This window comes from Teichococcus aerophilus (genome assembly GCF_014490485.1).
GTDB classification, from domain to species: domain Bacteria; phylum Pseudomonadota; class Alphaproteobacteria; order Acetobacterales; family Acetobacteraceae; genus Pseudoroseomonas; species Pseudoroseomonas aerophila.
This window is the reverse complement of the sequence record NZ_JACTVA010000002.1, coordinates 227,594-278,299: the sequence shown is the minus strand read 5'-3', so window position 1 is coordinate 278,299 and position 50,706 is coordinate 227,594. Positions and strand designations below refer to the sequence as shown.

The window sequence follows — 50,706 nt, the reverse complement described above, 5'->3', positions numbered from 1 at the left end:
CAAATCCGCGTACTGCGACGCCGCTCGGTTCACCGTAAACGCAATGCCCCACCCATACTCCAATCCATCCGCATCCTGCGGATGATGGTGCAGTCGACGATCAGGTACTCGAAGTCAGGATCGTCCGGCACTGCTCGAAGATGCGCCGCCAGACCTCCTTCTGGCTCCAGCGGCTGAAGCGACGGGACACGCTGTTCCAGTCGCTGAAGACCGTCCGGCAGATCGCGCCAGGGGGAGCCCGTACGCCCTCGACGAACATCCGGTTGTCGCGGCTGGTCGAGCCCTTCTAGTCAGGCCGCCGATGAGGAGCGGGGCTATCCGATCCTAGGCCGCGTTGCTCAACACCAGTCGGTCCAACACACCAAGGTTACCTCCGAAAGGCAGCCTTGAATCGTAGGAAGCTCAGTTCAGAACTCCCTAGAGTCCACACCTCCTAAGCCGGTAGCAGGCTACCTCGAAGCGCTGTCTAATGATCTAAAGGCTCCGTGGGTTGGCGTCCGAAAGCCCAGTCCAGCGCTGCCGCTTGGAAGTGGTGAAGCTGTCTGAGGCCAAGTGCGGCTTCGTGCTGCTACCAGGGCGCTGGATGGTCTAGCGATCGTTTGCCCGGGCAACGCGCTTCTGACGCTTGGTGAAAGACTACGAACGCTACGCCAGCGCTCCAGCCGATCTGCCCCTCGTTGCCTTCGCCTGCCTCATGCTCAAGCAAGCCGCTTCACTGACCGCAGCCTGATAACAACAGCCTCCACGCGGGTAGCGGCCAGGGGCAGCCAGTCGCCGCCCCTGGTCCATTTTATGGCGCCGCAGGCGCCAGTGTTAACAGATGCCGCACCACTGGCTTGCCGCCTGTGTGGAAAGCCTGGACCTGTGCCTGCACGGCCTTGTCCGTCACCGAGACCCGTTCATGCTGCCGCAGGTGCTCCTCCCACGAACTCAGCAGAAACCACTCGACAACCTGCTCGGGGTCTGTTGCATCGTACATCAAACCCCAGGCGAAGGCACCGTCGCGACGCCGGCTGATGCCAAGTTCCGCTGCTGCCTGCGCAAAGCCAGGCTGCTGCGCCACCGGCACCCGGTACTCGACCGTGACCATCACTGGCCCACCGGTCGCGGCCAGGCCCTCCGCCAAGGCGGGGGCAGGCCAGTGGTGCGACGGCGTCAGGTCATCCTCGCCCGCCGGTAGTGGCATCAGCCGCGCCAGCACGGCCAGGACTGCGCAGGCGGTGCCGGCGACCAGCAGCGTCGTCGCGATCGAGGTTCCACCCGCCAAGCGGCCCCACAGCAGGCTGCCGCCGGTCATGCTGCCGTAGAATACTGTCAGGTAGATGGCCAGGCCGCGTCCGCGTACCCAGTTGGGCAGCACACCTTGGGCGATGGCATTGAGAGTGCTGAGCTGGGTAATCCAGGCGGCGCCGACCAGCGCCAGCAGCACGCAAGCTACGGGGACGGATCCGGCAACAGCCAGTGCCGCCGTCATCGCGCCCAGCAGCAGGCTGGCCAAAAGCGCCACGGCTTCCGGGGAGAGGCGCTGCCGCAGCATCGGCATCAGCAGCGCGCCGCCGATAGCCCCGACGCCGACCGCGGCCAGCATGATGCCGTAATCCGCCGCTCCGCCCTGCAACTGCGTCCGTGCCACCAAGGGCAGCAGCGCCCAGCAGCAACTGGCTGGAACGAAGAACAGCGCCGCACGCAGCAACACCCGCCGCAGCGGTTTGCTGCCGAGCGCGTGGCGTAGTCCCGCGCGCATGGCGCCGCCGAACTGCTCCGGGATCGCCGCGCGGTTATTGGCCGGCTTCCACCACAGCAAGGCACAGACAATGACGACGTAGCTGACGACGTCGAGCAGATACGCCGCGGGCACGCCGGCCATGATGATGATCAGCGCCGCCACGGCGGGTCCGATGGCGCGGCTGATGTTGATGCCCAGGCTGTTCAGTGCCACGGCCGGCTTCAGCTCGGTGCGCGGCACCAGTTCCGGCACGACGGATTGCCACACCGGCCCCGCCAGCGCGTTGCCGATACCGGCGCACAGCGTCAGCAGCAGCAGGGCGCCGGAACCAATAATCCCCAGCCCGCTTAGCACGGCGAGTGTCAGGCTGGTGCAGCATAGCCCCACCTGAATACCAATCATCAACCGCCGACGGTCCAGAATGTCGGACAACGCCCCGGCAGGTAGCGAAAGCAGAAAGATCGGCAAGGTGGCGGCCGCCTGCACTAGCGCCACCATGACGGGGGTGGGCGCCAGCTCGGTCATCAGCCAGGCGGAGGCGGTGTCCCGCACCCAGCCGCCGGTATTGCCGATGACGGTGGCCACCCAGAGCACGGTGAAGGCGCGGGATCGGAAGGGCGCGAAGGCGGATGCGGCCATCTTAGTGCCGTCCCATCCGCGTCGTGGCGTCCCGCCGGTCCCAGAGTGCCACCAGCAGGAAGGCGCCGGCGAGGCCCAGGTGTTCGTAGAAGGAATTGGCGGTCATGAAGCGTTCCTGGCCGTTGGGCAGGTCCCAGTACCGGTTGGCAATGATAGTGGCCGCCAGGGTGAAGGCGCAGAGCACAAGCGCCCCGAGCCAGCGCAGGCGGCCGGACAGGATCAGGCCGGATGCCGCCAGTTCGACCAGGATGGTCGCCGCCGCGGTCACGGGCGGGAAGGGCAGGCCGAAATGCGCGGCCTCCGCCACCGCGCCCGGGAAATCCACCAGCTTGTTCAACCCACCCTGCAGATAGGCCGCGCAAAGCCCGAGGAGGCCCAGGAACTGGAGCCAGCGCCACGTCGTGCTGTCCTGTTGCTGCCCCTCCACGTCAGAAGGCCCAGCAGGCGCAGCCGAGCGCACCCCAGAAGCCACGGTCATTCCCCGCTGGCGTGCTGGCGGCCCAGGCGCGGGCATGGTCGTGGCCATGCACGCCGCAGGCGCTCTCGCAGCACCGTGCCAGCTTTGCGAAGGTGCCCGGCTTGCCGTTGCTGGCGGCGCGCCTGTCCTGGTAGCCGCCGAAGGTGCGTACAGGCGACCAATCCGGCATGGCCGGCGGCAGGGGCGGCGCGAGGGAGCCAAACTCGCCGGCCCCATGCACCACCTTGCCGCCAACCACTGTCAGGACGGCGGTGATGTCCTGGATCTCGTCGCCCGGCACGTCGAAGTAGTCACGGTCCAGCACGGCCAGGTCGGCCAGCTGGCCGGTCTCGATGCGTCCTTTCTTGCCTTCCTCATTGGAGAACCAGGTCACCTTCTCGGTCAGCATCCGCAGCGCGGTATCGCGGTCCAGCGTGTTGTGCTCCGGCGTGATGCGCAGGCCGCCGAGCGTCTTGCCGGTGACCAGCCAGTAGAGAGCGACCCACGGGTTGTAGGAAGCCACCCGGGTGGCATCGGTGCCGGCCGAGACCTTGACCCCCATCTCCAGCATGCGGGCGACAGGCGGCGTGCGCTCTGCGGCTTTCAAGCCGTAGCGCTCGACGAAATATTCGCCCTGGAAGGCCATGCGGTGCTGCACGGCGACGCCGCCACCCAGGCGGGCGATCCGCTCCAGGTTATGGTCGCTGACCGTCTCGGCGTGGTCGAAGATCCAGTTCAGCCCCTCCAGCGGGATGTCCTGGTTGACCTTCTCAAAGACATCCAGCGAACGGCCGATGGTTTCGTTGTAGGTCGCGTGCAGCCGCCAGGGCCAGCGGTTCTGCGCCAGCAGGCGGACCACTGCTTCCAGCTCCGGCTCCATCTCCGGCGGCATCTCCGGCCGCTCGACGCGGAAATCCTCGAAATCGGCGGCGGAGTAGACCAGCATCTCGCCGGCGCCGTTCAGCCGGAAGTAGTCATCGCCCTGCTGGTATTTGTTCGACTGCGTCCAGCGGAGGAAGTCGTCCTTCTCCTCCTTCGGCTTCTGCGTGAACAGGTTGTAGGCGATGCGGATCGTCAGTTCCCCATCTGCCGCCAGCTTCTCCACCACCGCGTAGTCGTCCGGATAGTTCTGCGAGCCGCCGCCGGCATCGATGGCGCCGGTGACGCCGAGCCGGTTCAGGTCCCGCATGAAGTGGCGGGTGGAGTTGAGCTGGTAATCGAAGGGCAGCTTCGGCCCCTTGCCGAGCGTAGCGTAGAGAATGGTCGCGTTGGGCCGCGCCAACAGCAGGCCGGTGGGGTTACCCTGCGCGTCGCGCTGGATCTCGCCCCCCGGCGGGTTGGGCGTGTCCTTCGTGTAGCCGACGGCACGCAGCGCCGCACCGTTCAGCAACGCGCGGTCGTAGAGATGCAGCAGGAAGACGGGTGTATCCGGCGCCGCCGCATTGATTTCCTCCAGCGTCGGCAGCCGCTTCTCGACGAACTGATGCTCGGTGAAGCCGCCGACGACACGGACCCATTGCGGCGGCGGCGTGTTGGCGGCCTGGCGCTTCAGCATCGCCATGGCATCGGCCAGGCTACGGACGCCGTCCCAGCGCAATTCCATGTTGAAGTTCAGGCCACCGCGAATGATGTGCAGGTGGTTGTCGATCAGGCCGGGAATCAGCCGCTTGCCGCCGAGGTCGATCACCCGCGTGCGCGGCCCGGCGGTGGGCAGGATCTCGGCGGAATCGCCAACGGCCGAGAAGCGGCCTGCGGTGATGGCTACGGCCTGCGGTGCCGGGTTGCTCCGGTCCAGCGTGGTGATCCGGCCGTTATGCAGAATCATGTCGGGTGGGTTGGTCGCGCTCATGGCGGAGCCTCCTGCGGAAAGGGCAATGCTGAGGGCGCCGATCCCCCGTGTAGCGGCGCGGCGGGTGACGGGCATCAGGCCGACCTTTCGGGGGGCTTTGCCGGCGGAGGAGGAGTGGCCGCCCCATGGCCACGCCCCGGCAACATTCCGAAGACATGTGTGGCGCAGCCCTGCCGGACCTCGGACAGGGCAGGGGCGGGCCCCGCCAGCAGCCGCTTGGCTACGGGCACGATCTGCTCGCCCAGCAGAATGCCGAGCAGGCCGACCAGCGCGATCACCGGCGGGGCCGGTGATCGCACATTGAGAAGGCCATAGATGACGCCGACCAGCAGGCCGGCCGCCAGGGACAGCACGTAGACCTTCATCGGTTGCTCCCGCAAAGCGGCTGTTGGTGCGGCTTCAGCCTTCGTGGGCGCCGAACATGGTCTTGGCGTAGGTGACGCCAAGGCCGTAGCTGCCGCCATAGGTCTTGGCGATGCCGGTGGTCATCTCGTAGGTCTCGGTCCGCGCCCAGTCGCGCTGCAGTTCCAGCAGGTATTGCAGCGACGTCATGGGGCGCGCGCCGGCCTGGATCATCCGCTCCATCGCGCGCTCATGCGCCTCGTCCGAGACATCGCCGCAAGCATCGGCGATGACATAGACCTCGAAGCCCTGGTCGATGGCGGACAACGCCGGGCCGACGATGCAAACCGAGGTCCACAGCCCGGACAGCACGATACGCCCCTTGCCGATCCTGTTGACCTCATCGATCACGGCGGCATCCTCCCAGGTGTTCATGGAGGTGCGGTCGAGCAGCTTCTGGCCGGGAAAAGCGTCGGTGATCTCGCTGAACATCGGGCCCGAGAAGGACTTCTCCGCCACCGTGGTCAGGATGGCCGAGGCGCCGAAGCCAGCCGCGGCGCGGGCCACCAGCGCGGCGTTGTTGCGCAGCGTGATGGCGTCGATCGACTTGGTGGCGAAGGCCATCTGGGACTGGAAGTCGATCATGACCAGCACGTGGTCATGCGGGTTCAGCAGCAGCTTGCCGGGCGTCGGGGTGGCGGTGATGGCCATGAGGCGAAGTCCTTCTATGTCGGATTCAGGTGAAACTGGAGAGGTCGCCACGGGCGAAGGCCAGGAGATCGGCGTTCAGCTGGTCGCGGCTGGTGTCGGCCAGGCCATGGGCGCCGCCGGGATAGATCCGCAGCACGGCGCCGGGGATCAGTGCGGCGGTCCGGCGCGCCGTCAGGTCGACCGGCACGATCTGGTCGTCCGCGCCATGGATGACCAAGGTCGGAATGTCGAACCGCTTCAGGTCCGCGGTAAAGTCGGTTTCGGAGAAGGCGGCGATGCAATCAAGCACGCCTTTCAGCCCTGCCTGCATGCCCTGAAACCAGAAGGCATCCCGCGTGGCCTGGCTGATCTCAGCCCCAGGCCGGTTGGCGCCGAAGAACGGTGTCGTGATATCCTGGAACACCTGGGAGCGATTGGCGGCGACGCCGGCACGCATGCTGTCGAATACCTCGATCGGCAGCCCGTCCGGGTTGGTAGGGGTTCGCAGCATCTTCGGCGGTACGGCCCCGACCAGCACCGCGCTGGCGACGCGCCCGGTGCCATGGCGGCCGATATAGCGCGCGACCTCGCCACCCCCGGTGGAGTGGCCGACCAGCATAGCGCCTTCCAAAGCCAGCGCCTCGATCAGCGCCGCCAGGTCGTCCGCATAGGTATCCATGTCGTTGCCGGACCAGGGCTGGTCCGAGCGCCCGTGCCCGCGGCGGTCATGGGCGATGCAGCGATAGCCATGGGCGGCGAGGAAGACCATCTGGGCTTCCCACGCATCGGCATTCAGCGGCCAGCCGTGGCTGAAGACGATCGGCGCGCCCGTGCCCCAATCCTTGTAGTACAGGGCGGTGCCGTCCTTCACGGTGATCGAGGGCATAGGTCGTCCGTTCCTGCATCCAACCACCGGAACACGGCGCGATGCCGGCTATGACCGGGCAGTCGTGGCGCCGGGCCCCAAAGGTCTGGCGTTGGTACGACAGGCGGCAGAAGTGGGATATTATACCAAAGGCTAGGTCAGGATGGCGGCGGCGGCCGGGATGATGCTTCTCTATTTCCCCCGGAGACACTTTTCCCGGCATTATCAACCGTCTATTGCTCAGGCCCAGCTGGGCAGAAGGAAGTGACAGGATGAATGCCAGCGTGGCGCAGGGGACTGAGGGGGCTTTCGGCCGGCCATGGCGGCGCCATTCCGGCAACAAGCAGTTTCCCAGGATCGGCATCGTCCTGATCGCCGCGCTGATCTTCGCGGCTGATACCGAGCTTCCCCTGGGCAGTGCGGTCGCCGGGCTTTACGCCATCGTGCTGATCCTGGCGGCCGGAACCTATCTGCGGCGCGGCGTCATCGTCACCGGGCTGTGCTGCATCGGCCTGACGACGGTCAGCTACCTGGCGTCCCAGGGCCTGTCACCGCCGCGCGACCCCTTCCTGCGCTGGGCGGTCAGCTGCGCCGCCATCGGCGTCATCACCCTGCTGACCCTACGGAACCAGGCAGCGACGCAGACGCAGCGGGAACAGGCGGAACTGCTGAACCTGACCCATGATGCCATCTTCGTCCGCGATACCCAGGACATCGTGACATCCTGGACCCGCGGGGCCGAGGCGCTCTACGGCTGGTCGGCCGAGGAGGCCTTGGGCAGGCCGGTGCAGACCCTGCTGGCCCCCGAGCGGCCGGGGGGCTTCCAGCCCGTGCAGGCGCAAGTCCTGCGCGAGGGGCACTGGGAAGGCGAGGTGCTGCATCGGACCCGTGGCGGCCAGCCCGTCATCGTCTCCAGCCGCTGGGCCTTGCAGACCGGCCCGCACGGTGCCCCGAGCGCCATTCTGGAAACCAACACGGACATTACCTTGCAGCAGCAGGCCGTGGCCGAGCTGCGCCGGAGCGAGGCACGCTACCGTTCCATCTTCCAATCCGCCGGTGTGGCGATCTGGGACGAGGATTACTCCGACGTACAGCCACTGCTCGAGGAGCTGCGGCAGCAGGGCGTGACCGACTTCAACCGCTACTTCGCCGAGAACCCTGACTTCGTGAGGCAGGCCGTGACCCTCGTGCGCGTCCTGGACGTCAATGAGACGGCCGTCCAGATGTTCCAGGCCGAGAGCAAGCATGAACTGCTGGGCCCGTTGGAGCCGGTCTTCCTGCCGGGGACGTCGGGTTCCTTCGCCAACCTGCTGGCGGCGTTGGCCGAGGGAAAGCCAGGCTGCAAGTCCGAGACGGTGGTCTCCACCCGGCGTGGGGAGAAGCTGTCCATCCTGATGTCCGTCACCTTTCCGCCCGCGGGAGAAAGCCGGGTGCTGGTGACGATCATGGACATCACCGAGCGCCGCAGGGCAGAACATGATTTGCAACGAACCCGGGAGAACCTGGCGCACGCCACACGCGTGGCGACGCTGGGGGAACTGACCGCCTCCATCGCGCACGAGGTCAGCCAGCCTATCGCAGCCATCGTCGCGAATGGCGCGGCAGCATTGCGCTGGCTGCGGCGGGAGGCACCAGACCTGGGCGAGGCGACCCAGGCGATGGAACGCACGATCCGCGACGGCAAGCGAGCCGGCGATGTTGTGGCGCGGATCCGCGCCTTCGTCAGCAAGTCGGTACCACGGCGGGATATCGTCGCGCCGCGCGATCTGGTGGACGAGGCGGTGCTGTTGTTACAGCGGGAATTCCAGAATCACGACATCACGCTGACGATCGACATGAATCCGGATCTTCCGCTGATCGAAGCTGACCGGCTGCAGATCGAGCATGTCATCGTCAATCTGTTGATCAACGGCGTGCAGTCCCTCGCGGACATGGAGTCCGGCCGCCGTGATCTGACCCTGAAGGCGGATCTGGCGGAGAGTGGGGAGGTGATCCTCTTCAGCGTCCGGGATCACGGTATCGGATTTGCCGAGAAGGACACGAAGCGGCTATTCGATGCTTTCTTCACGACCAAGGCGAATGGTATGGGCATGGGACTGGCTGTCTGCCGCTCCACCGTCGAGGCCCATGGCGGCCGGATCTGGGCGTCGCGGCCTGCGGTGGGCGGGGCATTGATTCAGTTCACCCTGCCTGCCTGCAAGAGCCACTGACCGTGCCGCAGCAACGCCGCCCGGCCGACGACCTCATCAGCGCGGCGCTACCTTTGGTCATCGTACTGGATGACGATCTGTCAGTGCGGGAATCACTGATCAGCCTGTTCCGCTCGGTCGGGTTGCGCGCCGTGGCTTTTGCTTCCGTCGACGACGTGGCGCGTGAGAAGGTCATGGATCAGGCCAGTTGCCTGGTCCTGGATATCCGGATGCCAGGCATGGATGGGCTGGCGTTCCAGCAATATCTGTTGAGCATCGGCCAGAAGATCCCGCTGATCTTCATGACGGGCTTTGGCGACGTGCCCATGACCGTGCAGGCCATGAAGGGCGGCGCCATCGACTTCCTGCCGAAGCCGTTCGAAGAAGCCGCGATGCTGGAAGCCGTTGCAGCCGCCCTGGAGCGGGACCGCAAGCAGCGCCAGACGGAACGAGCCTCAGCGGCCATCTGGCTGCGCTTCGAGACGCTGACGCCACGGGAAAGGGAGGTGATGCGCTACGTCACGTCCGGGCACATGAACAAGCAGGTCGCGGCGGCATTGGATCTGAGCGAGATCACCATCAAAGTGCATCGCGGGCGCATCATGCAGAAGATGGCGGCACGATCGCTGCCGGACCTGGTCCGGATGGCAGAGGTGGTGGCGGGCCGGCTCGCGCCGGTGGCTGACAGTGAAGCCGAGCCTTCCTACGAACCCTGAGGACCGCAGGAAGCAGGGCGGCCTGGATTGGCCGCCCCGGCGTGGCAGCCTATTCGACCTTGATATCCGCCTCGCGCACCACCTGAGCCCAGCGTGTCCGCTCCTCCCGCATGAACGTCCCGAAGGAGGCGCCGCCCATGCGGGAAGGCTCGGCGCCTTCTTCCCGCAGGCGCTTTGCCACCTCCTCCGTCGTCAGGCTGTCGGCGATCGCGCTTTCCAGACGCGCCAGCACCGGCTGCGGCACACCCTTGGGCGCCAGCACGCCGTACCAGGCGGAGGAGCGGTAGCCAGGCAACGCGGCCTCGGCGACGGTCGGTACCGAGGACAGGGCGGCCAGGCGGTTCTCTCCGGTTACGGCCAGCGCGCGGACCAGCTCGCCCTGCAGCAAACCGACGACGGAAGGGAGCGTCGTGATCATGAAGGGGATGTGGCCGGCCACGACGTCGTTCAACGCCGGCCCGGCGCCGCGGAACGGCAAGTGCTGTGCCTCAACCCCCGCCATCTGGAACATCAGTGCTGCGGCCAGATGGCTGGCGGAACCGTTGGAGGCGGAGGCGTAGGAGAAGGCGCCGTTCGCCGCCTTGGCTTCCGCAAGCAGGCCGCGCAGGTCGCGGGCCTTGCTCGCCGGACCAGCGACGGCCACGAGCGGCGCGTCCGCCAGCAGTGCCACGGGCTCCAGCGTGGTGATCGGGTCAAAGCGCATGTTCGGGAACAGCGATTGATTGACCGTCATGGGCCCCTGGTTGCCGACCAGCAGGGTGTAGCCATCCGGCTTGGCGCTGGCGACCTGGTCGGTGGCCAGATTGCCCCCGGCGCCGGGCTTGTTCTCCACCACGACCGCCTGGCCTAGCACGGCCTGCAGCCGGGCAGCGACCACCCGTGCCACGTTGTCCGTGCCGCCGCCTGGGGCATAGGCCACCAGCAATCGGACCGGACGGCTGGGCCAGGTGTCCTGCGCACGCGCCACCACCGGTGCGGCGAAGGGCAGGGCCAGGGCAGCTTGAAGAATGTTGCGACGGTTCATGGTGGCGTTTCCTTGTTTCTTAATTATTCAGCAGCCAGTTGCGACGAAGCCGTCTGCAGGGTCCTTCCCGGCAGGAAAAGATGACCTTCGAAAATTCGCCGCGCCGTCCGCAGTACGCTTGCCCAGTGGACGACACTGTCCTCAATCTTCAGGCCGATCTGCAACGTTCCTGCGGGGTGCGCGATCACGGCGCCGCCCTCCCCGGTTGATGCCAGTTCGAAGGCCACAGTCCCTGGAGTGCGTGCCGCGATGGCCAAGGTGATGCCGCCGGTCACGGCCATGGAGCGGTGTACGGAATGCGGCGTCAGGTAGCGTGCCGTCAGCGTCTGGCCCTGGTGCCGGGCAGGGCCGAGCAACGCCGGCTTCGGAATGACGCTTTCCGACACATCGCCCAGGCCCATCCGGCGGCCAGCGACCTGGCGCAGGCGTTCGATCCGGGCGAGCAGGGCCGCGTCCGCCTCCAGCGCTCCGACCGGCAGGTCCGCATCGGTGCCGAGGGATGCAGCGGATACCAGCATCATCGGCATGGCGCCATCGATCAGCGTGACCGGTACGCCGTCAATCTGCTCCTGCCGAAGTCCGGTAGGGAACATCTGGCCTGTCTTGCTGCCACCGACATCGCGGAAGCGCAGGGCAATCGGTGCCGCCCCACCCTGGACACCCGGGATTTCCGCATCGCCATCATAAGTGACCGCGCCAAACGGCGTCTGCACGACAGCATCGACGAGCGCGCCGGTATTGACGTTGCGGATGCGAACGACGGTTTCCGGATGTGTCGGCGTGACAAGGCCGGCCTCAATGGCAAACGGGCCAACGCCAGCGAGCATGTTGCCGCAATTGGGTTTGGTATCGACTCTGCCCTGCTCAACCGAGACCTGGGCAAACAGGTATTCGACGTCCGCCTGGCTGTCCACGGCCGGGCCGACGATCGCCACCTTGCTGGTCACGCTGCTGCCGCCGCCAATGCCATCGATCTGCAAAGGGTGCGGCGAACCAAGTGCTGCCAGCAGCATGATATCCCGCTGCGCCGGGTCGGCCGGGAGGTGAGCGGCCAGGAAGAAGGGACCACGGCTTGTGCCGCCGCGCATCAGCACGCAGGGAAGGCGGATCGACATGGGCGTTTCCACACTGGATTTCGTTGCCCAAGCAATGCGTCTAAACCGCTTGTCAATGAAGTGCAAAGATCGACACAATACTTGCCTGACGCGCAAGAGTGGCAGCCCGCATGGCAATCGACCTCGACCAACTCCGAACCTTCGTGGCCGTGGCGGAAGCCGAAAGCCTGACGCGGGCCATGGATACCCTGCACCTTTCGCTACCAGCGATATCGCGACGCCTCAGCTCGCTGGAGGAGGAACTGGGTGTGGAGTTGCTGGCACGCTCCACGCGCCGCGTCTCCCTGACGCAGACGGGGCGTGAGTTCCTGCCGCGCGCCCGCCGCTTGTTGGATGAGTTGGAGGAGAGCCTGCTGGGCATCCGGGAAACGGCGGCGCACCGGCGTGGCCTGGTCACCATCGCCTGCATCCCGACCGCCGCTTACTACTTCCTGCCTGCTACCCTGGCGGATTTCGCGCGGCGCTTTCCCGCCGTGCGGGTTCGCGTCATGGATTTGGCGGCGGAGGGCGTGATTGATGCCGTCGCCAGCGGGGGAGTGGAATTCGGCGTGGGCATGGAGGGGGCGGGGCACCCCGATGTGGAGTTCCGGCCGCTGCGCCGCGATCCCTTCGTCCTCGCCTGCCGGCGCGACCATCCGCTGGCGAAGCAGAAGGAGATCAAATGGGATGACCTGATTCAGGAAAGGCTTGTTGGTGTCTCCCGCCGCTCGGGAAACCGCCTGATCCTGGACCGCGCCCTGCTACCGCTCGGCATACGCCCGAACTGGCATTACGAGGCGGAGCATCTCTCGACCAGCCTGGGGTTGGTGGAGGCCGGATTGGGCGTCGCCGTCGTCCCACGCCTCGCCCTGCCGCGAGAGCCACATCCCATCCTCGTCGCCAAGACCCTTGGTCATCCAAGGATCGAACGGGCCACAGGCGTCGTGCTGCGGAGAGGGTCATCGCCCGGCCCCGCGGCACGTACATTGCTGGAATTGCTCGAGGAGCAGATGGTCAGCGGCTAGAGGACGGGAACCGCCCTGGTCGCTGTGCCACCAGGCACCAGCACCGATTGACGGATCTGCTGCAGGACCGAACCTTCGAGGTCCACCACGCTTTCGCGGATGATGTCGCCCTTGCGAACATCCGCCAGCAGGCGCTTGTTGGCGGCCAGGTAGAATGGCGACAGCCCTTCGGCCTGCTCAGCCGGCAGCAGAAGCGCAGTGCAATCGGTCATCACATGGTGGTGCCCGCCCATTTCCAGCAACTCGCCGGCACGGAAGTCGCGATCGGCGCGCGCGACCATGACGGCGTGGACCTGTTGCCGGTCGCTGCCCGAAGCATGCCCATGGGCGACGGCGGAGAGCAGGGAGAGGGGGGTTTCCAGCCCCATCAGGTGATATGGCAGGAAGATGCAGGCATAACGTCCATTCCGGCTGACAACATGGCCCTTGCCGCGCAGCAATTCCCACACAACCTTGTCGCCGCAGCGCACGATGACGAAGACGCCGCCGCCGAAGCTGACCTCTTCCGGCCGCCGTAGGCAGTTGAAGACGTCGATGACGCCGCTCCGGTCGAGGACGCCGCCATCCTCTCGCGGGATGAAGATGTCGGCGAGTTCCGAGATGCGGCAGACCGGGTAGTTGAGCTCATCGCGCGACGGGATCAGGCCGGTGGAGTTGGCGACCACGTTCATCTCGCAATAATCGGGCGTCGCGCTTTGCGGTAGCGCGGCCAACGCCTTCGAGCGGTCGGCCAGGGCCTGTGAAACATTCTCGCCCATGACCCAAAGGCCAGCGAGACCGGGCGCATGGCATTGCTGGTCGGTATAGGTGACCTGGCCGGTTCCGTGGTCGAAGACGAAGTCGTACTCGCTGGACTTGCCGGCGGCGATAATCTCGAAACCAAGCAGGCGCGCCCAGCTGACCAGCCCAATCAGGTTTGCCGGCTGGTCACCATCCACCGTGGTATAGACGAGGCCGTTCTGCAACGCGACCTGGTTGAGATGCGGCCCGACAACCGAGTCCGCCTCCTTCGTCACCATCGCGACGTGCACGCCACGCTCCAGCGCGTTGAGCGCGATGCTGGCGGCGATCTCAGGTTGCCCGGTGGCTTCCACGACGATGGATAATGGCAGGCCGGCCAGCAGCGCGTGGTCCCGCACCACCGCGATCGATCCGGATGCGATGGCGCGCTGCGCGGTTTGCGCATCCTCGCACAGCACGGCCGCTTGCGCCGGGTAGCCAAGTTCCGCCAGGAGGGCCACCACGCCTTCCGCATCCAGGTCGCACAGCGCCGCGACCTGCAGGTTGGGCACGGCGCGAAGCTGGGACAGGAAGGTACGGCTGAAGCCGCCCTTGGCGCCGGCCAGGCCGACAAGGAAGCGGCGGTCGCCCAGGTCGCGGAACAGGATATCGTAGTTCATGTCAGAGCTCCGCTTGAAGAATGGAGACGCTTGCCGTTCATACCGCCTCGCCCTGCCGCGCCGCGGCCATGGCCGCCCGGCTGGCACGGCGGCGCCCCAGCAGCATGGCCACGACAGGCCAGAGCAGGAACAGCAGCGCGATGCTGGTCAGTGTCCCCACCAGCCAGTTGGACCAGAGAATGGTGACGGAGCCGTTTGAGAGCAGCATGGACTGGCGGAACGCGTCCTCCGCCTTGTCACCGATGACCATGGCCAGGACCATCGGTGCCAGCGGGTAGTCCAGCTTCTTCATCATGTAGCCCATGACGCCGAACAGAACCGCCAGCCAGAGATCGAACCCGGCATTGGCCACGGTATAGGCCCCCACTAGGCAGACGGTGACGATGATGGGACCGATGATGGCGAAGGAGACGGAGAGCATCGCCGCGAACAGCGGCACGGTCGCCAGCGCCAGAACGACACCAATGACGTTGCCCAGATACATCGAGGCGATCATGCCCCAGACGAAATCATGCTGCTCGACAAACAACATCGGGCCCGGGTTCAAGCCCCAGATCATCAGCCCGCCCAGCATGACGGCCGAGGTCGCCGAGCCAGGAATGCCAAGCGACAGCATCGGCAGCATTGCGGCCGTGCCGGCGGAATGGTCCGCCGTCTCTGGCGCGATCACGCCTTCCGGTTCGCCCTTGCCGAAATTGGCCCCATTGCGGGAGACGCGGCGGGCAATGCCGTAGGACATGAAGGAGGCTGCTGTGGGCCCGCCGGGCGTGATGCCCATCCAGACGCCCACCGCGCTGCCGCGCAGCATGGCTGCCCAGTAGCGTGGCATGCGGGCGGCAGTTCGCAGGATCTCCCGTGGGTCGATCCTGCCGTTCGCGCCCTTGAACTCCGGCCCTTCCTCGATGGTCAGCAGCAGCTCGCCCAGGCCAAACAGGCCGATGACGACGACCAGGAAGGAGATGCCACGGATCAGGTCCGGCACATCGAAAGTCAGCCGCATGGCGCCGGAGACCGTATCCGTCCCCATCATGCCGAAACCGAACCCCAAGGCGAGGGCAATGATCGTCTTCAGCGGCGTGCCGCCACCGAAGGCAATGAAGGATGAGAAGGCCAGCAGGTAGACCGCGAAATACTCTGGCGGCCCGAAGCGCAGGGCAAAGGAGGCGACGGCGGTGGACAGCAGCGTGATGACGATGATGCCGACCAGCGCGCCAAAGCCGGCGGAGAGGAAGGCGTAGGTCAGCGCTTCCGTGGCACGGCCCTGCCGCGCCAACGGATAGCCGTCGAAGGTCGTCGCGACGGAAGAGGGCTCACCGGGGATATTGAACAGGATCGAGGTGGTGGAGCCGCCGAACAACGCGCCCCAGTACAGGCTGGTCAGCAGGATGATCGCCGAGACCGGGTCCATGGTGAAGGTCAGCGGCAGCAGCAGCGTCACGCCGTTCGGCGCGCCCAGGCCGGGCAGGACACCGACCAGGATGCCCAGCAGGACCCCGCCGACGATGAGCATGATGTGGTAGGCGGTCAGGGCGACGCTGAAGCCGTGCATCAGCGAATCTAGGTTGGAGAGCATGAAGTACCCTTCAGGCCAGGCCGAGCATGATTTCGAGCGGACCCTTGAGGAGCGGCACCTGGAACCACCACTCGAACACCACGAAGGTCACCAATGTCACGCCCGCCGCCACACCCAGGCTGGTATGCCACGGCCGGCGGCCGCCCAGGCGGATGGTCGCCAGCAGGTACACCGCCATGGCGACATAGAGGCCAAGCCACTGCGCCAGGGCGACCATGCCGATGATCGGCAGGCCGAACCACAGGATGCGGCGCATCCCCGCACGGTCGGTGATGGCAATGGGCCGCAGCTTCGCGCGGGCGCGGACGGCCTGGATCGCTACCAGGACCGCACCGGCCATCAGGATCAACGCGACCCGGAACGGGAAGAAGCCCGCCTGCGGCCCGTCCGAGGCCCAGCCCGTGTCCAACTCCAGCGAGCCATACAGCCCGACCGCGCCGATGGCGAAGACACAGGCGGCGAAGATCAGCTCCAGATGAAAGCGGGTCAGCATGCCGCCCCTCCTCGCTCAGTGTGCGGTCAGTTTGAGGTCCAGCCTTCGGCGACGAAGATCTCGCGGGTCGCGCGCTCTTCCTCGCGGATCATGGCGCGCATCTCGTCGCCGGCCAGGAAGCGGGCGCTCTGGCTGGTGCGCTGTACGTAGTCCTTCCACTCCGGCGTCTCGCTGACGCGGCGGAACAGGTCGGTCCAGAAAGCCTGGGCGGCCGCGGGGGCGCCGGGGGGCAGGAAGATGGTGCGCGGCATCCGGTACTCGTCCACCGGCAAACCCTGGCTGGCACAGGTGGGGATGTCGGACCACGCCTGGGTCTCCGTCACCCGGTCCCCGGCCGGCAGCGGCTCCCGCCGGAACACGCAGACGGGCCGGACCTGGCTGCCGCGCCAGCCTCCGATGCTCTCGGACGGATTGTTGGTGTTGGCGTCGATATGCCCGCCGGCCAGCTGCACGCCGGCCTCGCCGCCGCCACGGTACGGGATATAGGTGAACCGCACCCCCGCGGCACGCTGGATCAGCGCCACCAGCGTCTGGTCGGTATCCCGCGTCTGGCTGCCGCCGATGCGCACCGAGCCCGGCTTCTCCCGCGCCGCGTTGATCAGGTCTGCGGCGCTGCGATAGGGCGAGTCCTGCTTCACCCACAGCATGAATTCATCGAAGGCCATGGTCGCGACCGGCGTCAGGTCCTGCACCTGCCAGTTGGTGCGGACGGCCATGGGCAAGGTCCAGGCATTGTTGGTGCCGAAGATGACCTTGTTCGGGTCGCCCTGTGCCCCACGCCCATAGACATAGCCCTCGACGCCGGAGCCACCGCCCTTGTTGGTGACGACCACGGAGACCGGCAGCAGGTCGTGCTTGGCGATCGCCGCCTGCACCGTCCGCGCGAAGACATCCGTGCCGCCGCCGGCGCCGGAGGTCACGACGAACTCTACCGGGCGGGTGGGTTGCCACGTCGCCTGCGCCATGGCGGGCAGCGAGGCGGACAGCGTCAGGCCGGCGGCGAGGGCCGCCCGGGACATAACCTTCATGGATTCTTCCTCCTACGGAACTCCGCGTGCCCTTATGGGTCTTCGCGGTTATCGGTGGTCTCAGGCGGGGGCATTCTCCCGCGCAACCATGCGGGCCGCCAGCAGGATCGCATTGCGCATGGCGCCGGGGTGGGCGATGCCCCGCCCGGCGATATCGTAGGCCGTGCCGTGCGCGGCGGTGCAGATGGGGAAGGGAAAGCCGCCCATCAGCGTCACGCCACTATCGAAGCCGATCAGCTTCATCGCGATCTGCCCCTGGTCGTGATACATGGTCAGCACGGCATCGAAGTCGCCGCGCTTGGCGCGGACGAACACTGTATCGGCCGGGAACGGGCCGTCGCAGCCAATCTGCTCCGCCTTGCCGGCCTCCACGGCGGGGGCGATGATGTCGATCTCCTCCCGCCCAAAATTGCCATGGTCGCCGGCATGGGGGTTCAGCCCCGCCACGGCGATGCGCGGGCGGGCGATGCCGGACGCCTTGAGCGCATCGTTGGTCAGCCGCAGATTGCCCAGAATGCCGTCCTTGCTTAGCAGGGAGGCCACGTCCTTCAGCGGCACGTGCGAGGTGACGCGGGCATTCCACAGCCCCTCCAGCACGTTGAATTCCTTGGCAACGCCATGGAAGCCGATAGCCTCGGCCGTGAAGCCGATCTCGTCCTCATAGCCTGGCGTGACCAGCCGCATCGCGGCCTTGTTGAACGGCGTAAAGCAGACCGCGTCGACCTCCCCGCCCGCCGCCATGGCGAGGGCGCGGCGGAAATTCTCGGTCGCGAAACGGCCGCCGGCCTCGGAGATCTCGCCCAGCGGCACGTCGGCGGGGTCGCAATGGCCCAGGTCCAGCAGCACCGGCTTGTCCCGCTGTGTGGGAAGGGACTGGCCTTCGGTGATGGTCGCCACGTCCAGCGTCACGCCCGCGGTCGCCGCGCCCTGCGCCAGCACGCGGGCATCGCCGAGCACGAGGATGTCGGCTGCTGCCCGAACGTCCTCATCCGCCAGCACCCGTGCTGCGAGTTCAGCGGAGATGCCGGCGGCGTCGCCCATGGCGAGGGCGATGCGGGGCCGGCGGAGCGGGGCGGGCTGTGGGCTCACTGGCATTTTCCGAACCTGGAAATTACTGTATGCCAGCATACTGCATACAGTTAGATGAGTGTCAACGCCGCAAGCCTGCGCTGCCAGCCGGCTTCCGATATAAGACGGGCGACCAGCGAGATTGGATCACAGCGTGCCAACCCAGCCCTCTTCGGCCACCACGGCGGGCCCCATCATCCGGCGACCCTTGCAGGAGGAGGTGGCCACCCGGCTACGCGACCTGGTGACGCAGGGCATCATCCCCGCCGGGGCGCGGCTGAACGAGGTCGCGCTCTGCGCCCAGCTCGGCGTATCCCGGACCCCGTTGCGGGAGGCGGTGCGGATGCTGGCCGGGGAAGGGCTGGTGGAACTGGTGCCGGCCCGTGGCGCGGTGGTGCGGCGGCTGACGCTCAAGGACGTGGCCGACAGCCTCGCCGTGTTGAAGTCGCTGGAAGCCCTGGCGGCGCGCCTCGCCTGCACGGAGGGGTCCGATGCCGGCATCGCGGCGATCGAGGCGATGCATGACGCGATGATCGCCTGCTACGCCAGCAATGACCGCCTGGCCTATTTCAAGCTGAACCAGGGCATCCATGCCAGCATCGTCGCTTTGCCAGGCAATGCGACGCTGGTCTGGGCGCATGACGCTATCCAGTCCCGCATGAAGCACATCCGCTTCATCGGCAATGCCGGGCCACAGAAATGGGCCGGCGCGGTTGCCGAGCATGGGGAGATGATCCGCTGTCTGAAGGCCCGGGACGCCGAAGGCCTGGTCGCCATTCTCCAACTCCACCTCGACCGGACCTACGAGCGGGTGAAGGACCTGATCTGACGGCCGGGCCAGTCGGCTGGCGGGACTTGCGTCCCGCCAGGGGTGTCACGGTACCTGTGGGTAATCCGCAGCATTCAGCACCCAGCCGGGCTTGGCGGAGAAATCATGCCGTGGCGGGCAGAAGATATCGACCATCTGCCCGGCTTCCTCCGCGCGTGAGGTGTGGATGGAGGGCGGCGGGATGATGGTCAGCGACGGCGCACCGCAATACTCGTGCTCATCCGGCTTCCAGATGGTCATGTCCGGTGTCCAGGGCCAGCGCAGGTGGTGCGTGTAGGCGCCGTCCAACACCAGCGAGCCCTGCTCGAAATCGTCGTGGTGGTGCGGTGACATCTTCGTCTTGTCGCGCGGCTCCGTCGCGGGGTCGAGGTAGTTGATCATGAAGGTGGTGCAGCGCCAGATGCGCCCGAAGCGACCGGGCTCCGGCGGCACATCCAGGCTGTAGGCGCGGTAGCGGAGGCCGCCCGGCGGCGCCGGCCAATCCCGCAGCGGCGGAATGTTGGGGTCGGGCTGCGCGTATTGGCCCGCATTCACGCACTGGGCCGCCAGGTCCTCGGCCCGGGTGGTGAACAGCCGCACCAGGCGCCCGGCGCGGCGCAGGGTGATGCGGCTGGCGCCTGGCGGAATGAAGGCCAGGCTGTTGCCAGGCAGGACATGCCGTTCGCCCGCAACCTCGATCTCGGCTTCCATATCGGCATCGGGCAGCAGAACGACGTATTCGTCCGGCTGGTCGCGGCGCTCGAATACGCGGCCTGAATCGGCCACGGCGTAGGCTGCCAGGAAGTTCTGGCCCCTTGCGTACCACTGGCTCAGCCCTGCTGCCTTGTCTTGGGGCGGGGTTTCGTAGAAGCGGGCGTAGCTGGCTGTCGCGAAGGCGGTGGGCACGCGCGCGGAACTCGCGGATGCCAGCGCAGCCCGGGGGTCGCTCTGATCGTACATCGGTGCTGCTGCCTTACTGCTTAGGAATGCCGGCGTCCTGGACGATCTTCGCCCAGCGTTCGCCTTCAGCCCGGATGAAGGTGCCGAATTCCTCCGGCGTCGACGTTGCCGGTTGTACGCCCAGCTCCAACAGCTTGGCGCGGATATCCGGCTGGGCCATCGCCCGCACGATCTCCTTGTTCATCCGCTCGATGATCGGGCGGGGCGTGCCGATCGGCGCCGCCATGCCGTTCCAGGAGCCGACGATGTAGTTGGGCACAGCCGACTCCGTCGCCGTCGGGACATTCGGCATGGACGGGAAGCGCTCGGCCGACGTCATGGCCAGCGCGCGCAGCCGCCCACCATCCAGCTGCGACAGGGCCGGGGCCAGAATCTCGCTGGCGATCTGGACATCGCCGGTTGCCGTCGCGTTGATGAGATCCGGCGTCGAGCGATACGGCACCACCGTCAGGTCGGCGCCCGTCATGCTGCGCAGCAGCTCGGCCCCCAGGTGCTGGGCATTGCCGACCGAGATGGAGCCGATATTGATGCTGCCGGGCTTGGCGCGCGCTGCATCCAGCACGTCCTGCAAGGTCTTGTACGGGCTGTTGGCGGCGGTCAGCAGCACATGGTCGAAGGTCGCGATGCGCGCGATGGGGGCGAAGTCCCGCACCACGTCGTAGGGCAGCGACTTGTAGATGGCCGATGCCGTGCTGTTGGTCGTGGTCAGCAACAGCATGGTGTTGCCATCTGGCGCGCTGCGGGCAACGCTTTCGGCCGAGACGATGCCGCCGGCGCTGGGCCGGTTGTCGATGACGATGGGCTGCCCCAGCCCCTCGGCGATCTTGGGCGCGATCAGGCGCGCGGTCAGATCCCCCACCCCGCCCGTCGCGAAGCCGAGGACGAGGCGGATTGGCCGGTCAGGCCAGGTTCCGCGTTGCGCCAGGGCGGGCGTGGCAAGCGCCGTCGCACCCGCCGCGCCCATGAACAGGCGGCGTGAAAGCGTCATGTCCGTCAACTCCCAACGGGCCGTTCCTGCGCCGGGTGATCCGGCGCGGCGGCCTTCATGTCTTGGTCAGTGAATGTCCAGCAGGCGGGCGGCGTTGTCCGCCACCATGGCGCGGATCGCGGCCTCGTCGTATCCCATGTCCAGCAGCAGGCGGATGAAGGTCCGGAAGCCCTGCACCGGCGTCGGGTTGCCCTTCTGCCCGAGATCCGAGCCAAAGAAAGTGTGCTCGATGCCGCCGGCGTCGATCACCTGGCGCAGATGCTCGTGGTCGAATTGCTGGAAGACTGACGGGATGAACATGCAGAGCGAATGCTCTATCATGACCCCCATGCGCGTCAGTTGCTGGATATCCTGGAACGATCCTTCATTGACGTAAGTCGGATGGTTCAGAAACAGCCGCTTCACGCCACGCTTCTTGGCTTCCTCGTAGAACGGGAAAGCTTCGCTGATGTGGTGGTGCCCGGCGGAGACCGCGGCATCGGCCTCGGCAATCAGGTCCAGGATCAGCTTGACCTCGTCGCGCACCACGCCGCTCGCATCTGTCAGCGTCGCGCCGATAGGCGCAATGGTGCGCTTGCTGTTGGTCGGGAACTTGTTCTTGAAGTCCGCGTCCTTCTTGTCGTGGTCGATATGGTTCTGGGCATGCGCCGTCGCCATCCAGACCACGCGGGCGCCCTGCTTCAGCGCGTAATCCACTGCGCTTGGGTTCAGCCCGCCGACCGGGTTGTTCAGCACGATGGCGCCGATCGCCCGGCAGTTGCTCGGGTAATGCGTGTTGATCAGATGCGCGATCGGCATCGTCGGGTAGTAATGGTCCTTCAGCAGCACCGCCGCCATGCCGGCTTCGGCCGCCTCCCGCACCACTTCGATGTGGTCGACGGCACGCGGCATCAGGGAGGGGCCGGGATGGGTATGCAGGTCGATGGCACCCTGCATCAGCCGGTCGATGGTGGCGTCGGTCGCGTCCTTGGCCTGTACTTCGCTCATGGGTTCGTCTCCTCGGTGCCGGCGGTCACGTAGTGCCGCCAGTTCTCGTCTAGGGGTGGCATGTCGGCGTAGCTGCGGCGTGCGTCGGCGGCACGGCCGATCAACTCGGCCACCGTCAGGCCTTTCGCCGCCAGATACGCATCCAGTTGTTCCAGCGCCTGCCGCAGCACGCCGGGGCCGCGCAGCATGACCGGCGAGGCGATGCCCACCGCGCCGGCGCCAGCCAGCAACATGCGGGCGACGTCATGGCCATCGCGCGCGCCATTGATGCCGATGAGCGAGGCGTCGGCCCCCAGCCGCGAGCGGGTCAGGGCCAGCCAATGGCAGGTCAACGGCAGGTTCCAGTAGCCGCCGATGCCCAGGCTGGTGCCCAGCATCGGCTCCATGCTCTCCAGGTCCGGCACCAGGCCGAGCAGCCGGCCGGCCATCACCACCGCGTCGGCGCCGGCGGCGAAGGCCGCTTCGGCCAGTTCCGGCACGCGCTCGGACTGTCCGGTGATCTTCACCCAGATCGGCAGGGAGACCGCGCCCCGCATCGCCGCTACCAGCTCACCGACGCGGCTGGGTTGCAGCTCGGTCGTCACGGCGCCCTTGGCGGCCTGGCTGGCATAGGGCGTGCCGATGTTGAATTCCAAGGCGCGCAGGCCCGCGGCCTCAACCTGCCGGGCGAGGGAGAGGGAAGCATCGAGGTCCGCCATCACCAGGCTGGCCACCAGCAGGCAGTCATGCTGCCGGGCCAGCCGGTCCATGGCAACGTTCTGCGCCAGCCATGCCTCGAACCCCAGCGGCGACATGCCGGAGCGTGAGGCCAGGGAAACCTCCGGCGGCGCTCCAGCATCCCACGGCACCCGGTTCCACTGCGCGTCCAGCGCCACGTACTCGGCGCGGCGCAGCTGCTCTTTGCCGGCCGGATTCTCGTTGGTGGACTTCACCACCACGGCCCCGGCCCCGGCCTCGATCGCCGCCCGGATACCGTCAGCCTCGATCAGATGCTCAGCGGAGGCGGCGATCACCGGATTCTTGAGGGTCAAACGGCCGATCCGGGCCGCCAGACGGCTGCTCATGGCAGCGGGGCCAGTCGCGATGGTGGGGTGTGCGTCATGGACCATTCCCTCGGACGTGTTCTTATATGGGTAACGTTGTTCGCGATGATGACCTTATTGGGGTTCTCCCTGTCAACGATCGGCTCTAGCCTTCGGAGTGAAATCCTGAGGCCGTTCACGTAGTGAGAACATCTGGGAAGATCCCCATGCCCGCTCCGCCCGCATCCGAACCGAGTGGCGTCCGCGCCGCCGATACTGTCCTGGCCGTGCTCGAAACCGTGGCGCTGGCGGGGGAGCCCATTGGCGTCACCCAGGTCGCCACGGCGCTCTCAGCCACCAAAAGCGCGGTGTTCCGGCATTTGCAGACCTTGGTGGAGCGCGCCTATCTGCTGCAGGATGCCGATACCAACCGGTACCGGCTGGGGCCCAAGGCATTCCTGGTGGCGCATCTGGCGCCGCCGAGCTGGGACATCGCCCGCACCTTGGAAGGCACGATGCGCGGCCTGCGGGATGCCACCGGCCTGGCCGTGGTGCTGAGCACGCCAACACCGCAGGGGGCGTTCGTCGCTTCCACCTTCCACGGCGTGCATCCGATCGAGATCGGCGTGCGGCCGGGCAGCGTGCTGGCGTTGCACGCCTCGGCCCAGGGCAAGATCTTCCTGGCCTTCGGGTCGGAAGAGAGGGCGGCGCAGCTATTGCAGGACGCACTGCCCGGCTTCACCCCGCATACCCTGACCACGCCGGCCCAGGTGGAAGCGGAGATCGAACGCGTTCGCGCTAGCGGCTACGCGCAGGCACCACAGGAAATCCTGCTGGGCTGCAACGCCCTGGCGGTGCCGCTCTACGACCATGCGGATGCGCTGGTCGCGTCCATCGCCCTGGTCGGCTCCATCCAGCATATCTGCGCGGAGCCGGACCCCGGCCTGATCGCGAAGCTGCGGCATTTCGCCCAGGCTGGCTGCCGCCTGCTGGGCCAAGGCTTCGGGGTGGAGGCGCGGAAGCGGCGCAAGACCTCTTAGTCGCTGTAGGCTTGGCGCTCAGTGTAGGGCGACGGTGCGTTTAACCAGCCGCTTCAGGCACTGTCCGGGCGTCGACACCTTGGGATTCCAAGCGAGGCAACATCCGGCAGGCGCTGCCGTCCGCCGGAGTGCGGCTGGGTCCGGTGCCCCAGCCTTCGTCCGTCAGCGCGGCTTCAGCTGGTAGTGGCTGACGCCCCATTCCGTGCCGTCGCGCGCGCCGAACAAGCCAGCGGTCGCCAGGAAGAACAGGCGCCAGCGGCGCTTCCACAGGCCGGCATCCGCGCCATAGACATCGCGCAGCACCGCATCCACGGCGGCGCTGTTGCGGTCGTAATTCTTCAACCAATCCTCGGCCGTGCGGTTGTAGTGCTCGCCACTCCACCGCCATTCGGCTTCCAGGGTGAAGTCGGTGTCCAGGTGGCGGATCAGGCCGTGGCTTGGCATGATACCGCCTGTAAAGAAATGCTGGGCGATCCAGTCCGCCTTGTCCGCCGTATCGAAGTGATACGGCGTGCTGCGATGGCTGAAGACATGCAGGAACAGCCGCCCATCCGGCACCAGCCACCGCCGGACCCGCCCCAGCAGCGCCTGCCAGTTCGACATATGCTCCCACATCTCCACCGAGACGACGCGGTCGAACTGCTCGCCAATGTCGAAATCGTTCATGTCGGCGGTGATGATGGTCAGGTTGGTCAGTCCCTTCCGGGCTGCCTCCGCCTCGATGAAGGCGCGCTGGCCAGCCGAATTGGACACTGCCGTGATGCGTGCGCGCGGGAGATGCTCCGCCATCCAGAGCGACAGTGAACCCCAGCCGCACCCAAGTTCCAGGATACGTTGGCCGTCGCGCAGGTCCGCGTGCCGCGCGGTTTCCGCCAACGCCAGTTCCTCCGCCTGGGTCAGGGTGAAGCCGTCTTCATAGAGGCAGCACGAGTATTTGCGGCGCGGGCCAAGCACCAAGCCGAAGAACTCGGGCGGTAACTCGTAATGCTGCGCGTTGGCGGCATCCGGCCGTTCGGCGATGGGGAAGGCGGACATGGCATGGGCGAAGTCGCGCTCCATGCCCGGCTGGGTGGTGCGCAGCTTGCGGGCGGTGCGGTCGACCAGTAGGGCGATGCCGGCGCGGGTCATCGCGTCCGGGAAAGGCAGGCGCTCGACAGCGCTTGCGGCCGTGGCAACGATGTTCATCAGGAATTTCCCTTGGGCAACGGCAGGAAGGCGCGGGTGCGCGCCACATAGGCGGTCCAGGCGTCGCCACGGCTGCGGGCCATCTGCGCCTCCAGCGGTGGGATGCCGGAGACATAGACCAGCAGCCAGTACATGAAGGCCGGCGCGCTCAGGGCCAGCCAGCCCCAGCCATGCACGGCGGAAATGGCGAAGAGCGGGTAGGCCAGCCAGCCCAGCCATTCGAAGAAGTAGTTGGGATGCCGCGACAGGCCCCACAGGCCGGTATCGCAGATCTGGCCCTTGTTCGACGGGTCGGCCCGGAAGCGGCGCAGCTGCGCATCGGCCAGCGCCTCACCACCAATGGCGATGAGCATGATCACCAGCGCGGCCGCGTCACGCCAGCCCAGCGGCGCCGGGTTGCGTGCCGCCAGCAGCATGGACAGCGCCAGGAACGCCGCCGCCGCCGCCTGGATCTGCAGGAAGCCGAACATCCGCCGCTCAAACCCCGCGCCCCATTCCTGGCGGAAATGGGCGTAGCGGGCGTCTTCCGAACCCTTGCGAGCACGGGCGAGGATGTGCAGCCCCAGCCGCGCCGACCACAGCCCGGCCAGCAGCGCCACCAGGATCTGGCGTGTGCCGGGCCATTCCACGTCCGGCACCGGTGCCAGGGCATAGAAGATGCCGGCGAGGCCCAGGGCGAAGGTCCAGACCACATCCACCATGCCCGCATTGCGCAGGCTGCGTTGAATGGCCCAGGCCAGCATCATGCTGAGCGAGAGAAAGGCGGTGACGGCAAGCACCAAGACCCAGGTCATTCGGCAGCCCTGACGCAGGCGGTGCTGGATTGCGCCGCGATGAAGTCCAGCGCATCCCGGCGCACAGGTGCCAGGAAGGTGAGGGCGCCGGCAAAGGCGCCCGCCGTGGTGGAGTGGCCGACACCCTCGTAATAATGCTCGGTGACCGGTACGCCCGCTTCGCGCAGCCGGGCTGCCATCCGGGTGGTGTTGGCGGGGTCCACGGTGGTGTCGCCGGTACCGGTGGCCAGCATCATCGGCGGTGCCGCGGGGGTGACGAAGCGGATGGGCTGGGATTCCGGCCAGGCGTCCTCCGGCCCGAAGATGGCTCTCAGCGTCGGGCTGGTCAGTGGCAGGAAATCGTAGGGGCCGGAAATTCCGATGACGCCTGAGACCGCACCAGGCGCCACCCCCGCCGCGCGCTGGTAACGGAGGTCGAGCGCCAGCAGGGTGGCGATCTGCGCCCCCGCCGAATGCCCCATCAGGAACAGCCGGCCGGGGTCGCCGCCGTACTCGGCCGCATGCGCCTTGGTCCAGCGCAGGGCAGCGGCGGCATCCTCCATGAAGGCGGGGAAGCGTGCTTCGGGCCAGAGGCGGTAGTCTGGGATGATGACGACCACGCCCTTGGCCGCCAATGCGGCACCGAGGAAGCGGTACATGGCCCGCTCACCGGCTTCCCAGCCCCCCCCGTAGAAGAACAGGACGACGGGCGCCCCGGCGCAGGCCTGCGCCGGAGCATAGACATCGGCGGCGAGGGTGGAATGCTCATCGAAGGCGACCGCCTCCGTCACCGTAGTGCGTGGGGCCAGCGCGTTGAGCACGGCGACCGGGGAGCAGGCGGCCAGAAAGCTCATGAGCAGCAACAGCAAGGCATGGGGCCGCATATCCTCACATGCCCAGCAGCGGGCCGATAAGCCGCCCCAGCCAGGAGCGCGGCTTCAGCCGGCCGGTGGTCGAGATCAGGCAGATGCAATCCGGCCCGGGCAGCGCGCGCGGCTGATGCTCCAGCGAGCCGTCATTCTCCGCGACGTCTCCCTCGGCATAGGTCTCCAGCCCGTCGTTGAAGGCGCCCTGCATGACGCAGGTCATCTCCTGCCCATCATGCCCGTGTTCCAGCAAGGCCAAGCCCGGCGCGACCCTGATGAGGTCCAGCCGGCTGTCGGACTGGTCCCGCCGGATCAGCACCATCATGGCGATGCCGGGCGCCACGGGCCGCCAACGCCGGCCCTCTACCATGGCGTCCAGGCTCACCGGGGCGGGCTGGGGTTCGGGGCGCGCCGGCTCATCCAGGCGCGCCAGGGTACGTTGCAGGGCACCCTCCGCCATCGCCGCCGGCGCCAGGGTTTCCATCAGTGCGGCACCCATGGCATCCGCCTCGCGCAACACGGCGGCGCAATGCGGGCATCGCGCGGCATGGGCGGCGACGACGCGGCGGTGTGGCTCGGGTAAGGTGCCGGCGGCACAGGCCAGCAACGTGGCGTGGGAAGGATGGTGCGCCACTAGATGCGGTCCTGCAACGCGATGCGCAGCCGCGCCATGGCCAGGCGCAGGCGCGATTTCACCGTTCCCAGCGGCACGCCCAGCCTGGCCTCCATCCGGCTATGCGAGAACTCTTCAAAGAAGGCGAGGTGCAGGGCCTCTGCCTGCTCCGCCGGCAACTGCGTGATGGCGTCGCGCAGGCGTTGGGCCCGCTGTTCAGTGGCCAGGATGGCGTCCGCCAGCGCGACGGGATGGGTATCCTCCGGCTCTTCGACCGCAAGCCGCGCACGGCGCAGCGCGTCCAGACGCAGGTTGCGGGCAATGGCGAAGATCCAGGTACCGGGTTCGGAGCGCGCCGGGTCGTACATCCCTGCCTTACGCCAGACGGCCAGCATGGTTTCCTGCGCCATCTCCTCGGCCTGGTTCGGCTCGGCCCCACCGCGTTGCAGCCAGGCCTTCAGGCGGGGTGCATAGGCATGGAACAGGGTGGCGAAGGCCTGCCGGTCCTGCCGCTGGGCAATCGCCATCAACAGCGCCGCATGGTTTTCCGGGCGGGGCGCCACGCTCATGAGCATCGCTGCCGCCCCAGGGAGTCCTGGGGTGCCTCGGCGCAACAGGGCGGATTTCGGCAGAGCATGCATCGACCCTTTTACGAACGGCAGGCGACATCGGATCACTCAGAAAAGCGGTGATCCAAACCCGCGCCCCGCACGTAGAAGGAGGAAGGCGTGGAGACTTGCCGTAGTGGACAGCATAGCGAATCGCAACCAGCGGCTGAACATCGCCGTCGTCGGTACCGGCATCGCCGGCCTATCCGCCGCCTGGCTGCTATCCCGCGGTCATGACGTCACGGTCTACGAGCGTGCGTCGCGCCTGGGCGGGCATAGCAATACGATCATGGTGCCGGGTCCGCAGTCGTCAACCCCGGTGGATATGGGCTTTATCGTCTATAATCCCGACGCCTATCCCAACCTGGTGGCATTGTTCCGCGAGCTCGCGGTGCCGACGCGTGCGTCCGACATGTCGTTCGCGGCCTCCCTCCGGGACGGCGGGCTGGAGTATTCCGGCACCGACCTCAATGGCGTGTTCGCCCAGCGCGGCAATCTTTTGCGCCCGCGGTTCTGGTCCATGTTGCGGGACCTGCTGCGCTTCTACCGTGAAGCGCCTGAAGCCGCCCGCTCCAGCGGCGCGGAGACACAATCGCTCGGCAACTGGCTGGCCGCGCATGGCTACGGGGACGCCTTCATCCGCGACCACCTGCTGCCGATGGCGGCTGCCATCTGGTCCATGCCGGCCGACCGGATGGCAGCGTACCCCGCAGCGGCCTTCATGCGCTTCTACGAGAACCACGGCCTGCTGCGGCTGAAGGACCGGCCGCAATGGCGCACTGTGGAAGGCGGCAGCCAGGAATATGTCCGCCGGCTCGCCGCGCCATTCGCGGACCGCATCCGCCTGGGCTGTGGCGTGCGGCGCATCCGGCGCGATGCCAATAGCGTCGCCATCAGCGACACCAGCGGTGAGGAAGCGCATTACGACCATGTTGTCATCGGTGCGCACAGCGACCAGGCGCTGGCCATGCTGCAAGACGCCACGCCGGAGGAACAGCAACTGCTGGGCGCCATTCGCTACGGCGCCAATGCGGCGGTGATGCACCGCGATCCCTCCCTGATGCCACGCCGGCGAAAAGTCTGGGCCAGCTGGAACTACCTGGAGCAGGGGCCGTCACGGGAGTTGTGTACCACCTACTGGATGAACCAGTTGCAGGACCTTCAGGGGCAGAGAGATGTCTTCGTTACGTTGAACCCGGTGCGTGAGCCCGCCAGCGGCAGCGTGATCCACCGGGAAGACTACGAGCACCCGCGCTTCGACATGGCGGCGCTGCGGGCGCAACATCAGTTGTGGGCGCTGCAAGGCCGCCGTCGCACCTGGTTCTGCGGCGCGTGGTTCGGCGCCGGCTTCCATGAGGATGGCGTGCAGGCCGGGCTTGCCGTCGCCGAGGAACTGGGCGGCATCTGCCGGCCCTGGAGCGTTCCCAACGCGTCTGGCCGCATCGTCGGCCTGCGGGCGCAGGCCGCATGAGCGCAGGCATGGCGTCCTGCCTCTACAGGGGTCGCGTGGTGCACAGCCGGTTGCGGCCGGTGCGGCACCGGCTTCGCTATCGGCTGATGATGCTGTTGCTGGATCTGGACGAGCTGGAAGCCACCGCAAGCCACCTGCGCTTTTTCAGCACGGAACGCTTCAACCTGTTCGGCTTCCGCAACCGTGATCACCTGGAGGGTAGCGACCGGCCATTGCGGGCCCAACTGGAGGAGCAGTTGACGCAAGCGGGGGTCGATCATGCAGGCGGTACCATCCAGCTTCTGTGTATGCCGAGGGTGCTCGGCAGCGTGTTCAACCCGCTGAGCGTGTTCTTCTGCCGCGATGCGGACGGCGAGCTGTGTGCGGTGCTGTACGAGGTGAACAACACCTTCGGCCAGCGGCACAGCTACCTGATCCCCGTCGAAGCCGGCCAGCAGAAGCAGGTGCGGCAGCGATGCGGCAAGCGCTTCTATGTTTCCCCGTTCATGGACATGGACATGCAATACCATTTCCGCCTGTCCGTGCCGGATGGCCGCACGGCCATCGCCATCGAGGTCAGCAAGGATGGCGAGACCGTGCTCTCCGCCTGCTTCGCCGGTGAGCGGCAGGCCCTGACCGATGCGGCGCTGCTCGGCGGCTTCCTGCGTCACCCGCTGATGGCCCTGCAGGTCCTGGGTGGCATCCATTGGGAAGCATTGAAGCTGTGGCGCAAAGGCATGCGGTTGCGCACGCGCCCCAAGCCACCCCCGCACGCCGTCAGCATCATCCTGCCGGAGGGTCGCGCCTGATGTCCTCTCCCAGCAATGTCGAAAGCCATGGCCTGCCGCTTCCGCGCGCCGGTCTGCAGATTGCCGCGATGCGCCGGTTGATGGGAAGGCTGCGCGTCGGCACCCTGAATGTCGTGCTGCCGGATGGATCGATGCTGCGGCATCGGGCGGCTGGAACCGGCCCTGAGGCGACCCTGGTGCTGCACCAATGGCGCGCGGTGCTGCGGCTGCTTCTGGCCGGCGATATCGGCTTTGCCGAGGCCTATCTGGATGGCCAGTGGTCGAGCCCCGATCTCACCGCGCTGATCGAACTGGTGGCCGTCAACCGCGATGCCATCCCGGGCACCGACCGCGCCGTCCTGCCGGTGCGGCTGCTGCATCGCATGCTGCACCGGCTGCACGACAACACACTCTCCGGCAGTCGCCGCAACATCATGCGGCATTACGACCTCGGCAACGCCTTCTATGAAAAGTGGCTGGACGAGGGGATGAGCTACTCCGCCGCCCCGTTCGCCGACGCGATGGCGAGTCTGGAGACCGCGCAATCCGCCAAGCAGGATCGCGTGCTGGAGTTGATGGATATCCAGCCAGGGCAGCGGGTTCTCGAGATCGGCTTCGGTTGGGGCGGCCTGGCCGAGCGCCTGGCCGCGCGGGGCTGCCATGTCACCGGCCTGACCGTATCGCCTTCCCAGCATGCCTATGCGACGGCCAGGCTGGCCGATGCGGGCCTGGCATCGCAGGTCGATCTGCGCTTGCAGGATTACCGGAAGGCGGCGGGGAAGTTCGACCGCATCGTCTCCATCGAAATGGTCGAGGCGGTGGGCGAGGCGTGGTGGCCAACCTATTTCGACGCGCTGCGCGAGCGCCTGACGCCGGGCGGAACGATCGTGCTGCAATCGATCACCATCGCCGAGGACCGGTTCGAGGGCTACCGCCGCGGTACGGACTTCATCCAGCGTCATATTTTCCCGGGCGGCATGCTGCCGTCGCCGACGGCCTTGCAGGAACAGGTCTCCCGCGCCGGGCTGATGGTGCGGGAAGTCGAGACGTTCGGCCTGGGCTATGCGCAGACATTGCGGCATTGGCAGGAACGTTTCCAGTCCAGCTGGCCGCAGATCGAGGCGATGGGCTTCTGCCCGCGCTTCCGCCGGATGTGGGAATACTACCTGAGCTATTGCGAGGCCGGCTTCCGTGCGAGGGCGATCGATGTCGGCCTGTGGAAGCTGGGCCATGCGGGCTGAACAGGCTTGGGCCTGTTCGTTGCCAGACATGAGGCGGTTGCGACGTGCGTTGGAAGCCGGAATGATTCTGTGAAAGGTCACGCCATGTCGCGCCTGCGTCTGCTTGCCATGCTGCTGGGGTTGTTCGGGCTGGGTGCATGCGGGGCGGTCAATCCCACCATGCCGCTGGCGCCGAATGTCGACCTGCAGCGCTATTCCGGCCGCTGGTACGTCATCGCCAACATTCCCTATTTTGCCGAACGGGGGAAAGTCGGCAGCTATTTTGACATCAGTGTCGAGGGCGACCGCTTCCGCGACGTCTACTGGGGCCGCAGCGACTTTGCCTCCGAACCCAGTAGCTTCACCATGACCGGGTATGTCGTCCCCGACACCGGCAACGCCTATTGGCGTGAATCGCCGCTCTGGCCAATCTACCTGTCCTACCTGATCGTCTATGTCGACCAGGAGTACCGCTACGCCCTGGTGGGCTATCCCGGGCATGGCTATGGCTGGGTACTGTCCCGCACGGCCGAGATGGATGAGGCGACGTATCAGGGGCTGCTGCAACGGCTGGCCCAGGCTGGCTACGACATCAGCCAGTTCCGTCGGGTTCCGCAGCGGCAGGAGGATATTGGAAAGCCCGGGTTCCAGTAGGCCTTCCGGCTTATCGGAAGTCCCGGCTATTGGGCAGGGCAGACGTGCCCGCCTGCTCGGTGCCGCCCGGCTCATGCATCAGCGCCTGGGTCATCAGGTCCGAGCAATCGGTCAGCTTCAGGCAGATGACATGGATGATCGGCACTTCCGTGTGCTCGGTTTGCCGTTCCACCCGGCCTTCGACCATCAGGACCTTCGCCGCCATCAGGGCCGCGCGGTCCCGCGCCGCGATGTCGGCCCAGACGACCAGGTTGGCGACGCCGTGCTCGTCCTCCACCGTTACGAAGATTACGCCTTTCGAGGTGCCAGGCCGCTGACGCATCAGCACCAGGCCGGCCAGCCGGACCTTGCTACCGGCCCGAAGCCCGGCCACTTGCTGGCTGTCGATGCAACCTTGTGCCCGTAAGGCAGGGCGCATCAGGGCCAGCGGGTGCCGGCGTAGGGTCAGGCTGGTGGTGGCATAGTCCAGCATGATGGATTGGCCCTCCGTCTCCTCGGGTAGCAGCGGCGGTGGTTCGCGCAGCAGTGGCGGCTCGCCGACCGCGGCGGCCTTGGCTGCCGTCTGCAGCAGATCGGGGATATCCGGCTCCATGCCCTTAGCTGCCCAGAGCGCCTGGCGCCGCCGCGCGCCCATCGAGGCAAAGGCATTGGCCTGGGCCAGCGCTTCCATGGCCTTCCGGTCGATGCCGGCGCGCCGCGCCACCTCTTCTGGCGATGCGAAGGGGGAGCCGTTGCCAGCCTGCCGGGCCTGGGTGATCGCCTCGGCCGCGCTCTTGGCCAGTCCGCTGGCCAGACGCATGCCAAGCCGCAAGGCGAACCCCTCGGCGCTGCTCGCCTCCGGTTCCAGGGTGCAGTCCCAGTCGCTGGCATTGACATCCACGGCCCGTATGGTGACGCGGTGATTGCGCGCATCGCGGACGATCTGCGCCGGCGCATAGAAGCCCATCGGCAGGGAATTCAGCAGCGCGGCGGCGAACACGGTCGGGTGGTGGCATTTCAGCCATGACGAGGCATAGGCCAGCATCGCAAAGGATGCCGCGTGGCTCTCGGGGAAGCCATAGGAGCCGAATCCCTCGATCTGCTTGAAGACGCGTTGCGCCATCTCCGCGTCATAGCCACGGCGGACCATACCGCCGACCATGCGGTCCTGATATTCCGACACGCCGCCTGTCTGCTTGAAGGTGGCCATGGAGCGGCGCAGCTTGTCGGCCTCTTCCGGGCTGAACTTCGCCGCCACCATGGCGACGCGCATGGCCTGTTCCTGGAACAACGGCACGCCCAGGGTACGTTCCAGCACTTTCTTCAATTCATCCGGGTCGCCATGCTCCGGTGAAGGGCTGGGGTAGATGGGCTTCTCCAACCTGGCCCGCCGCCGCAGGTACGGATGCACCATGTCACCCTGGATCGGCCCGGGGCGCACGATGGCGATCTGGATGACCAGGTCGTAGAACTCCTTCGGCCGGAGCCGCGGCAGCATGGACATCTGCGCCCGGCTCTCCACCTGAAAGACGCCCACCGTATCGGCCCGCCGCAGCATGGCGTAGGTCTCCGGGCAATCCGGCGGCACCTGGTCCAGCCCCAGGCTGCGCTTGTGGTACTGGCCCAGCAGATCGAAGCAGCGGCGCAGGCAGGACAGCATGCCGAGGCCCAGCACATCCATCTTCAGCAGGCCCAGCGCGTCGATATCATCCTTGTCCCATTCAAGGACAGTCCGGTCCTCCATCGCCGCCTGCCGGATCACGGCGGTCTCTACCAACGGGCCACGGCTCATCACGAAGCCGCCCACATGGGTGGCGAGGTGGCGTGGGAAATCGCGGATCTCCTCCGCCAGTTCCAGGACGAGGGAGAGGCGATGATCCGTGGGGTCCAGGCCGACGCCCTGGGCAATATCGGCCAGGGTGCAATCGCGCCCCGGTCCCCAACTGGCCTTGGAGAGGCGCGCCGTCACGTCCTCCGACAACCCCAGCACCTTGCCGACCTCCCGCACCGCGCTGCGGGTGCGGTAACGGATGACCGTGGCCACGATCGCCGCGCGCTGCCGGCCATAGCGCTGGTAGATGTGCTGGATGACCTCCTCCCGCCGGTCATGCTCGAAATCGACGTCGATATCCGGCGGCTCGTTCCGGGATGCCGAGAGGAAGCGCTCGAAGAGCAGTTCATGCTTCGTCGGATCAAGGGAGGTAATGCCCAGCACAAAGCAGATCGCCGAATTGGCGGCCGAGCCGCGCCCCTGGCACAGAATTTTCTTGCTGCGTGCGAAGCGTACGATTTCATCCACGGTGAGGAAGTAGGGCGCGTATTGCAGCTGTTCGATCAGTTGCAATTCCTTGTCGATCTGTTCCTGGGTTTCCTCCGGTACGCCGCCTGGCCAGCGAGTAGCGGCGGCTGCGGCGACGCGCCGCGCCAGGGTCTGCTGCGGCGTGTAGCCTTCTTCCAGGATTTCGTCGGGATACTCGTGGCGGAGCTGATTCAGGGAGAAGCCTTGCCCTGCCTGCAGGATCTCCAGCGTATTCGCCAATGCTTCTGGATAGCCCGCAAACAGGCGCTCCATGTCGGCCGGGGACTTCAGGCAGCGTTCGCCGTTGGCTTCCGCCATGCGGCCCAGCGCCTCCACTGTGCGTCCGGTGCGGATGGCGGTCAGCACGTCTGCCAGCCGGCGCCGGCCCGGCTGGTGGTAGCGCACGTCATTCCAGGCCAGCAGCCTTGGGCTGACATGGTGCAGCCATTCCAGCCGCTCCGCATCGCGCCCGTCATGCCGGCAGGCGGCGGCACAGAACAGCGGCAGGGCCAGACTGGCATTCAGTGCCGCTTCATCCAGCCGGAACCGCCCTGCGAAGCCGGCATCCGGCAACCGTGGCGGCACCGATGCCATGCACCATGCCTCGGCATGCGCCAGCATATCCTCGCGGCTGATACGGAAGCTGCCGGCCGGAACCCGCATCCCGCCGAGGGAGAGCAGGCGCGTCAGCCGGCCGTAGCTGGCCCGGTCCGTCGGCCAGACCAGGTATTCCGCGCCATCCTCCAGCCGTAATCGCACACCGATCAGATAGGGAAGGCCCAGTTCCTTGGCGGCGACATGGCCGCGCACCACGCCCGCCAGGGTATTGACGTCACAGATGCCCAAACCCGCATGGCCGAGCTTCTGCGCCGTGACAGCCAGCTCCGCCGGATGCGAAGCGCCATCCAGCAAGCTGAAGTTGCTACGCGCACCCAGCTCTGCATAAGCGGCGGGCATGGCTCAGGCCAGATAGCCGTGCAGGAACCAGCGGGGCGGCAACACATTCGGCTCGCCCAGGCGGCAGATCCAGAGGCGTGGGCCCTCCGCTGTCTGGACGCGGAAATAATCCCGGGACGGGCGCGCCGCATCATGGCCCCACCATTCCGGTTCCAGCCGTTCCGGGCCGATGCAATACAGCACGCGGTGCAGGCGGGAGCCGTAGCGAAGCTGCACCGGCGTGCCGTCCGGCAACTCCGCCGTCACCGCCAGTGCCAGCGGCTCCGCCAGCAGGCGAACGGGGCGCGTTTCATTCCCCCAATCGGGCGGGAGCACGATCTGCTCATGGGGTGTTGCCGGTGCCGCGGCATATTCGGGCCAATGGCTCTCCAGCGGCAGCATGCGGTACACCGCGACGCGTTGCTCCAGCCGGTCCAGCAACTCGGTCAACGCGGCCGTGTCGGCGGCGGAAGCACCGTCCCGCCTGGCCATGCTGGCCTGCAGGCCGTCCAGTATGTCGGTGGAGTGGGCGTCCATGGTCAGCCGCTCGAAACCCAGGTCGGGTTCCAACTGATCCAGCTTGCCGGCGAACAGGCGGACGAGATGCGCGGCGTCGCGTGTCGGCGCGCCAGTCCCGATGGTAATTTCCTGCACGCGGTGGTCCACGCGGAACGCCCGCAGGGTCAGCCGCCGGGCGCCGCGGCTCGCTTCCAGCAAGGCGCGGCAGATTTCCGCCAGCAGGGCTTCCACCGCCTGGTCGATGGCCGGGCGCGTGATGATGGGTTCCAGGCAATGGCGGACGGCCTGGAACGTGGCGACGGGGCGGACCGGCTGCAGCGGTTGCGGGCGGTCGCCGGTCGCGTGGTCCAGCGCATCCATCAGCACCCGGCCGAAGCGGCGGGCTAGCGGGCCGCGCGGCTGGCGGCATAGCTGGCCGATGCGGTGCAGTCCCATGCGGCCCAGGCTGCGGATCATGTCCGGCGGCAGGCGTAAGGCGATCAGGGGCAGGGGGGCGATGGCATCCCGCTCCTGGCCGGGGGGGACGATCCGGTCTTGCCGGCTTTCGCGCGCCAGCGCGGCGGCGGCGCCGGCGATGCTGGCCATGGCGGCCCGCAGGCGGAAGCCATCCTGGCGAAACCGGCTGGTCACGGCGACGACGAACTGTTCCTCGCCGCCCAATAGCGCCGTCGCACCCGTGGCATCCAGCAACAGCCCTTCTGTGCGGTCCACCGCGACCAAGGGCGTAAAACGCATCGCCCAGAGCGCCAGGCGTTCCAGCAGCGCCGCATCTTCCGCCGGGTCGGCCGGGAACAGCACGAGGTCCGGCTGGATGGCCTGGGCATCCGCCACGGTCTGACCGGGTACCAAGCCGGGCGCATCCGCCGCGACCAGCTGACGCCGGGGGCCCTGGATGGCCCAACTGGCCAATGGGCGGTCCAGCAACGAAGGGTCCAGCCGGCGCAGCCGGTCCAGCGGCAGCAATGGCAGCGACAGGGCCAGGTAGCGGCGGCTCATGGCGCATGGGCCTGCAGCACGCCGCCGGGGGCGCAAGTGACCTGCCAGGGCGTTGGCTGGCCGCCCCGGCTGCGCAACAGGTTCCATTGCCAATGCGGCGCTGCCTGCGGGTTCGGCAGCGATGCCGCCTGCCAGCGCGTCACCGCATTGGAAGGGTTACGCGCTTCGGTGGCAGGGCGGAGCAGCAGGCCGATATTGCCGGTCGCCTCCGCGGCCAGTTGCAGCCGGCGCGCGGCGATGAGGTCCAGATGCGAGGTTTGCAGCACGGCGCCGCCGATGCCGGGGCTACGCAGCGCTTCCTCCATCGCCCAGAGCCCCTCTGCCGGACGCCGGTAGCGGACGAGGATCAACTGGCTGATGCACAGGCCCAGCGATTGCAGGCCCGCCGGCCACACCGCATCGGCTTCCGGCGCGATCCAGAGAGTGGGGGTCTCCAGCCTGCCCAGCACCACGGCGCAGAAGCCCAGCGCCGCACCCGGGTCGGCCGCCAGAACATCATGCAGCGCACCCCGCGCCAGGCCGTGCTCGGGCAGGTGGCGGTCCAGCGCCGGGCACAGGGGCACGGGTGGGAAGGCGGCTTCGCCCAATCCGCGTTCGATCTGTGAAAGGCGCTGGCGGAGGTCGTGCAGCAATGCGGGGGAAGCGGGCATAGCGGATGATCAGCAGACTGACGAAGAGGCGGCGAAGCCGGGGTGAGAGGGAAGAAGGGGGTGCGACATGCGCCGACCCTAATGGACGTGACGAACAAAACAAGAACAAAATCTTTAGGCAAAGGTCAGGTGCGAGTGACGGGGCGAATGGCGCGGAAGCCCTACTGCTGAATGGCCACGCGCCATCTGCTCACAGAACTATCCCCAGGTTCCGTGGATAACCTTAATCTTAGGAAAATCCCTTAAGTAGCTGTTCCGGAATGCCCCGTCTCAGAAAGAGAATCCGGAACGAATCTTGATGTGAATCATCATGACCCTGTCGGCTCCTCCCTGTGGAGCACCGGCGCGAGTGTGGATGAGGCAGAATCGGCCCGCGATTCGCCCGCGCCAGGGCAGGGCAGGGCGTGGCGAGCGGGACGGGCGGGCCGTTGACGCTCCCGCCCGCCCGCCGCACCATCGGCGGCATAAGAACCGGGCGAGCGGCTTCGGCTCCGCCCCAACCTGGCGAGTGACGCGTGACCCTGCCTGCCGAGACCCTGAGCCAGCTCCTGGAAAGCGTATCCCGCTTCGTGCGCGAGCAACTGGTGCCGCTGGAGCATCAGGTCGCCGAGCATGACGAGATCCCGGCCGAGATCGTCGCCGCCATGCGGGAGATGGGTCTCTTCGGCCTGTCGATCCCGGAGGAATATGGCGGTCTCGGCCTGACCATGGAGGAGGAAGCGCAGGTTGCCTTCGAACTGGGGCAGACCTCGCCCGCCTTCCGCTCTCTGGTCGGCACCAATAACGGCATCGGCTCGCAAGGCATCATCATCGACGGCTCGGAAGAGCAGAAGCAGCGCTACCTGCCTGGCATGGCGTCAGGCGAGATCGTCGGCTCCTTCGCGTTGACCGAGGCGGAGGCGGGGTCCGATGCCGGTTCGCTGCGGACCTCCGCCCGGCGGGATGGCGACAGCTACGTGCTGAACGGCACCAAGCGCTACATCACCAATGCGCCGCGTGCCGGCCTGTTCACGTTGTTCGCCCGCACCAACCCGCAGGAAGCCGGCGCGCGGGGCGTCAGCGCCTTCCTGGTGGAGGCGGATACGCCGGGCATCTCCCTGGGCAAGCCGGACCAGAAGATGGGGCAGAAGGGCGCCCATACCTGCGACGTGGTGTTCGAAGACTGCCGCATCCCGGCGACGGCGCTACTCGGCGGGCGGGAAGGGCAGGGCTTCCGCACGGCCATGAAGGTGCTGGACCGCGGCCGGTTGCATATCAGCGCCGTCTGCGTCGGCGTGGCGGAGCGGCTGATCCGCGACAGCCTGCGCTATGCGATGGAACGCAAGCAGTTCGGCCAGCCCTTGGCGGAGTTCCAGTTGATCCAGGCGATGTTGGCCGACAGCAAGGCGGAATCCTACGCGGCCCGCTGCATGGTGATGGAGACGGCACGCCGTAAGGACGCCGGCCACGACGTCGGGACCGAGGCCGCGTGCTGCAAGATGTTCGCGTCGGAGATGGTCGGCCGGGTGGCGGACCGCGCGGTGCAGATCCATGGCGGCGCCGGCTACATCGCCGATTACGGCATCGAGCGCTTCTACCGCGATGTGCGTTTGTTCCGCATCTATGAAGGGACGACGCAGATCCAGCAGATCGTCATCGCCCGCAACATGATTCGCGCAGCGTCCTGACAAGGCGCGCAGGGCTCGCACGGGCAACGTGACGTCGGCCCCGACCGATCTGGAAGAGAGAGCATGATGGAACACTTCACCCTCGCCATCCATGGTGGCGCCGGCACCATGCGGCCCGAGGCCATGACGCCGGAAGCCGAGGCCGGATACCATGCGGGGCTGCGGGATAGCCTGAAGGCCGGGCACCAGGTGCTGGCGGATGGCGGCACGGCCCTGGATGCCGTGACGGCCGCCGTGATGGCCCTGGAAGACAACCCGCTCTTCAATGCGGGCCGCGGGGCCGTGTTCACCCGTGCCGGCACGCAGGAGATGGATGCCGCGGTCATGCAGGGGCAGGATCGCGCCGCCGGGGCCGTGGCCGGCATCAGCGGGCCGCGTAACCCCATCCTGGCGGCCCGCGCGGTGATGGAGCAGTCCGAGCACGTGCTGCTGGTGGGGCAGGGTGCCCTGGATTTCTGCCAACAGCACGGCATCGCCTTCGCGCCGCCCGCCTATTTCCATACCCCGGGCCGCTGGCAGGCTTTGCAGAACGAGCTGGCCCGGCAGGCTTCCACGGCGCCCGATACGCGGGACGATGCCGCCAAGCATGGCACGGTAGGCGCCGTGGCGCGGGACCGGCACGGCAACCTGGCGGCCGCCACCTCCACGGGCGGCATGACAGCCAAGCTGCCGGGGCGGATCGGCGACAGCCCCGTCTTCGGCGCCGGCACCTGGGCGGACAACGAAACCTGCGCCGTCTCCGCCACCGGTCACGGCGAGTACTTCATCCGCTGGGCCGCCGCGCATGAGATTGCCGCACGAATGCGGCATCGGGGCGACGCGCTGGAAGCCGCCGCCGAAGCCGTGGTGGAGGAACTGGGCAAGCTCGGTGGTTCGGGCGGCCTGATCGCGATCGATGCGTCAGGACAGGTTGCCTTGCCGTTCAATTGCCAGGGCATGTATCGCGGCGTCATCGGCACGGATGGCGTCGCCCGCACCGGCATCTACCGCCACCCCTTGCAGGAGGGCTAGGCTGCGACCTGCCGGTTGCCGCCCCGAATTCCCATATCGGAATTTGAAAGCAAGCACCGGAGTGTGTCCTCCGCCCGCCCCGCCTAGAGATCGGGACATCGAGGCGACGATAGAGGACAAAGGGACGCGACGTCATGGCGAGAATCACGGAGACCCTGGAGAGAGCCGGCACCGAGCAGGACCCACGCTGGGCCCAGGTGATGAACCGCGACGGGACGGCAGATGGCAGCTTTGTTTACGCCGTGCGGACGACCGGCGTGTTCTGCCGCCCATCCTGCCCATCCCGGTTGGCGAAGCCGCAGAATGTCACGCTGTTCCTGACCTGCGCCGATGCCCGCCAGGCTGGCTACCGCCCCTGCCAGCGCTGCAAGCCGGAGCAACCTGGCCTGCAGGCCGGGCACGCCGCCATCGTGGCCGAGACCTGCCGCTTCATCGAGGCGGCTGAGGAAGTACCCTCGCTGGAGCAACTGGCCGCGAAGGCGGGCCTCAGCCCCTCCCACTTCCATCGCCTGTTCAAGGCGGCCACCGGCCTGACGCCCAAGGCCTACGCCCAGGCGCACCGCGCCCAGCGTGTGCGTGCCGAACTGGCGAACCAGGCCGCCAGCGTCACATCGGCGATCTACGGTGCCGGTTTCAATTCCAACGGGCGCTTCTACGAGGCGGTGGACGACATGCTGGGAATGACCCCGAGCGACTACCGCTCCGGCGGCACCAATACGGACATCCACTTCGCTGTCGGCGAATGCTCGCTCGGCTCGATCCTGGTGGCGCGGAGCGCGCGTGGCATCTGTGCCATCCTGCTGGGGGACGAGCCCGATGCCCTGGCGCGCGATCTGCAGGACCGTTTCCCGCAGGCGCGGCTGATTGGCGGAGATGCGGGTTTCGAAGCCCTGGTCGCCCAGGTGGTCGGCTTTGTCGAGGCGCCGGCGCTGGGGCTGGAACTGCCGTTGGACGTGCGCGGCACGGTGTTCCAGCAGCGTGTGTGGCAGGTGTTGCGGCAGGTGCCGGCCGGCAGCACCGTCAGCTATGCCGAGGTCGCCCGGCGGATCGGCGCCCCCGGCTCGGCCCGCGCCGTCGCCCAGGCCTGTGGCGCGAATGCGCTGGCGGTCGCCATTCCCTGCCACAGGGTGGTCCGCAACGACGGCGCCCTGTCCGGCTACCGCTGGGGTGTCGAGCGGAAGCAGGCGCTGCTGCAAAAGGAGGGCGTGTCCTGAACATCCATTCCCCGCCCGCCGCCGGCAGCATCGACTGGGCCGCGGCGGCGACGCAGCTGGAGCGGCAAGGTGCCGCCGTGCTGCCGAACCTGCTGGATGCCGCGACATGCCGGCGCCTGGCCGCGCTGTATGCCGAGGAAGCGCATTTCCGCAGCCACATCATCATGGCCCGGCATGGCTTCGGCAAAGGCGAGTACCGGTATTTCCGCTATCCGCTGCCGGACCCGATCGGCACGCTGCGGACCGCCCTGTACGCAAGGCTGGCACCGGTGGCCAATGGCTGGAACGAACGGATGGGCATCGAAACCCGCTACCCGGCCGAGCACCAGACCTTCGTGGAGACGTGCCATCAGGCCGGCCAGCAAAGGCCGACGCCGTTGCTGCTGCAATATGGCGCTGGCGACTACAACTGCCTGCACCAGGATCTTTACGGCGATATCGCTTTTCCCATCCAGGTCGCCATCCTGCTGTCCGAGCCTGGAAAGGACTTCACCGGCGGCGAGTTCGTGCTGACCGAACAGCGCCCCCGCATGCAATCGCGGGCGGAGGTGGTACCGCTGAGGCGCGGCGATGCTGTGGCGTTCGCGGTACACCACCGGCCGGTACAGGGTACGCGCGGCAGCTATCGCGTGAACATGCGCCACGGGGTCAGCACGGTGCGCAGCGGGCACCGGCACACTTTGGGCATCATCTTCCATGACGCGCGCTAAGACGCACAGCGGCGGTGCCGGCCCGTTATTCGGCCCACCGCCGGGCCTGACGCTGTTGCAGGGCTTCGCGCTTCCTCAGGAAGACGCATTGCTGGCCGGTATCGAGCAAGTCGCGCAGGCCGCGCCCTTCCGCCACATGGTCACGCCCGGCGGCTTCACCATGTCCGTCGCGCTGACCAATTGCGGCACCTATGGCTGGGTCAGTGACCGGCGCGGTTATCGCTACCAGTCCCAGGACCCGGAAACCGGCCATACATGGCCGGCCATGCCCGCGGTCTTCATGGACCTGGCCCGGCGCGCTGCCGCGGCAGGCGGCTTCGAGGATTTCAGCCCGGATGCCTGCCTGATCAATCGCTACGCGCCGGGGTCGAAACTGTCCCTGCATCAGGATAAGAACGAAGCGGATTTCTCCGCGCCGATCGTCTCGGTCTCCCTGGGCCTGCCGGCGACCTTCCTGTTCGGTGGCCTGGAACGGACGGACCCGCAGGATAGGGTGCAACTGCATCACGGCGACATCGCCGTCTGGGGCGGCAAGGCCCGGCTGGCCTATCACGGCGTCATGCCGCTGAAGGACGGGCAGCATCCCCGCCTGGGCGCCTACCGCATCAACATGACGTTCCGCCGCGCCGCATGACCCTCGCCTTGCTGGAGCAGGAGGTGCCGACACCCATCGGCACCCTGCTGCTGATCGTGGATGCGGCCGGTGCGTTGCGCGCTGCGGAATGGGCCGATGGCAGGGAGAGGCTGCCCAGGCTGCTCCGCCAGCATTACGGCAGCGGGGCCTTCACCCTCACCGCCAGCGCGACGAGCCCTGCGTTCCAGGACGCCTTCCAGGCCTATTTCGCCGGCCATACCCGCGCGCTGGATGGATTGCCGATACAGACGGGCGGCACCGCCTTCCAGGCGAGGGTCTGGCAAGCGCTGCGCACCATCCCGCCCGGCCAGCCAACCAGCTACCACGCCTTCGGACTGCAACTCGGCCTGCTGCGGCACGCCCGGGCCATCGGGCACGCCAACGCCGCCAACCCGCTGAACATCATCGTGCCGTGCCATCGCCTGGTCGGCAGCAGCGGCAGCCTGACCGGCTATGCCGGCGGTCTGGACCGCAAGCGATGGCTGCTGGCCCATGAAGCCGCCTCCGTACAGGCCAACAGCCCACCATAGGCAAGAGCATTTTCCGTTCGCATAAGCTCACTTCAATTGCTCTCGCTTGCTGCCTTGAAGAGCATCGTCGTGCCATCAGGTGATTCCATCTGATGGCGATCTGCTCTAGCCCTGCAACTCGCGCCGCACGATCGCGGCACCCGCAGCCAGCGCCTGCAACTTGGCGAAGGCGCGGGGGCGGGGCAGGTACTTCATGCCGCAATCCGGCGCCAGGACCAGCCGTTCGGCCGGAAGCCGCCGCAGGCCGGCACGGATACGTTCCGCCACCATCTCCGCGGTCTCCACGCTCTCGCTGCCGAGGTCGATAACGCCCAGCATGATGGTCTTGTTGGGCAACTCGTCCAGCACGGAGAGGTCGAGCTTCGGCTGAGCGGCCTCAATGGAAATCTGCGCCGCCGTGCAATCCGCCAGCTGCGGCAGGAAGGAATACCCCGAGGGCTTGTCCTTCACCACGGCGGCATAGCCGAAACAGAGATGCACCACGGTGTCGCCATCCAGGCCTTCCAGGGCCCGGTTCAGGGCTTTCACCCCGAAGCGCGCGGCAGCATCCGGCCGCGCCTGCATCCAGGGCTCATCGAACTGGATGACGTTGACGCCCGCGCGGCGCAGATCCTTCGCTTCCTCGTTCACGGCGGCGGCATAGGCCATCGCCAATGCCTCCTCGTCCTTGTAGAATTCGTCGGAAGCCTGCTGGGACAAGGTGAACGGCCCAGGCAAGGTGATCTTGGTCCGCTTATCCGTGTTGGCGACCAGGAACTCGACATCCCGGACTTCCACCGGCCGGTTCCGGCGAATGGCGCCAACGACGCGGGGCACCAGCGTCTCCTTGCCGGCGCGGCCCATGGTGCGGGCGGGGTTGTCTACATCCACGCCATCCAGCGCCAGGGCGAAGCGGTTGGAGTAGCTTTCGCGGCGGATCTCGCCATCGGTCACGATGTCGATCCCGGCCCGCTCCATGTCGCGGATCGCCACCAGCGTGGCGTCGTCCTGCGCCTGCTCCAGCGCATCTTCGGCGACGCGCCACATCTGCTTCATGCGCACACGCGGCACCAGGTTCTGCGCCAGGACGTTGCGGTCGACCAGCCAATCCGGCTGCGGGTAGCTGCCGACCACGGTGGTGGGGAGGAGAATGTCGCTCATCGGTCGGTGTCCTATGTCCGGGGCATTGCGGTCGGCTGGTAGGCCAGAAGCCGCCACGTGCCGGCCTCCCGTGCCCAGACCGCGCAGGTCATCGCGGCGATGCTCTTGTCGGCGCCGTTCCGCGTGATGTCGGCGCTCATGGTGCCGAGGGCGACGGCCGCGTCCGGGCCCGCCGCGACCACGCTCTTTGTCTCGAACCGAATGTCATGGTAGCGCAGGCTGCCATCGGTCAGTGTGGCCAAGTAGCTTTCAGCCGAATCCTGCGTGGCATCCGAATGCGAGTAGACCAACTGCGCGGAGAGCAACGCCCCTAGCGCCGCGGTATCGCCGGCCTTCATGGCGGCATAGCGCCGCGCTTCGAGTGCCCTGATCTCGTCCTGCATCATCATGTCCTCAGCGGGGATTGTTGGCCAGCAGCCGCTCGGGCCAGGTGGCGACACGGAAGAAATCCAACCCACCCTCGCCACTCGTCTGGTAGGCGGCGGCGAACTGGCGGGCGAGGGCCGAGAATGGCATCGGTGCGCCTTCCCGCAACCCCACGGCCAGGGCCAGGTCGACATCCTTGGCGACGAGGTCGACATCGGCCGCCGGCGTCCAATCCCGCGCCTTCAGCATGTCGACCTTGTAGGCCAGCAGCGGCGAACCGGCGACGCTGCGCGACAGCGCATCAAGCATGGCATCCCATTCCAGCCCCAACCGCCCGCCAAAGGCCAATGCCTCGCCGATGATGGCGGGCGTCAGCGCGACCACGAGGTTGACCATCAGCTTGACCGCCCTGGCTTCCTCGCCGGCACCACAGCGCAACACCTCCCGGCCCAGCACGGCCAGCAGCGCTTCGCACCGGTCCATCGCGGCGTCTGGGCCGGAGAGGAACAACGTCAGGTTCCCCGTCGCCGCCGTGCTGGTGCTGCCGGAAACCGGGCAGCGCAGGTAGTCGGCCCCACGCGCGGCCATCAACTCGGCAACTCTCGCCGATGCGGCGGGAGAAACCGTGCTGAGGTCGATGAAGACCTGGCCAGGGCGGATCGTCTCCGCCACATCGCGGGCGACGGCCAGGAGTGCGAGATCATTCGGTACCATGGAGAGAATGATGGCGGCTTGCTCTGCCACCGCAGCGGCCGTGGCGGCTGCGTTCGCACCTTCCTTGGCCAGTGCCTCCACGCGCGCGGGGTCGGTATCCGTGACCCACATTGTTGCGCCGGCTGCCAGTAGCCGCCGGCACAGCGGCGTCCCCATGCGGCCGGCACCGATCCAGCCCAGCGTCCATCCTTGCAGCGCGGCCATGGCTAGAGTCCCAGATAGAATTTACGGACAAGATCGCTATCGCCCAGCGCAGCCGGAGAGTCTCCGCAGAACTCCACGCGCCCGTGCACCAGCACGTAGCCACGGTCGGCTATGCGAATGGCCTGGTGGAAGTTCTGCTCGGCCATCAGCACCGTCAGGCCCAGCTTCTCCTTCAGCTCCGCGATCTTCTCGATAGTGCGGGCTACCAGGATCGGCGCGAGGCCGACGGAGGGCTCGTCGATCAACAAGATCTTCGGTGCGCACATCACGGCCCTGCCAAGGGCCACCATCTGCTGCTCGCCGCCGCTCATGCTGCCCACCGGCTGCTTGCGCCGCTCCTTCAGTCTGGGAAAGGCGCCGTAGCAGAACTCCAGGTTGCGCGAGATGCTGGCCCGGGCCGCGCTGCGATAGGCGCCCAGCAGCAGATTCTCCTCCACCGATAGGCGTGGAAACAATCGCCGCCCTTCCGGCACCAGCGCGATGCCAAGATCGACGATCGCCTCGGCGGGCAGGCCTACCAGGTCGGTCGAGACACCATCGATCGTCACGACGATCCGTCCGCTGCTCGGCCGCAGCAGGCCGAGGATGCAGCGCATCAGGGTGGTCTTGCCATTGCCGTTGGTGCCCAGCAGCGCCACCGTCTCTCCGGTATTCACCTCCAGCGAGACGCCATCCAGCGCGCGCACCGCCCCGTAGCTGGCGTCGATATCATGGATCGACAGACTAGCGGCCAAGATACGCCTCCTCCACCGCCGGCAGCGCCAGCACGTCCGCCGGCGGGCCATCCGCGATCTTCCGGCCTGCCACCAGTACCGCCAGCCGCTGCGAGAACTCGGTCACCGCACGCATCACATGCTCGATCATGATGATGGTTGTGCCGCCCTCATTCAGCCGGAACAGCAGCGCCAGGATCTGGTCGACCTCCGTGTGGGACAGGCCGGCCATGGCTTCGTCGACGATCAACAACTCCGGCTGCAAGGCCGTGGCCCGCGCCAGTTCCAGCCGCCGCAGCTCGACCTGCGTCAGCTCCTTCGGCATGCGGTGCGCCTTGCCTGCCAGATCAACGGATTCCAGGCAGGCCATCGCAGATTCCATTGTCGCGGCGCCGCGCCCGCCGAAGGAGAGAGGAACGCGGACATTCTCCGCCACCGTCAGGCCCCGGAAGGGCCGCGGCAACTGGAAGGTGCGCGCCAGTCCCTGCCGCGCCCGCTGGTGCGGCTTCAACCCGGCTAGGGGAGCATCCTTGAAGGTGAAGCTGCCATCGTGGCTGGGGAAGGCGCCAGCGAGACAGTTGGTGAAGGTACTCTTCCCCGACCCGTTGGGCCCGATCAGCCCCAGACGCTCGCCGGCCCGGACTTCCAGGTCGATCCCCGACAAGGCGGTGAACCCACCGAAGCGCTTGCCGACGGCATGGGCGCGGAGGACCACGTCGCTCATCGGCGCCTCCGGAATAGGCCAATGATCCCGCGCGGTGCCACGCAGACAAACACCACCAGCACAACACCGACAATCAACAGGTTGGCGGCGGAGGAGATCGTCACCGTGGCCGCCTGCTGCAGAGAGGACAGCAGGACCGCGCCGATCAACGGACCCGCCCAACTGGCTGTCCCGCCAATCAAGGGCATGGCGATGGCATTCACCGCATAGGAAAGCCCGAAGGCCGATGTGGGCTCGATATAGGAGCCGAGGTAAGGCAGTGGGGCGCCCGCGACCGCCATCATCGCGCCACTGATACTGGTGGCAATCAGCTTCAGCCGCAGCGTCGGCACACCGGCGGCCTCGGCCGCTGCCTCGTCATCCCGCAATGCCGCCAGGCCGAGGCCCAGCCGCGAAACCTCGATGCTCCGCGCAATGGCGATCGCCGCCGCCGCCAGCACCAAAACGACCGCACAGAGATAGCCCCCATAGCTGTCGAAGCCGAATGGGACGTCGCGCGGACGCAGGATATAGGCGCCGCGTGAGCCGCCGACATAACTCCAGTTGACGATGAAGGTCTGCAGCACCACCGACAGGCACAGCGTCGCGATGGCGAAATACGCGCCGCGCAGCCGGAGCGTCAGGATACCCGTACCCAGGCCCAGCGCACCGCCGACCATCGCCGCGATGCCGATGCAAGGCAGCAGGCCGAGCCCGAAGGCCTTGCCAACGGCAACCGTGGTATAGGCGCCGGCAGCGAAGAAGGCCGCGGCCCCGAAATTCACATATCCCGCATATCCGCCCAGAATATTCCAGGCCGTTGCCAATACAACATATTGCAGCACGAAGGTCGCGGCGAAGTAGGCATACTCGCTGCCCATGCCGCGCAGCGCCAGGATCAGGATCGCCGCCGCGGCAGCCGCCGCCAGCCAGAACCCCGCATGGCCGAGCCGTCTGGGTGGCGCGGGCCTGGGCAGGGCGGGAATGATGGCATCGCTCATGCCATCCTCCCGAACAGGCCCTGCGGCCGGACCGCCAGCACCAAGAGCAAGCAGCCAAAGGCGACGGCGGGGGACCATGACGGGCCGAAGAAGCTGGCGGTCACATTCTCCACCACGCCAAACGCCAGGGCCGCCAATACACAGCCGCCCAGCGATGACAGCCCGCCCATGATGACGATGGCGAAGACACGGCCGATGAAGACATGCCCCGACCACGCATCCACCGGCTGCACTACAACCAGCGCCCCGCCTGCCAGGCCGGCGAAGGCGAGCGAAATGCCGAATGCCAGGCGCTTGATGCGGATCGGATCGATCGCCAGCAGGCGCAACGCATCCCGGTCCTGTGCCACGGCGGCGATGGCGCGGCCGGTGAAGCTGTGGCGCAGAAACAAGGCCAACGCCCCGATGGCCGCCAACGCGACGGTCGCCGGAACCAGCATGCGCAGCGGCACATCGATCTCGCCGAGCCGCCAGGTCGTCGCGGCGTAGGCGGCGTCCACGAAATGCTGTTCGGGCCCAACGGCCAGGACCAACCCAACCTCGACGATGAACATCACGCCGAAGAAGAAGGCGAGGCCCTGGATGGCCTCGTCGCCGCGACGTTCGAAGAAATGGTGGTAGATCACATAGAGGCCGGCACCTAGCGCCCAGAACGCCGGCGCCAGCAGGATGGAAAGCAGCAGCGGGTCCAGGCCCGTGGCTGCCCAAAGCAGCGCGACGATTAGTGCACCCAACACCATGAAGGCCGGATGCGCGATATTGACCACATCCAGCATGCCGAAGGAAATGGAGAGCCCCGCTGCCGCTGCCGCGTACAGGCCACCGAGCAACAGGCCGGAGACGACGCCGTTCAGCAGTAGGGCCAGATCCGGGTCCATCACGCCCCCGCGGTGTAGGGCGTGCGCAGGTCGCCGGACTTGTAGCGCGGCGGGTACAGAATCACCTGTGTCCCGGCCTTGCGGAACTGCTCGATGCCGTTGCCTTGGATGCCCTGGTACTGCGTGTAGAGGTTGCGCTCTTCTGCCCACTCGCCCAGCGCATCGAACCGCAGCGGGCCGATGACGGTATCGAAGCTGTTGGCATGCATGTCGGCGGCCAGGGCGGCCTGGTCGATACGGCCGACGCGCTTCACCGCCTGCTCCAGCACCTGCATCTGCGCGTAAGCCAGCGGTGGCACGTAATGCCCCAGCGCGTCGGTGTTTTCCTTCGCCGCCAGTGGCTGGTAGCGCTCGATCAGCGCCTGCGTACCCGGGAACTGCAAGGTGGGCTCCGGTGCATAGACGTCCCAGACCACCAAATTATTCAGGATCGGCCCCAACTGCAGCTTCTGCGCGGTGATGTGCGGCCCGATCATCGGCCCGCCGAACAAGGCGAAGTTCGCCCGCAGCTCGCTGGCCGCCCGCAGCATGCCGGCCGTATCGGGCGGGTAGGAGCCGACAAAGACGATATCTGGCCGCGCCGCCTGCACGGAGCGGATGATAGGAGAGAAATCGACGGTACTGGGCGGGTAGGCGCGGTCATACACCACGCGCAGCTTGTGTTCCTTGGCCAGGAAACGGGCGCTCTCCGCCGTGCGCTGGTGAAAGTCGCTGTCCAGGTTCACGAGCGCGATGCTGCGGGGCTTCGGGTCCATCGCCATGGCGATGTCGAAGAAGCCCTTCGCGAAGGTCTCCTTCACCTGCGAGCCCGCCGGGTTGATGGAGAAATAGCGGTCGTACTTGAAGTCGGCATTCACGCCGGTGCCGAACAGCGAGACGAACGCCATCTGCCTCTGCATCACCACGGGCATGGCGGGCGCGATGATCGCGGTCGCATAGCCGGAGATGACGAGATCGACCTTATCGACGTCGATCAGCTTGGTGTAGATGCCGGGAACCTGCGCGCCCGTGCTCTGGTCATCGTAATGCACCAACTGCACCGGCCGGCCAAGCAGGCCGCCCTTGGCGTTGACGTCCTCCGCCCAGATCCGGTGCGCCAGCAGGGCAGGGCGGCCATTGCCCGCCAAGCCCCCGGAGAGCGACATCGAATAGCCAATCCGGATCGGCGGGCCGGAGGCCGCCGTCTGCGCCTTCGCCATGGCCGGCACGGTGATGGCCGCCGCCAGTGCCGCGTGGCCAAGGCCGCGTCTGCTCAAGCCTTCCATGCACTCATCCTCCCTGTTTGGCCGGGGTTCTTTGCCCTCTGGCCGTGTCGGCTGTGTCTGGTCTATCCGCGTGGTTCACGCCGTCGGTTGATCCGACGGGCGGCGATCACGCTCTAGTCGGCCGCTACCTTCGAAGGATCGGCGCCGACGCGGCCACCCTTGTCATGGGCGGCACGGCGGGCGACGCGGAAATCGTAGCGCACGCTTGGCAGCGCTGGGTCCGGCGCCTGCTCCAGCCCCAGGCGCGGCTGCACCACGAGGGATTCCGACACGCCGAACACGGTGTCGGAGCCGATATTCGGGTCATCGCCAAGGTAGAGCGCGGTCACCAACTCCCGGTACCCTTCGGCACCGATGAGCATGTGGATATGAGCGGGGCGGAAGCCGTGCCGCTGCTGGGCGCGGACCATGTCACCCACCGGCCCGTCCATCGGGAT

At 67.1% G+C, this 50,706-nt stretch carries 49 protein-coding genes and 2 pseudogenes (1 of these 51 running past the window's edge); 16 read left to right on the top strand and 35 right to left on the bottom strand.

Translation table 11 applies throughout. The annotated features are described in order from the left end of the window. Positions 1 to 77: 77 nt before the first annotated feature. Positions 78 to 318 (bottom strand): annotated as a pseudogene (locus IBL26_RS02425) (transposase); the annotation flags it as partial. Between the two features lie 205 nt (positions 319 to 523). Between IBL26_RS02425 and IBL26_RS02420 the strand changes: the two are divergent. Further along, a pseudogene (locus IBL26_RS02420) lies at positions 524 to 730 on the top strand (IS5/IS1182 family transposase); the annotation flags it as partial. A gap of 60 nt (positions 731 to 790) precedes the next feature. Here the strand turns inward: IBL26_RS02420 and IBL26_RS02415 are convergent. The 6 genes from IBL26_RS02415 to IBL26_RS02390 all read right to left on the bottom strand — a co-directional run bounded on the left by IBL26_RS02415 (position 791) and on the right by IBL26_RS02390 (position 6,589). After that, on the bottom strand, positions 791 to 2,365 hold the full coding sequence (locus IBL26_RS02415) for an MFS transporter (RefSeq protein ID WP_187782841.1): 1,575 nt from the start codon (positions 2,363 to 2,365) through the stop codon (positions 791 to 793). A 1-nt stretch (position 2,366) separates the two neighbouring features. Further along, positions 2,367 to 2,792, bottom strand: a complete 426-nt coding sequence (locus IBL26_RS02410) for a DoxX family protein (protein ID WP_367615355.1) — start codon at positions 2,790 to 2,792, stop codon at positions 2,367 to 2,369. 1 nt (position 2,793) lies between these two features. Beyond that, positions 2,794 to 4,671 (bottom strand): amidohydrolase, encoded by a 1,878-nt coding sequence (locus tag IBL26_RS02405; protein WP_241748891.1) that lies wholly within the window; start codon positions 4,669 to 4,671, stop codon positions 2,794 to 2,796. Positions 4,672 to 4,745: 74 nt separating this feature from the next. Beyond that, the gene (locus IBL26_RS02400; protein ID WP_187782838.1) at positions 4,746 to 5,036 is read right to left on the bottom strand and encodes a DUF1427 family protein; all 291 of its coding nucleotides are present in this window, start codon (positions 5,034 to 5,036) and stop codon (positions 4,746 to 4,748) included. A 34-nt stretch (positions 5,037 to 5,070) separates the two neighbouring features. Further along, positions 5,071 to 5,724, bottom strand: coding sequence for a hydrolase (locus tag IBL26_RS02395; protein ID WP_187782837.1), 654 nt, complete (start codon positions 5,722 to 5,724; stop codon positions 5,071 to 5,073). Between the two features lie 25 nt (positions 5,725 to 5,749). Next, complete coding sequence (locus IBL26_RS02390; protein WP_187782836.1) at positions 5,750 to 6,589, bottom strand: alpha/beta fold hydrolase; 840 nt, start codon at positions 6,587 to 6,589, stop codon at positions 5,750 to 5,752. A gap of 251 nt (positions 6,590 to 6,840) precedes the next feature. On the opposite strand from IBL26_RS02390, the gene IBL26_RS02385 reads away from it, so the two are divergent. Then, on the top strand, positions 6,841 to 8,778 hold the full coding sequence (locus IBL26_RS02385; protein WP_187782835.1) for a sensor histidine kinase: 1,938 nt from the start codon (positions 6,841 to 6,843) through the stop codon (positions 8,776 to 8,778). A gap of 2 nt (positions 8,779 to 8,780) precedes the next feature. Then, positions 8,781 to 9,473, top strand: a complete 693-nt coding sequence (locus IBL26_RS02380; RefSeq protein ID WP_187782834.1) for a response regulator transcription factor — start codon at positions 8,781 to 8,783, stop codon at positions 9,471 to 9,473. 49 nt (positions 9,474 to 9,522) lie between these two features. Here IBL26_RS02380 and IBL26_RS02375 read toward each other — a convergent pair whose 3' ends face one another. Next, a complete protein-coding gene (locus IBL26_RS02375) occupies positions 9,523 to 10,497 on the bottom strand; it encodes a Bug family tripartite tricarboxylate transporter substrate binding protein (protein ID WP_187782833.1) in 975 nt (324 codons plus the stop codon). A gap of 23 nt (positions 10,498 to 10,520) precedes the next feature. Further along, the gene (locus IBL26_RS02370; protein WP_187782832.1) at positions 10,521 to 11,612 is read right to left on the bottom strand and encodes a 4-oxalomesaconate tautomerase; all 1,092 of its coding nucleotides are present in this window, start codon (positions 11,610 to 11,612) and stop codon (positions 10,521 to 10,523) included. A 110-nt stretch (positions 11,613 to 11,722) separates the two neighbouring features. Between IBL26_RS02370 and IBL26_RS02365 the strand changes: the two genes are divergently transcribed. Then, positions 11,723 to 12,616: a LysR family transcriptional regulator gene (locus IBL26_RS02365; RefSeq protein ID WP_187782831.1), complete on the top strand. Its 894-nt coding sequence runs from the start codon at positions 11,723 to 11,725 to the stop codon at positions 12,614 to 12,616. Here IBL26_RS02365 and IBL26_RS02360 read toward each other — a convergent pair. Genes IBL26_RS02360 through IBL26_RS02340 form a run of 5 tightly spaced genes read right to left on the bottom strand, consistent with a single transcriptional unit; the run spans position 12,613 to position 18,199 of the window. After that, positions 12,613 to 14,016, bottom strand: coding sequence for an NAD(P)H-dependent oxidoreductase (locus IBL26_RS02360; protein ID WP_187782830.1), 1,404 nt, complete (start codon positions 14,014 to 14,016; stop codon positions 12,613 to 12,615). The two genes, IBL26_RS02365 and IBL26_RS02360, sit on opposite strands and share 4 nt — an antisense overlap. 37 nt (positions 14,017 to 14,053) lie before the next feature. Further along, positions 14,054 to 15,589 carry a tripartite tricarboxylate transporter permease gene (locus IBL26_RS02355; protein ID WP_187782829.1) on the bottom strand — a complete coding sequence of 512 codons (1,536 nt, stop codon included), beginning with the start codon at positions 15,587 to 15,589 and terminating at the stop codon, positions 14,054 to 14,056. Between the two features lie 10 nt (positions 15,590 to 15,599). Continuing rightward, complete coding sequence (locus tag IBL26_RS02350; RefSeq protein WP_187782828.1) at positions 15,600 to 16,082, bottom strand: tripartite tricarboxylate transporter TctB family protein; 483 nt, start codon at positions 16,080 to 16,082, stop codon at positions 15,600 to 15,602. A gap of 26 nt (positions 16,083 to 16,108) precedes the next feature. Beyond that, the gene (locus IBL26_RS02345) at positions 16,109 to 17,110 is read right to left on the bottom strand and encodes a Bug family tripartite tricarboxylate transporter substrate binding protein (RefSeq protein WP_187782827.1); all 1,002 of its coding nucleotides are present in this window, start codon (positions 17,108 to 17,110) and stop codon (positions 16,109 to 16,111) included. 60 nt (positions 17,111 to 17,170) lie between these two features. Next, positions 17,171 to 18,199, bottom strand: coding sequence for a 4-hydroxythreonine-4-phosphate dehydrogenase PdxA (locus tag IBL26_RS02340; protein ID WP_367615354.1), 1,029 nt, complete (start codon positions 18,197 to 18,199; stop codon positions 17,171 to 17,173). 133 nt (positions 18,200 to 18,332) lie between these two features. On the opposite strand from IBL26_RS02340, the gene IBL26_RS02335 reads away from it, so the two are divergent. Next, entirely contained in the window at positions 18,333 to 19,007 is a 675-nt protein-coding gene (locus tag IBL26_RS02335; protein ID WP_367615353.1) for a GntR family transcriptional regulator, read from the top strand. A gap of 45 nt (positions 19,008 to 19,052) precedes the next feature. Here the strand turns inward: IBL26_RS02335 and IBL26_RS02330 are convergent, their stop codons facing one another. The 4 genes from IBL26_RS02330 to IBL26_RS02315 all read right to left on the bottom strand — a co-directional run bounded on the left by IBL26_RS02330 (position 19,053) and on the right by IBL26_RS02315 (position 22,985). Beyond that, the gene (locus IBL26_RS02330) at positions 19,053 to 19,946 is read right to left on the bottom strand and encodes a cupin domain-containing protein (RefSeq protein WP_187782825.1); all 894 of its coding nucleotides are present in this window, start codon (positions 19,944 to 19,946) and stop codon (positions 19,053 to 19,055) included. Positions 19,947 to 19,959: 13 nt separating this feature from the next. Further along, on the bottom strand, positions 19,960 to 20,934 hold the full coding sequence (locus IBL26_RS02325; RefSeq protein ID WP_187782824.1) for a Bug family tripartite tricarboxylate transporter substrate binding protein: 975 nt from the start codon (positions 20,932 to 20,934) through the stop codon (positions 19,960 to 19,962). A gap of 66 nt (positions 20,935 to 21,000) precedes the next feature. Continuing rightward, on the bottom strand, positions 21,001 to 21,921 hold the full coding sequence (locus tag IBL26_RS02320; RefSeq protein ID WP_187782823.1) for a DUF6282 family protein: 921 nt from the start codon (positions 21,919 to 21,921) through the stop codon (positions 21,001 to 21,003). Next, positions 21,918 to 22,985 carry a beta/alpha barrel domain-containing protein gene (locus IBL26_RS02315; RefSeq protein WP_187782822.1) on the bottom strand — a complete coding sequence of 356 codons (1,068 nt, stop codon included), beginning with the start codon at positions 22,983 to 22,985 and terminating at the stop codon, positions 21,918 to 21,920. The genes IBL26_RS02320 and IBL26_RS02315 overlap by 4 nt, the downstream gene beginning before the upstream one ends. Before the next feature lie 185 nt (positions 22,986 to 23,170). On the opposite strand from IBL26_RS02315, the gene IBL26_RS02310 reads away from it, so the two are divergent. Further along, a complete protein-coding gene (locus IBL26_RS02310) occupies positions 23,171 to 23,983 on the top strand; it encodes an IclR family transcriptional regulator (protein ID WP_187782821.1) in 813 nt (270 codons plus the stop codon). A 162-nt stretch (positions 23,984 to 24,145) separates the two neighbouring features. Here IBL26_RS02310 and IBL26_RS02305 read toward each other — a convergent pair whose 3' ends face one another. Genes IBL26_RS02305 through IBL26_RS02285 form a run of 5 tightly spaced genes read right to left on the bottom strand, consistent with a single transcriptional unit; the run spans position 24,146 to position 27,989 of the window. Further along, a complete protein-coding gene (locus IBL26_RS02305) occupies positions 24,146 to 25,168 on the bottom strand; it encodes an SAM-dependent methyltransferase (protein WP_187782820.1) in 1,023 nt (340 codons plus the stop codon). Beyond that, positions 25,168 to 25,962 carry a DUF1295 domain-containing protein gene (locus IBL26_RS02300; protein WP_187782819.1) on the bottom strand — a complete coding sequence of 265 codons (795 nt, stop codon included), beginning with the start codon at positions 25,960 to 25,962 and terminating at the stop codon, positions 25,168 to 25,170. Before IBL26_RS02300 ends, IBL26_RS02305 begins: the two co-directional genes overlap by 1 nt. Continuing rightward, complete coding sequence (locus IBL26_RS02295) at positions 25,959 to 26,810, bottom strand: alpha/beta hydrolase (protein ID WP_206684123.1); 852 nt, start codon at positions 26,808 to 26,810, stop codon at positions 25,959 to 25,961. Before IBL26_RS02295 ends, IBL26_RS02300 begins: the two co-directional genes overlap by 4 nt. A 19-nt stretch (positions 26,811 to 26,829) precedes the next feature. Next, positions 26,830 to 27,441, bottom strand: a complete 612-nt coding sequence (locus IBL26_RS02290) for a ChrR family anti-sigma-E factor (RefSeq protein ID WP_187782817.1) — start codon at positions 27,439 to 27,441, stop codon at positions 26,830 to 26,832. Continuing rightward, positions 27,441 to 27,989: a sigma-70 family RNA polymerase sigma factor gene (locus IBL26_RS02285; protein WP_241748889.1), complete on the bottom strand. Its 549-nt coding sequence runs from the start codon at positions 27,987 to 27,989 to the stop codon at positions 27,441 to 27,443. Before IBL26_RS02285 ends, IBL26_RS02290 begins: the two co-directional genes overlap by 1 nt. A 175-nt stretch (positions 27,990 to 28,164) precedes the next feature. Between IBL26_RS02285 and IBL26_RS02280 the strand changes: the two genes are divergently transcribed. From IBL26_RS02280 to IBL26_RS02265, 4 genes are all read left to right on the top strand, one after another. Then, positions 28,165 to 29,499 carry an NAD(P)/FAD-dependent oxidoreductase gene (locus tag IBL26_RS02280; protein ID WP_367615352.1) on the top strand — a complete coding sequence of 445 codons (1,335 nt, stop codon included), beginning with the start codon at positions 28,165 to 28,167 and terminating at the stop codon, positions 29,497 to 29,499. Beyond that, complete coding sequence (locus IBL26_RS02275) at positions 29,496 to 30,287, top strand: DUF1365 domain-containing protein (protein WP_187782814.1); 792 nt, start codon at positions 29,496 to 29,498, stop codon at positions 30,285 to 30,287. The genes IBL26_RS02280 and IBL26_RS02275 overlap by 4 nt, the downstream gene beginning before the upstream one ends. Then, positions 30,287 to 31,507 (top strand): SAM-dependent methyltransferase, encoded by a 1,221-nt coding sequence (locus tag IBL26_RS02270; protein ID WP_187782813.1) that lies wholly within the window; start codon positions 30,287 to 30,289, stop codon positions 31,505 to 31,507. The genes IBL26_RS02275 and IBL26_RS02270 overlap by 1 nt, the downstream gene beginning before the upstream one ends. A gap of 84 nt (positions 31,508 to 31,591) precedes the next feature. Next, positions 31,592 to 32,140, top strand: a complete 549-nt coding sequence (locus IBL26_RS02265; RefSeq protein ID WP_187782812.1) for a lipocalin family protein — start codon at positions 31,592 to 31,594, stop codon at positions 32,138 to 32,140. 10 nt (positions 32,141 to 32,150) lie between these two features. Here IBL26_RS02265 and IBL26_RS02260 read toward each other — a convergent pair whose 3' ends face one another. The 3 genes from IBL26_RS02260 to IBL26_RS02250 are packed head-to-tail and all read right to left on the bottom strand — an operon-like array spanning position 32,151 to position 37,519. Next, complete coding sequence (locus IBL26_RS02260; protein ID WP_187782811.1) at positions 32,151 to 35,375, bottom strand: error-prone DNA polymerase; 3,225 nt, start codon at positions 35,373 to 35,375, stop codon at positions 32,151 to 32,153. A 3-nt stretch (positions 35,376 to 35,378) separates the two neighbouring features. Next, positions 35,379 to 36,869, bottom strand: a complete 1,491-nt coding sequence (locus IBL26_RS02255; RefSeq protein WP_187782810.1) for a Y-family DNA polymerase — start codon at positions 36,867 to 36,869, stop codon at positions 35,379 to 35,381. Next, positions 36,866 to 37,519 (bottom strand): ImuA family protein, encoded by a 654-nt coding sequence (locus tag IBL26_RS02250; RefSeq protein WP_187782809.1) that lies wholly within the window; start codon positions 37,517 to 37,519, stop codon positions 36,866 to 36,868. The genes IBL26_RS02255 and IBL26_RS02250 overlap by 4 nt, the downstream gene beginning before the upstream one ends. Positions 37,520 to 38,034: 515 nt before the next feature. On the opposite strand from IBL26_RS02250, the gene IBL26_RS02245 reads away from it, so the two are divergent. The 6 genes from IBL26_RS02245 to IBL26_RS02220 all read left to right on the top strand — a co-directional run bounded on the left by IBL26_RS02245 (position 38,035) and on the right by IBL26_RS02220 (position 43,285). After that, the gene (locus tag IBL26_RS02245) at positions 38,035 to 39,186 is read left to right on the top strand and encodes an acyl-CoA dehydrogenase family protein (protein WP_187782808.1); all 1,152 of its coding nucleotides are present in this window, start codon (positions 38,035 to 38,037) and stop codon (positions 39,184 to 39,186) included. A 63-nt stretch (positions 39,187 to 39,249) separates the two neighbouring features. After that, on the top strand, positions 39,250 to 40,197 hold the full coding sequence (locus IBL26_RS02240) for an isoaspartyl peptidase/L-asparaginase family protein (RefSeq protein ID WP_187782807.1): 948 nt from the start codon (positions 39,250 to 39,252) through the stop codon (positions 40,195 to 40,197). A gap of 134 nt (positions 40,198 to 40,331) precedes the next feature. Beyond that, positions 40,332 to 41,411, top strand: coding sequence for a bifunctional DNA-binding transcriptional regulator/O6-methylguanine-DNA methyltransferase Ada (gene ada, locus IBL26_RS02235; RefSeq protein ID WP_187782806.1), 1,080 nt, complete (start codon positions 40,332 to 40,334; stop codon positions 41,409 to 41,411). Positions 41,412 to 41,488: 77 nt separating this feature from the next. After that, complete coding sequence (locus IBL26_RS02230) at positions 41,489 to 42,121, top strand: 2OG-Fe(II) oxygenase (RefSeq protein ID WP_367615351.1); 633 nt, start codon at positions 41,489 to 41,491, stop codon at positions 42,119 to 42,121. Next, a complete protein-coding gene (gene alkB, locus IBL26_RS02225) occupies positions 42,108 to 42,755 on the top strand; it encodes a DNA oxidative demethylase AlkB (RefSeq protein ID WP_187782805.1) in 648 nt (215 codons plus the stop codon). Before IBL26_RS02230 ends, alkB begins: the two co-directional genes overlap by 14 nt. Beyond that, entirely contained in the window at positions 42,752 to 43,285 is a 534-nt protein-coding gene (locus tag IBL26_RS02220; RefSeq protein ID WP_187782804.1) for a methylated-DNA--[protein]-cysteine S-methyltransferase, read from the top strand. The genes alkB and IBL26_RS02220 overlap by 4 nt, the downstream gene beginning before the upstream one ends. Before the next feature lie 105 nt (positions 43,286 to 43,390). Here the strand turns inward: IBL26_RS02220 and IBL26_RS02215 are convergent, their stop codons facing one another. The 9 genes from IBL26_RS02215 to IBL26_RS02175 all read right to left on the bottom strand — a co-directional run. Beyond that, complete coding sequence (locus IBL26_RS02215; protein ID WP_187782803.1) at positions 43,391 to 44,425, bottom strand: uroporphyrinogen decarboxylase/cobalamine-independent methonine synthase family protein; 1,035 nt, start codon at positions 44,423 to 44,425, stop codon at positions 43,391 to 43,393. A gap of 11 nt (positions 44,426 to 44,436) precedes the next feature. Then, complete coding sequence (locus IBL26_RS02210) at positions 44,437 to 44,808, bottom strand: nuclear transport factor 2 family protein (protein WP_241748888.1); 372 nt, start codon at positions 44,806 to 44,808, stop codon at positions 44,437 to 44,439. A gap of 10 nt (positions 44,809 to 44,818) precedes the next feature. Beyond that, the gene (locus IBL26_RS02205) at positions 44,819 to 45,709 is read right to left on the bottom strand and encodes an NAD(P)-dependent oxidoreductase (RefSeq protein ID WP_187782801.1); all 891 of its coding nucleotides are present in this window, start codon (positions 45,707 to 45,709) and stop codon (positions 44,819 to 44,821) included. A 2-nt stretch (positions 45,710 to 45,711) separates the two neighbouring features. Further along, the gene (locus tag IBL26_RS02200; protein ID WP_206684122.1) at positions 45,712 to 46,443 is read right to left on the bottom strand and encodes an ABC transporter ATP-binding protein; all 732 of its coding nucleotides are present in this window, start codon (positions 46,441 to 46,443) and stop codon (positions 45,712 to 45,714) included. Next, positions 46,433 to 47,146, bottom strand: coding sequence for an ABC transporter ATP-binding protein (locus IBL26_RS02195; RefSeq protein WP_187782799.1), 714 nt, complete (start codon positions 47,144 to 47,146; stop codon positions 46,433 to 46,435). Before IBL26_RS02195 ends, IBL26_RS02200 begins: the two co-directional genes overlap by 11 nt. After that, entirely contained in the window at positions 47,143 to 48,126 is a 984-nt protein-coding gene (locus tag IBL26_RS02190; RefSeq protein WP_187782798.1) for a branched-chain amino acid ABC transporter permease, read from the bottom strand. Before IBL26_RS02190 ends, IBL26_RS02195 begins: the two co-directional genes overlap by 4 nt. Next, positions 48,123 to 49,004: a branched-chain amino acid ABC transporter permease gene (locus tag IBL26_RS02185; RefSeq protein WP_187782797.1), complete on the bottom strand. Its 882-nt coding sequence runs from the start codon at positions 49,002 to 49,004 to the stop codon at positions 48,123 to 48,125. The genes IBL26_RS02190 and IBL26_RS02185 overlap by 4 nt, the downstream gene beginning before the upstream one ends. Then, positions 49,004 to 50,269, bottom strand: coding sequence for an amino acid ABC transporter substrate-binding protein (locus tag IBL26_RS02180; RefSeq protein ID WP_187782796.1), 1,266 nt, complete (start codon positions 50,267 to 50,269; stop codon positions 49,004 to 49,006). The genes IBL26_RS02185 and IBL26_RS02180 overlap by 1 nt, the downstream gene beginning before the upstream one ends. A gap of 113 nt (positions 50,270 to 50,382) precedes the next feature. After that, on the bottom strand, positions 50,383 to 50,706 hold the 3' portion of the coding sequence (locus IBL26_RS02175; protein ID WP_187782795.1) for a dioxygenase family protein. 582 nt of this gene lie beyond the right edge of the window; the window shows 324 of its 906 coding nt (coding positions 583–906); the start codon falls outside the window, past its right edge; the stop codon is at positions 50,383 to 50,385.

Excerpts from the sequence above, each read along its gene's own strand:
- IBL26_RS02415 (WP_187782841.1), bottom strand. The coding sequence starts at position 2,365 with ATGGCCGCATCCGCCTTCGCGCCCTTCCGATCCCGCGCCTTCACCGTG.
- IBL26_RS02405 (WP_241748891.1), bottom strand. The coding sequence starts at position 4,671 with ATGAGCGCGACCAACCCACCCGACATGATTCTGCATAACGGCCGGATC.
- IBL26_RS02400 (WP_187782838.1), bottom strand. The coding sequence starts at position 5,036 with ATGAAGGTCTACGTGCTGTCCCTGGCGGCCGGCCTGCTGGTCGGCGTC.
- IBL26_RS02395 (WP_187782837.1), bottom strand. The coding sequence starts at position 5,724 with ATGGCCATCACCGCCACCCCGACGCCCGGCAAGCTGCTGCTGAACCCG.
- IBL26_RS02390 (WP_187782836.1), bottom strand. The coding sequence starts at position 6,589 with ATGCCCTCGATCACCGTGAAGGACGGCACCGCCCTGTACTACAAGGAT.
- IBL26_RS02385 (WP_187782835.1), top strand. The coding sequence starts at position 6,841 with ATGAATGCCAGCGTGGCGCAGGGGACTGAGGGGGCTTTCGGCCGGCCA.
- IBL26_RS02375 (WP_187782833.1), bottom strand. The coding sequence starts at position 10,497 with ATGAACCGTCGCAACATTCTTCAAGCTGCCCTGGCCCTGCCCTTCGCC.
- IBL26_RS02370 (WP_187782832.1), bottom strand. The coding sequence starts at position 11,612 with ATGTCGATCCGCCTTCCCTGCGTGCTGATGCGCGGCGGCACAAGCCGT.
- IBL26_RS02365 (WP_187782831.1), top strand. The coding sequence starts at position 11,723 with ATGGCAATCGACCTCGACCAACTCCGAACCTTCGTGGCCGTGGCGGAA.
- IBL26_RS02360 (WP_187782830.1), bottom strand. The coding sequence starts at position 14,016 with ATGAACTACGATATCCTGTTCCGCGACCTGGGCGACCGCCGCTTCCTT.
- IBL26_RS02355 (WP_187782829.1), bottom strand. The coding sequence starts at position 15,589 with ATGCTCTCCAACCTAGATTCGCTGATGCACGGCTTCAGCGTCGCCCTG.
- IBL26_RS02350 (WP_187782828.1), bottom strand. The coding sequence starts at position 16,082 with ATGCTGACCCGCTTTCATCTGGAGCTGATCTTCGCCGCCTGTGTCTTC.
- IBL26_RS02345 (WP_187782827.1), bottom strand. The coding sequence starts at position 17,110 with ATGAAGGTTATGTCCCGGGCGGCCCTCGCCGCCGGCCTGACGCTGTCC.
- IBL26_RS02330 (WP_187782825.1), bottom strand. The coding sequence starts at position 19,946 with ATGTACGATCAGAGCGACCCCCGGGCTGCGCTGGCATCCGCGAGTTCC.
- IBL26_RS02325 (WP_187782824.1), bottom strand. The coding sequence starts at position 20,934 with ATGACGCTTTCACGCCGCCTGTTCATGGGCGCGGCGGGTGCGACGGCG.
- IBL26_RS02320 (WP_187782823.1), bottom strand. The coding sequence starts at position 21,921 with ATGAGCGAAGTACAGGCCAAGGACGCGACCGACGCCACCATCGACCGG.
- IBL26_RS02315 (WP_187782822.1), bottom strand. The coding sequence starts at position 22,985 with ATGAGCAGCCGTCTGGCGGCCCGGATCGGCCGTTTGACCCTCAAGAAT.
- IBL26_RS02310 (WP_187782821.1), top strand. The coding sequence starts at position 23,171 with ATGCCCGCTCCGCCCGCATCCGAACCGAGTGGCGTCCGCGCCGCCGAT.
- IBL26_RS02305 (WP_187782820.1), bottom strand. The coding sequence starts at position 25,168 with ATGAACATCGTTGCCACGGCCGCAAGCGCTGTCGAGCGCCTGCCTTTC.
- IBL26_RS02300 (WP_187782819.1), bottom strand. The coding sequence starts at position 25,962 with ATGACCTGGGTCTTGGTGCTTGCCGTCACCGCCTTTCTCTCGCTCAGC.
- IBL26_RS02285 (WP_241748889.1), bottom strand. The coding sequence starts at position 27,989 with ATGAGCGTGGCGCCCCGCCCGGAAAACCATGCGGCGCTGTTGATGGCG.
- IBL26_RS02275 (WP_187782814.1), top strand. The coding sequence starts at position 29,496 with ATGAGCGCAGGCATGGCGTCCTGCCTCTACAGGGGTCGCGTGGTGCAC.
- IBL26_RS02270 (WP_187782813.1), top strand. The coding sequence starts at position 30,287 with ATGTCCTCTCCCAGCAATGTCGAAAGCCATGGCCTGCCGCTTCCGCGC.
- IBL26_RS02265 (WP_187782812.1), top strand. The coding sequence starts at position 31,592 with ATGTCGCGCCTGCGTCTGCTTGCCATGCTGCTGGGGTTGTTCGGGCTG.
- IBL26_RS02260 (WP_187782811.1), bottom strand. The coding sequence starts at position 35,375 with ATGCCCGCCGCTTATGCAGAGCTGGGTGCGCGTAGCAACTTCAGCTTG.
- IBL26_RS02255 (WP_187782810.1), bottom strand. The coding sequence starts at position 36,869 with ATGAGCCGCCGCTACCTGGCCCTGTCGCTGCCATTGCTGCCGCTGGAC.
- IBL26_RS02250 (WP_187782809.1), bottom strand. The coding sequence starts at position 37,519 with ATGCCCGCTTCCCCCGCATTGCTGCACGACCTCCGCCAGCGCCTTTCA.
- IBL26_RS02240 (WP_187782807.1), top strand. The coding sequence starts at position 39,250 with ATGATGGAACACTTCACCCTCGCCATCCATGGTGGCGCCGGCACCATG.
- ada (WP_187782806.1), top strand. The coding sequence starts at position 40,332 with ATGGCGAGAATCACGGAGACCCTGGAGAGAGCCGGCACCGAGCAGGAC.
- alkB (WP_187782805.1), top strand. The coding sequence starts at position 42,108 with ATGACGCGCGCTAAGACGCACAGCGGCGGTGCCGGCCCGTTATTCGGC.
- IBL26_RS02220 (WP_187782804.1), top strand. The coding sequence starts at position 42,752 with ATGACCCTCGCCTTGCTGGAGCAGGAGGTGCCGACACCCATCGGCACC.
- IBL26_RS02215 (WP_187782803.1), bottom strand. The coding sequence starts at position 44,425 with ATGAGCGACATTCTCCTCCCCACCACCGTGGTCGGCAGCTACCCGCAG.
- IBL26_RS02210 (WP_241748888.1), bottom strand. The coding sequence starts at position 44,808 with ATGCAGGACGAGATCAGGGCACTCGAAGCGCGGCGCTATGCCGCCATG.
- IBL26_RS02205 (WP_187782801.1), bottom strand. The coding sequence starts at position 45,709 with ATGGCCGCGCTGCAAGGATGGACGCTGGGCTGGATCGGTGCCGGCCGC.
- IBL26_RS02195 (WP_187782799.1), bottom strand. The coding sequence starts at position 47,146 with ATGAGCGACGTGGTCCTCCGCGCCCATGCCGTCGGCAAGCGCTTCGGT.
- IBL26_RS02190 (WP_187782798.1), bottom strand. The coding sequence starts at position 48,126 with ATGAGCGATGCCATCATTCCCGCCCTGCCCAGGCCCGCGCCACCCAGA.
- IBL26_RS02185 (WP_187782797.1), bottom strand. The coding sequence starts at position 49,004 with ATGGACCCGGATCTGGCCCTACTGCTGAACGGCGTCGTCTCCGGCCTG.
- IBL26_RS02180 (WP_187782796.1), bottom strand. The coding sequence starts at position 50,269 with ATGGAAGGCTTGAGCAGACGCGGCCTTGGCCACGCGGCACTGGCGGCG.